The sequence below is a fragment of the Mycoplasma sp. 480 genome, assembly GCF_051353065.1.
Classification (GTDB): domain Bacteria; phylum Bacillota_I; class Bacilli_A; order Mycoplasmatales; family Metamycoplasmataceae; genus Mesomycoplasma_A.
In genome coordinates this window covers 403,700-461,370 of sequence record NZ_CP195722.1, presented here as the reverse complement: position 1 = coordinate 461,370, position 57,671 = coordinate 403,700, and the positions used below count along the sequence as shown (strand labels likewise).

At 23.5% G+C, this 57,671-nt stretch carries 48 protein-coding genes and 2 tRNA genes (2 of these 50 running past the window's edge); 25 read left to right on the top strand and 25 right to left on the bottom strand.

Annotation, left to right across the window (positions count from 1 at the left end; all coding sequences use genetic code 4):
* From era to ACR34G_RS02100, 4 genes are all read right to left on the bottom strand, one after another.
* Positions 1-335, bottom strand: the 5' portion of a protein-coding gene (gene era, locus ACR34G_RS02115; protein ID WP_436359169.1) for a GTPase Era. 535 nt of this gene lie to the left of the window's left edge; only the first 335 of its 870 coding nucleotides appear in the window; the start codon lies at positions 333-335; its stop codon lies off the left edge, out of view.
* On the bottom strand, positions 335-724 hold the full coding sequence (cdd, locus tag ACR34G_RS02110) for a cytidine deaminase (RefSeq protein WP_436359168.1): 390 nt from the start codon (positions 722-724) through the stop codon (positions 335-337). Before cdd ends, era begins: the two co-directional genes overlap by 1 nt.
* On the bottom strand, positions 724-1,161 hold the full coding sequence (ybeY, locus tag ACR34G_RS02105) for an rRNA maturation RNase YbeY (RefSeq protein ID WP_436359167.1): 438 nt from the start codon (positions 1,159-1,161) through the stop codon (positions 724-726). Before ybeY ends, cdd begins: the two co-directional genes overlap by 1 nt.
* Positions 1,162-1,246: 85 nt before the next feature.
* Positions 1,247-2,863, bottom strand: a complete 1,617-nt coding sequence (locus ACR34G_RS02100; RefSeq protein WP_436359166.1) for a hypothetical protein — start codon at positions 2,861-2,863, stop codon at positions 1,247-1,249.
* Positions 2,864-3,195: 332 nt separating this feature from the next.
* On the opposite strand from ACR34G_RS02100, the gene ACR34G_RS02095 reads away from it, so the two are divergent.
* The 20 genes from ACR34G_RS02095 (at position 3,196) to ACR34G_RS02000 (ending at position 22,110) form a co-directional block, all read left to right on the top strand.
* Positions 3,196-3,286 (top strand) — tRNA-Ser (locus ACR34G_RS02095).
* A gap of 2 nt (positions 3,287-3,288) precedes the next feature.
* Positions 3,289-3,374: transfer RNA gene (locus ACR34G_RS02090), tRNA-Leu, on the top strand.
* Between the two features lie 160 nt (positions 3,375-3,534).
* Positions 3,535-4,308, top strand: coding sequence for a DeoR/GlpR family DNA-binding transcription regulator (locus ACR34G_RS02085; protein ID WP_436359165.1), 774 nt, complete (start codon positions 3,535-3,537; stop codon positions 4,306-4,308).
* A 1-nt stretch (position 4,309) separates the two neighbouring features.
* Positions 4,310-4,735, top strand: a complete 426-nt coding sequence (locus ACR34G_RS02080; RefSeq protein WP_436359164.1) for a Dps family protein — start codon at positions 4,310-4,312, stop codon at positions 4,733-4,735.
* Between the two features lie 86 nt (positions 4,736-4,821).
* Positions 4,822-5,016 carry a 50S ribosomal protein L32 gene (gene rpmF, locus ACR34G_RS02075; protein ID WP_436359163.1) on the top strand — a complete coding sequence of 65 codons (195 nt, stop codon included), beginning with the start codon at positions 4,822-4,824 and terminating at the stop codon, positions 5,014-5,016.
* A 126-nt stretch (positions 5,017-5,142) separates the two neighbouring features.
* Positions 5,143-6,396, top strand: a complete 1,254-nt coding sequence (gene glyA, locus ACR34G_RS02070; protein ID WP_436359162.1) for a serine hydroxymethyltransferase — start codon at positions 5,143-5,145, stop codon at positions 6,394-6,396.
* 1 nt (position 6,397) lies between these two features.
* Complete coding sequence (locus ACR34G_RS02065; protein ID WP_436359161.1) at positions 6,398-7,798, top strand: MSC_0624 family F1-like ATPase-associated membrane protein; 1,401 nt, start codon at positions 6,398-6,400, stop codon at positions 7,796-7,798.
* A complete protein-coding gene (locus tag ACR34G_RS02060; protein WP_436359160.1) occupies positions 7,791-8,312 on the top strand; it encodes an MSC_0623 family F1-like ATPase-associated protein in 522 nt (173 codons plus the stop codon). The genes ACR34G_RS02065 and ACR34G_RS02060 overlap by 8 nt, the downstream gene beginning before the upstream one ends.
* A complete protein-coding gene (locus ACR34G_RS02055; RefSeq protein WP_436359159.1) occupies positions 8,302-9,156 on the top strand; it encodes an MSC_0622 family F1-like ATPase gamma subunit in 855 nt (284 codons plus the stop codon). The genes ACR34G_RS02060 and ACR34G_RS02055 overlap by 11 nt, the downstream gene beginning before the upstream one ends.
* Positions 9,146-9,676, top strand: coding sequence for a hypothetical protein (locus tag ACR34G_RS02050; RefSeq protein WP_436359158.1), 531 nt, complete (start codon positions 9,146-9,148; stop codon positions 9,674-9,676). The genes ACR34G_RS02055 and ACR34G_RS02050 overlap by 11 nt, the downstream gene beginning before the upstream one ends.
* Positions 9,660-12,008, top strand: coding sequence for a hypothetical protein (locus tag ACR34G_RS02045; protein ID WP_436359157.1), 2,349 nt, complete (start codon positions 9,660-9,662; stop codon positions 12,006-12,008). The genes ACR34G_RS02050 and ACR34G_RS02045 overlap by 17 nt, the downstream gene beginning before the upstream one ends.
* A 1-nt stretch (position 12,009) precedes the next feature.
* Positions 12,010-13,527, top strand: coding sequence for an MSC_0619 family F1-like ATPase alpha subunit (locus tag ACR34G_RS02040; protein WP_436359156.1), 1,518 nt, complete (start codon positions 12,010-12,012; stop codon positions 13,525-13,527).
* A 1-nt stretch (position 13,528) separates the two neighbouring features.
* Positions 13,529-14,926 carry an MSC_0618 family F1-like ATPase beta subunit gene (locus ACR34G_RS02035; RefSeq protein WP_436359155.1) on the top strand — a complete coding sequence of 466 codons (1,398 nt, stop codon included), beginning with the start codon at positions 13,529-13,531 and terminating at the stop codon, positions 14,924-14,926.
* 2 nt (positions 14,927-14,928) lie between these two features.
* Positions 14,929-15,633, top strand: a complete 705-nt coding sequence (locus ACR34G_RS02030; protein ID WP_436359154.1) for a PQ-loop domain-containing transporter — start codon at positions 14,929-14,931, stop codon at positions 15,631-15,633.
* 29 nt (positions 15,634-15,662) lie between these two features.
* Positions 15,663-16,214, top strand: a complete 552-nt coding sequence (locus ACR34G_RS02025) for an inorganic diphosphatase (protein WP_436359153.1) — start codon at positions 15,663-15,665, stop codon at positions 16,212-16,214.
* Positions 16,195-16,836 (top strand): ribonuclease HII, encoded by a 642-nt coding sequence (locus ACR34G_RS02020; RefSeq protein WP_436359216.1) that lies wholly within the window; start codon positions 16,195-16,197, stop codon positions 16,834-16,836. The genes ACR34G_RS02025 and ACR34G_RS02020 overlap by 20 nt, the downstream gene beginning before the upstream one ends.
* A gap of 64 nt (positions 16,837-16,900) precedes the next feature.
* Entirely contained in the window at positions 16,901-17,164 is a 264-nt protein-coding gene (locus ACR34G_RS02015; protein ID WP_436359152.1) for an HPr family phosphocarrier protein, read from the top strand.
* Between the two features lie 118 nt (positions 17,165-17,282).
* The gene (gene ptsP / locus ACR34G_RS02010) at positions 17,283-19,013 is read left to right on the top strand and encodes a phosphoenolpyruvate--protein phosphotransferase (protein WP_436359151.1); all 1,731 of its coding nucleotides are present in this window, start codon (positions 17,283-17,285) and stop codon (positions 19,011-19,013) included.
* Positions 19,000-20,820: an oligoendopeptidase F gene (gene pepF / locus ACR34G_RS02005; protein WP_436359150.1), complete on the top strand. Its 1,821-nt coding sequence runs from the start codon at positions 19,000-19,002 to the stop codon at positions 20,818-20,820. Before ptsP ends, pepF begins: the two co-directional genes overlap by 14 nt.
* A gap of 90 nt (positions 20,821-20,910) precedes the next feature.
* Positions 20,911-22,110, top strand: coding sequence for a hypothetical protein (locus tag ACR34G_RS02000; RefSeq protein ID WP_436359149.1), 1,200 nt, complete (start codon positions 20,911-20,913; stop codon positions 22,108-22,110).
* A gap of 31 nt (positions 22,111-22,141) precedes the next feature.
* Here the strand turns inward: ACR34G_RS02000 and ACR34G_RS01995 are convergent, their stop codons facing one another.
* Both ACR34G_RS01995 and tyrS read right to left on the bottom strand, forming a co-directional pair.
* A complete protein-coding gene (locus ACR34G_RS01995) occupies positions 22,142-24,271 on the bottom strand; it encodes a Tex-like N-terminal domain-containing protein (RefSeq protein ID WP_436359148.1) in 2,130 nt (709 codons plus the stop codon).
* Between the two features lie 7 nt (positions 24,272-24,278).
* On the bottom strand, positions 24,279-25,517 hold the full coding sequence (gene tyrS, locus ACR34G_RS01990; protein WP_436359147.1) for a tyrosine--tRNA ligase: 1,239 nt from the start codon (positions 25,515-25,517) through the stop codon (positions 24,279-24,281).
* Between the two features lie 70 nt (positions 25,518-25,587).
* Here tyrS and ACR34G_RS01985 point away from each other — a divergent pair, with 70 nt between their 5' ends.
* On the top strand, positions 25,588-26,457 hold the full coding sequence (locus ACR34G_RS01985; RefSeq protein WP_436359146.1) for a DegV family protein: 870 nt from the start codon (positions 25,588-25,590) through the stop codon (positions 26,455-26,457).
* A gap of 196 nt (positions 26,458-26,653) precedes the next feature.
* Here ACR34G_RS01985 and ACR34G_RS01980 read toward each other — a convergent pair whose 3' ends face one another.
* The 4 genes from ACR34G_RS01980 to ACR34G_RS01965 all read right to left on the bottom strand — a co-directional run bounded on the left by ACR34G_RS01980 (position 26,654) and on the right by ACR34G_RS01965 (position 34,373).
* Complete coding sequence (locus tag ACR34G_RS01980; protein ID WP_436359145.1) at positions 26,654-27,853, bottom strand: IS256 family transposase; 1,200 nt, start codon at positions 27,851-27,853, stop codon at positions 26,654-26,656.
* Positions 27,854-27,955: 102 nt separating this feature from the next.
* Positions 27,956-29,404: a DEAD/DEAH box helicase gene (locus ACR34G_RS01975; RefSeq protein ID WP_436359143.1), complete on the bottom strand. Its 1,449-nt coding sequence runs from the start codon at positions 29,402-29,404 to the stop codon at positions 27,956-27,958.
* Positions 29,405-29,415: 11 nt separating this feature from the next.
* Positions 29,416-30,120, bottom strand: coding sequence for a pseudouridine synthase (locus tag ACR34G_RS01970; protein ID WP_436359142.1), 705 nt, complete (start codon positions 30,118-30,120; stop codon positions 29,416-29,418).
* A 68-nt stretch (positions 30,121-30,188) separates the two neighbouring features.
* On the bottom strand, positions 30,189-34,373 hold the full coding sequence (locus ACR34G_RS01965; RefSeq protein ID WP_436359141.1) for a hypothetical protein: 4,185 nt from the start codon (positions 34,371-34,373) through the stop codon (positions 30,189-30,191).
* Positions 34,374-34,517: 144 nt separating this feature from the next.
* Between ACR34G_RS01965 and ACR34G_RS01960 the strand changes: the two genes are divergently transcribed.
* The 3 genes from ACR34G_RS01960 to ACR34G_RS01950 are packed head-to-tail and all read left to right on the top strand — an operon-like array spanning position 34,518 to position 36,040.
* Entirely contained in the window at positions 34,518-35,045 is a 528-nt protein-coding gene (locus tag ACR34G_RS01960) for a tRNA (cytidine(34)-2'-O)-methyltransferase (RefSeq protein WP_436359140.1), read from the top strand.
* Complete coding sequence (locus tag ACR34G_RS01955) at positions 35,035-35,781, top strand: TrmH family RNA methyltransferase (RefSeq protein WP_436359139.1); 747 nt, start codon at positions 35,035-35,037, stop codon at positions 35,779-35,781. The genes ACR34G_RS01960 and ACR34G_RS01955 overlap by 11 nt, the downstream gene beginning before the upstream one ends.
* On the top strand, positions 35,774-36,040 hold the full coding sequence (locus tag ACR34G_RS01950) for a DivIVA domain-containing protein (RefSeq protein ID WP_436359137.1): 267 nt from the start codon (positions 35,774-35,776) through the stop codon (positions 36,038-36,040). The genes ACR34G_RS01955 and ACR34G_RS01950 overlap by 8 nt, the downstream gene beginning before the upstream one ends.
* 30 nt (positions 36,041-36,070) lie before the next feature.
* Here ACR34G_RS01950 and ACR34G_RS01945 read toward each other — a convergent pair whose 3' ends face one another.
* The 10 genes from ACR34G_RS01945 to ACR34G_RS01900 all read right to left on the bottom strand — a co-directional run bounded on the left by ACR34G_RS01945 (position 36,071) and on the right by ACR34G_RS01900 (position 51,682).
* Positions 36,071-36,574, bottom strand: a complete 504-nt coding sequence (locus ACR34G_RS01945; RefSeq protein WP_436359136.1) for a hypothetical protein — start codon at positions 36,572-36,574, stop codon at positions 36,071-36,073.
* A gap of 108 nt (positions 36,575-36,682) precedes the next feature.
* Positions 36,683-38,332, bottom strand: a complete 1,650-nt coding sequence (locus ACR34G_RS01940) for an IS1634 family transposase (protein WP_436359135.1) — start codon at positions 38,330-38,332, stop codon at positions 36,683-36,685.
* Between the two features lie 149 nt (positions 38,333-38,481).
* The gene (locus ACR34G_RS01935) at positions 38,482-39,678 is read right to left on the bottom strand and encodes a phosphopentomutase (RefSeq protein ID WP_436359133.1); all 1,197 of its coding nucleotides are present in this window, start codon (positions 39,676-39,678) and stop codon (positions 38,482-38,484) included.
* Between the two features lie 97 nt (positions 39,679-39,775).
* Positions 39,776-40,702: a PfkB family carbohydrate kinase gene (locus ACR34G_RS01930; protein WP_436359132.1), complete on the bottom strand. Its 927-nt coding sequence runs from the start codon at positions 40,700-40,702 to the stop codon at positions 39,776-39,778.
* Position 40,703: 1 nt separating this feature from the next.
* Positions 40,704-42,767 (bottom strand): PTS fructose transporter subunit IIABC, encoded by a 2,064-nt coding sequence (locus tag ACR34G_RS01925; RefSeq protein WP_436359130.1) that lies wholly within the window; start codon positions 42,765-42,767, stop codon positions 40,704-40,706.
* An 86-nt stretch (positions 42,768-42,853) separates the two neighbouring features.
* Positions 42,854-46,828, bottom strand: coding sequence for an Mbov_0399 family ICE element protein (locus tag ACR34G_RS01920; RefSeq protein ID WP_436359128.1), 3,975 nt, complete (start codon positions 46,826-46,828; stop codon positions 42,854-42,856).
* Complete coding sequence (locus ACR34G_RS01915; RefSeq protein WP_436359127.1) at positions 46,818-49,445, bottom strand: Mbov_0397 family ICE element conjugal transfer ATPase; 2,628 nt, start codon at positions 49,443-49,445, stop codon at positions 46,818-46,820. Before ACR34G_RS01915 ends, ACR34G_RS01920 begins: the two co-directional genes overlap by 11 nt.
* Positions 49,432-50,628: an Mbov_0396 family ICE element transmembrane protein gene (locus ACR34G_RS01910; protein WP_436359126.1), complete on the bottom strand. Its 1,197-nt coding sequence runs from the start codon at positions 50,626-50,628 to the stop codon at positions 49,432-49,434. The genes ACR34G_RS01915 and ACR34G_RS01910 overlap by 14 nt, the downstream gene beginning before the upstream one ends.
* Entirely contained in the window at positions 50,628-50,927 is a 300-nt protein-coding gene (locus ACR34G_RS01905; protein WP_436359125.1) for an Mbov_0395 family pilin-like conjugal transfer protein, read from the bottom strand. Before ACR34G_RS01905 ends, ACR34G_RS01910 begins: the two co-directional genes overlap by 1 nt.
* Positions 50,921-51,682: a DNA-processing protein DprA gene (locus ACR34G_RS01900; RefSeq protein ID WP_436359124.1), complete on the bottom strand. Its 762-nt coding sequence runs from the start codon at positions 51,680-51,682 to the stop codon at positions 50,921-50,923. Before ACR34G_RS01900 ends, ACR34G_RS01905 begins: the two co-directional genes overlap by 7 nt.
* A gap of 113 nt (positions 51,683-51,795) precedes the next feature.
* Here ACR34G_RS01900 and ACR34G_RS01895 point away from each other — a divergent pair, with 113 nt between their 5' ends.
* Positions 51,796-52,809: a YhjD/YihY/BrkB family envelope integrity protein gene (locus tag ACR34G_RS01895; RefSeq protein ID WP_436359123.1), complete on the top strand. Its 1,014-nt coding sequence runs from the start codon at positions 51,796-51,798 to the stop codon at positions 52,807-52,809.
* 26 nt (positions 52,810-52,835) lie between these two features.
* Here the strand turns inward: ACR34G_RS01895 and topA are convergent, their stop codons facing one another.
* The 5 genes from topA to ACR34G_RS01870 all read right to left on the bottom strand — a co-directional run.
* Complete coding sequence (topA, locus tag ACR34G_RS01890; RefSeq protein WP_436359122.1) at positions 52,836-54,668, bottom strand: type I DNA topoisomerase; 1,833 nt, start codon at positions 54,666-54,668, stop codon at positions 52,836-52,838.
* A gap of 23 nt (positions 54,669-54,691) precedes the next feature.
* Positions 54,692-55,243: a hypoxanthine phosphoribosyltransferase gene (gene hpt, locus ACR34G_RS01885; RefSeq protein WP_436359121.1), complete on the bottom strand. Its 552-nt coding sequence runs from the start codon at positions 55,241-55,243 to the stop codon at positions 54,692-54,694.
* Positions 55,244-55,318: 75 nt separating this feature from the next.
* A complete protein-coding gene (tsf, locus tag ACR34G_RS01880; RefSeq protein WP_436359120.1) occupies positions 55,319-56,227 on the bottom strand; it encodes a translation elongation factor Ts in 909 nt (302 codons plus the stop codon).
* Between the two features lie 3 nt (positions 56,228-56,230).
* Entirely contained in the window at positions 56,231-57,103 is an 873-nt protein-coding gene (gene rpsB, locus ACR34G_RS01875) for a 30S ribosomal protein S2 (RefSeq protein WP_436359119.1), read from the bottom strand.
* Between the two features lie 177 nt (positions 57,104-57,280).
* Positions 57,281-57,671 carry the 3' portion of an iron-sulfur cluster assembly scaffold protein gene (locus tag ACR34G_RS01870; RefSeq protein ID WP_436359118.1) on the bottom strand. It continues 47 nt past the right edge of the window, so 391 of the gene's 438 nt are visible here — the last part of the coding sequence; the start codon falls outside the window, past its right edge — the gene reads right to left on this strand; its stop codon occupies positions 57,281-57,283.

The following is a 57,671-nucleotide window of genomic DNA, read 5'->3' as shown; positions in this document are numbered from 1 at the left end:
TTTTTAAAATTTTTGATTTTTTCTAAAATCATAAAATCACCTGTTCCAATTTCTTGATCAGCAGGTTGTAAAAATAAAATTAAGTCTGCGTTTTTTAAAGATTCATAAGAACTATTGTTTAATGAATCACCTAATTTTTGCTTGCTTTTATGAATACCAGGAGTATCAATAAAAACAATTTGATATCCTTCTTCATTATAAATTCCGTTTATTTGATCTCTTGTGGTTTGTGGTTTTGCACTTACTATTGATAAATCATATTGTAAGATAGCATTAAGTAAAGATGATTTTCCAACATTTGGTCTACCTATAATTGCAACAAAACACACTTTCATTAAACTTTAATATCCTCACTTAAAATAGGGAAAGGAACCATTTCAAGAACAGTATTTACTCTGCAAGTACCATCATTAGAATATTGAAATATTTTACCATCAAGTGGCATTAATTCACTCATAACTTGCCTACAACCTGCACAAGGAGAGATGAATTCATTTTTCCTTGATATTATATGAATTTCGGTAATTTCTCTTGGTTTAAATCCGTAAGAAATAGCTCCAAAAAGAGCGCTTCTTTCTGCACACATTCCAGAAGGATATGCAGCATTTTCTACATTAACACCATTTCATTCTTTTCCGTCTTTATTTTTTAAAATTGCAGCAACTGCAAAATTTGAATAAGGTGAATAAGAGTTATCTAAAAGTTTTTTTAATTTTATGTACATTATCTACTAATCTCCATTTTCTTCATTATTTTATCAACGTGATAATTCATTTTATCTTCATCTTCTTTTGTTAGATGATCAAATCCAAATAAATGAGCTAAACCATGAGCAAAAAGATAGCAATATTCTCTTTTTAGTGTGTGACCATATTCTTTAGCTTGTTCTTTAACTTTTTGATAAGAAATAATTATTTCTCCAAGTGGTAAAAAATCTAAAAAATCAAAATCACTTCAATTAGTTCCAAAAGAAAGAATATCTGTAACTTTATCTTTTTTTCTATATTCTTTGGAAATTATTTTAATTTGTTCATTATCCGTGAGTAAAAAATCAACAACAATTTTTTTTCTAGCTTTAAATTCTTGATGTGCAAGATTTAAAATCTCTTTAAATTCTTTCAAGTAACGAAATTGATAGTTTGTGTTATTTGAAAAATTCAATTTATTTTCCTTTATCATATTTAAAATTATAATATTTTTTTATAATATTAAAAAAATATTCTCTAAAATTTGAGAATATCTATTTTTAGTCTAAATCTATTTCGATTTCGTTTTCTTCTGCATTTTGTTGTTGTTTGCTTAATTGCTCATCTTCTTGTGCTTTTGTTAATTCAATAACTTTATAATCATTTGATTTTTTAAGTTCAACTTTTGGTTGTTCTTGTTGCTTATCTTTGTTTGCTTTAGGTTCTTCAACAGGAGTATCTTTTGGTTCAGAATCATCAACAATATCGATTTCACTATCTTGTGATTTAGCAGCTTGCTCTTTTAATTCTTTATCTTCTTGTTCTTTAGAAACTGAAATAACATTGAATTTTCTGTCAAATTGTTTTGGTATTTCATCTCCAATTGTAGTTCAAGTATTATCAGGATCTTGATTTTCTAATTGATCGTGAAGTTTTTGTTTTTGATCTGCTGTTAACTCTACTTGTGGTTTTTTTGGTTCTGAAGGTTCGCTAGTTGAATTGTCTTGTCCTTCTACTGTACTGTTGTTATCTTTAGTTTTATCAATTTTATTTAGTTGATCATCAAGAATTTGTTTTTCTTCTTTTTTAGTAACATCTAATTTTGTAAATTTTCTATTAAAACTTTGTGAGCTATCATCGCCAATAGTTGTTCAAGTATTTTTTGGATCTTGATTTTTTAGTTGATCACTAAGTTGTTGTTTTTGTTCAGAAGTTAAAGGAATTTGTGGTGTTTTAGGTTTTTCTGATTCACTATTATTATTGTTATTATCTTGTCCTTCAACTACACTATTGTTATCTTTTGTTTTATCAATGTTCTTAATTTGCTCATCAACAATTTCTTTTTCTTTCTCTTTAGTAACGTCTAATTTTTTAAATTTTCTGTCAAAAACTACAGGTTCAACATTACCTATTGTAGTTGATGTGTTACTTAAATCTTGTTTTAAATATTGTTCATTTAGAATTTCTTTTTGTTCCTTAGTTAAAGGAATTTGTGGTTTTTTTGGTTCTACAGGTTCGCTAGTTGAATTATCTTGTCCTTCTACTGTGCTGTTGTTATCTTTAGTTTTATCGATTTTATTAAATTGGTCGTCAAGAATTTGTTTTTCTTCTTCTTTTGAAACGTGTAAGACTTGAAATTTTCTGTCAAAAACAACTTCAGAATCTTGTGTTTGAACTTTTGGATTTGTTGTTGCAGTATCTGGGTTTTGTGAATCATCTTTAGTTTTGTCTGAATTGCTATTTAGTTCTGGATTTTCATTTTTTTGATCAACAGAACCATTTTCAGGTGCTTTGTCGTTATCTTTTGAATCAGAAGTGGTTTTATCTTCTTTTTGAACAGTTTGTGTTTTATTATCGTCTTTTGGTTGTGAATTACTTGGATTTTCAGATTTGTTTTTATCATTTATTTTCTCAGGGTCGGAAACTTTAACATTATTTTTTGGTGGATTTTCACTTTTATTTTTATCATCATTATTTCCTGGTAGTTCTGCAATAGGTGTTATCACAGGGTTTGGATTTTCTTTAACTGGTTCTGTTTGTGTTGTTCCTGATCCTGGATTTTTAGGTTCATTATGTTTGGTATCAGTTGTATCATTACATGAAATTACCATAGTTATTGGTAATAATGGACTGGCTAACGCCAATTTTGGAAATACCTTTTTAATTTTTTTACTCATTTTTCTCCTTTTTTCTAATTTATTTAAATTAAATTATTAATTTGCATAATATATAGAAATACTTAAGAAAATAAAGAGTGCTTTTCTATATATATATATATATATAGCAGTTAGTAACTTACTTACAATTTAATTAAAAAGAATTTAAATAAATATATTTGAATTATAACTCTTAAGTTACAAAAATAGAGATAATTTATCTTAAAAAAGGCAAAAACTGAGTTTTTTACGCTTTTTTTGAAGTTTTTGAGTTTAAAAAATTAAATAAATAAGAAAATTTAAGTATATTTTGTATTAAAAAAAAGAATTTTTTATATAATTATAATGTATATGGAATAGTACCCAAGAGGCTGAAGGGGATACGTTGGAAACGTATTAGGAGAGGCAACTCTCGCGCAGGTTCAAATCCTGTCTATTCCGCCATTGCTCAGGTGGTGAAATGGTAGACACGCTAGATTGAGGTTCTAGTGCGAGAAATCGCGTTCGGGTTCAAGTCCCGTCTTGAGCACCATATCAAAAAGACCATTAAAATCCGCTTTTGCGGATTTTCTTTTACTTTTTCAAAAAAATGAAAATTTTTGAATTAAATATATTGAAAAATACTTTAAAATGGTATAATTTGTTTGTTTTTATCTATAATAAGTTTAATGATAAAATCAGAAAGGAGTAATGTGGAAGATTCAAAAAATAAAAAAATTATGTCTTTTGCAAAACAAAAGGAAATAAACGAATACATAAGAACTAAAAAGATTTTAAAACCTATTGAAATTGAACAAAAATTCCAATTAACAAAAAGTACTGCAAGAAGATACCTTCTTAAACTTGAAGAAGAAGGTTATGTTAAAAGACCTTTTGGTGAAATTGTTTATAACGAAAAAAGAAATTATTTAGATAAAATTGTTATTGACGAAATTAAAGTAAATGTAGAAGCAAAAAGAAGCATTGCTAGAACAGCTGCTGTTTTAGCAAAAGATTACTTAAACATTTATTTAGATGCAGGTTCTACTTGTTATTATTTACTTGAATATTTAGATACTGATGTTAATATTTTTACAAATTCTGTCCATAATGCTATGAAAGCTGTTGAAATGGGATTCAAAAATATTTATGTAGTAGGTGGAAAAATAAAACATAAAAGTCTTTCAACAAATTCTCATGATTTATCAGCTATTGAAAATTTTAAATTCCAAATAGCATTTTTAGGTGTTAGTGGTATTGACGAAAATGGAAAACTAACAACAACAGAAATAGGTGATGGGAAAATGAAAAACTTCGTAGCTCAACATTCTGAACTTGTTGTTGTCTTAGCAACTGAAGAAAAATTTGGATTTGGAACATTCTATGATTTTACACCATCTGACAAATTAGTTTTAGTAGTTACAAACTATAAAAAAGAAAAAGAATTTGAAGGATTGAATTTAATTAGAACTAAGGATGAATATTAAAATGCAAGAGCTTAAAAAATTAAAAGAAATACAAGCAAGCTTACAAGTTTTTTATCAAAAAGCTAACAATATACATTGAAATATTAAAGGGATTGAATTTTTTGAAATTCACGAAGAAACAGATAAATTAAAAGCTGAAGTTTTAGAATTCATTGATGAAATTGCAGAAAAAGTAGTGATGAAAAAATCACAAGCAATCGGGAGTTTTAAAGAAATTTTAGAACTTTCATTTATCAAAGAAGAATCAACAAAAGAATTTGACTATAAAACAGCTTTACAACTTCTTGTTTTTGATTTAGAAACTTTATTAAAAGAAAGTGAAAGTTTCGAATGAAGTGCAAGAGTTCAACCAATTTTTGATGAAATTTTATTATCATTTGATAAATGATTATGACAATTTTCAGCAATGTTAAAAGAAATTAAATAAATATTCTTTATTTTTTTTCTTTTTAATGTAAAATTATAAAATATAAATCTATAATAAAATTATCTTAGATATACAGAGGGGGAAAAATGGCTATAGTTCCAAAGAGAAAAACTTCTAAACAACGTAAACATAAAAGAAGAACTCATGATGCTTTAGTTGTACAAAACTTAATTAAATGTACAAACTGTTCAAATGGTATCCAACAACATAGAGTATGTAGATTTTGTGGTTTTTATAAAGGACAAAAAGTTCAAGGTTTTACAGCTTTAAACGACAAATAATTATTAATCAAATTTATTAATAACATATAAAAACTAATATATTTTAATTCAAAAATCAAGGCTTTAGGCTTTGATTTTTTTCTATTTGAAGTAAAATTATAATAGTAAAATTAAATGAGGTTAAAAATGTATAAAAATATAGAGTTAAAAGATAAAGAAATTGCTAACGCAATAAATAAAGAACTTCAAAGACAAGAAGAACATATTGAATTAATAGCTTCTGAAAATTACGTTTCAGAAGATGTATTAAAAGCAACAGGAAGCATTTTAACTAATAAATATGGTGAAGGATATCCAGGAAAAAGATATTATGATGGTTGTGAAAATGTGGATGAAGTAGAAAATTTAGCTATTGAAAGACTCAAGAAATTATTCAAAGTAAAATTCGCTAACGTTCAACCTTATTCTGGTTCAACAGCAAATGCAGCAGCTATTGCTTCACTTGTAGAACCTGGCGGAAAGGTTTTAGGAATGTCACTAAGCTCTGGTGGTCACTTGACACATGGATATAATATCAATTTTTCTGGAAAATTTTATCAATCATTTTCTTATGATGTTGATTCTAATGGTTTGTTAGATTATGAGCAAATTTTAAAAGTAGCAAAAGAAGTTAAACCCAATTTAATTATATGCGGTTATTCAGCATATTCAAGAACAATAGACTTTTCTAAATTTAGAAAAATTGCAGATGAAGTAGGTGCTTACTTAATGGCTGACATTGCACATATAGCTGGACTTATTGCTTCAGATTTACATCCATCACCTGTAGAATATGCAGACATAATTACTTCGACAACTCACAAAACATTAAGAGGTGCTCGTGGTGGTATCATAATGACAAATAATGAAGAAATTGCTAAAAAAATCGATAGATGAGTTTTTCCCGGTTATCAAGGTGGTCCTTTATTTCATAGCATCGCAGGAAAAGCGGTTGCTTTTAATGAAGCACTACAACCTTTTTTTAAAGACTATTGCAAACAGATTATAAAGAATTCAAGGGCTTTTTCGGAAGAATTTCAAAAAAATGGAGTAGAAATAATTTCTGGCGGAACTGATAATCACTTATTTACTATAAATGTTAAAAAATCTTATAAAACAACAGGTAAATCAGCTTCTTCTATTTTGCAAAAAATCAATATTACCGTTAATAAAAACACAATTCCAAATGATGATGAATCTCCTTTTGTAACTTCAGGAGTTAGACTAGGAACTGCTGCAATGACTTCTAGAGGTTTTAAAGAAAAAGAATTTAAGCAATTAGCCAATATTATAAATAAAGCTTTGTTAAATAGTGAAAACCAAAAAGAGTTAGAAGCATTAAAACAAGAAGTAATAAAATTAACTAAAGATTTTCCTATAAAAAAATCTTATTGAAACTAAAATGAAACCAAAGAAAAATTATTTAATTTTTAACTCATTTAAAATAGATTGAAAAGAAATTTTATTCAAAAAACAAAGCAAAATTATTTTATTTTTTAAAATTTTTGTCTTGATATTATATTCAATTTATTTTACAATAAACTATGTATTTTTTAATAATTTTATAAAACTCAATAATTATAGTCATATCAATTTAGAAAGCAAAGTTCTGTTTTCAGTGACTTATTGATTTTTTAGTTTTGTATCTTATTTATACTTATTTAAAATTTACACTGGTGTACAATTACATTTGTGAAAAATTAAGTATTATTTTATATTTGCTTCTTTGTTTCTTCTAACTTCTATTGCATTTTTTGGTTTATCTTTATTTTTATACATTAATGTTGATACTTTCAGTAAAGAGAAGTTTACCTTTAATTTAAATTTAGCAGTTTATTTACTTTTATATGTAATAGTTTTAAATTGTGCTTACAATTTTTACAACTACTTTATTTTTAAAAAAAATGATGTAAAACTAAAACTTAAATATAAATGAACTATTTATTCTTACGTAAGTAAATTTATTTATTATTTTGCTTTTTTAATTTTTTATATTAACTTTTCTCTATATATAGAAAAAACTGGAATAAATAATATAACAAGTTATCCATTTTTACATTTTTTAATAAATGATTGAAAAATATCAGATTTTGTTTTAAAAACTTTATTAATTATTGGTTTATGTATAACTCTTTTTCCTTTTGTTTATAGTTTTTTCAATTTTTGAGAAATAAAAGCAAAAAATAAAGATTTTAATAAGCTATTTTTATGAATTTCAATAATTTCAATGTTTTTAACCTTGCTTTTATTTTTCAGCCAATTTGCTACTCATTTTCATTTCAAAGCGTGAAATTATATTTATTTAGGTTTTAGTATTGTAATAATTTTAATTTACTATTTTTTAGTATTAAATTTCAAAAACATTTTTAAAACAGATCAAATAATAAAAATTTTTACTTTATGCTCTATATTTCTTTTATGAATGTTATTTTATTTAATAAGAATTCTTTTTGATTACAATTCATCTAAAAATATTTCTGGAATTCAAATTACTGATATAAATCTTTTTATAAACGGTATTTCTAACTTTTTAATCTTAGTTTTATTTTGTTTAAAACATAGAAAATGAGATTTATTTAAAAGATTATTTGTTAGGTTATTTGTTAACTTTTTTACTTTAATAATTTCAATAGTCTTTTATTTAAAAAATAACAATTTATTTTATTTAATTAATGAGTTTTTAAATATTGAAATTTTATTTTATTCTATTATAATTTTTTATATACTATTTAATATTTTATTGTTGTCTTTTTATAATTTATTAATTTTACAATCAACAAAAAAAGGAGTCAAAAATGTTTAATTTTTTAAAAAAAGAAGAAAAAGAATTTAAAAAAATCCGTAGTGAACTAAAAAAAAATAATGATTATTTTTGAATTTTAGAAAACTATAATAAATTTATAAATGATAATCAAACAGTGCATTTAAAAGACATTTTAAACAATATAAAACTGCTTTTAAATTCAAAAGAAGAAATTGAAAATTTTGATTCTTTTTTTAAAATTTATGAAAAAAGTTTTTCTGAAAAAAAAGAAATTGATTTTGGTATCTTTTCAATTATATGAATGAAAAATGATAAATTTATTTTTCCAACAATAAAAAAAGATAACATTTTTTTACAAGAAAAATTAGATTTTTCAAACAATGAAATTTTTAAAAATATTCAGGACATTTTTACTGAATATGTTCTTGACGTAATTCAAAAAGAAAAAAAATTAGTTTTAATTGATGGCATCATTATTTATTTTAACAAAGATGAAAACTTCGAATTATTTTACAATGAAAAACAAATTAAAAGAGTAAAAAATGAAATCTAACAACTCAAATTCACTTAAAGTTTTTGAAAATCTTTATGCAACAACTAAAATTAGTAGATTAAACACAATTTTAAAAATTTCTAATATTAATAAAGGGTTTGAAGAAAAAGTTTTTTCTTCAATTAATGTAAAAAATATTCTTTTTTCAATTGAAAATAGATATAAATTAAACTCTTTTTTCTTTAAAAATTCTAATAAAGAAAAAAACAATTCCAAACTTTGAATTTATGTTTCTGAAAAAATAGAATTAAATTATTTAAACTATAACAATATAAATGATCAACTATTAAAAAAGTTTAACTTTAAAAAGGATTTTTTAATTACAATTGGTGTTGAAGCTATAAATTTTGCAAACAAAAATAAGATTATTCCTATTTTTCAAACTGAAAATACAAATGAACAGCAAATTTATGAACTGGGAAAAATTATTTCTGAAATTTATGGAAATAAAATTGTCTCAGAAGTAATTTTTATTTTAAATTCTAATAGAATTAAAGATAACTCCATCACAATTTTACCTATTGATAAATTTAATTTTGATTTAAATAATTCAACTAATTTTCAACAAATTTCTTTTACAAATGAACATTTGATTTTCCCAGATATTTTTAATTTTATTAAAAATCTTTTTTTAATTTATTTAAACTCTATTGTTCCTGCTTTAATTTATGAATCGTCTTTTTTTAAATTAAAACAACAATTAATTCACGAAACAAGAATATTAAAAGAAATTGAAAAAAATATAGAAAATATCAAAATTAAAACAAAGGAATTAAAAAGACAGAACTTAACAGAAGAAATTGTGTTATTATCACAATTACCAAAGGAAAATTATGAAGAGTAAAGTTTTAACGAGTTTATGATCGAAAAATATTGTTTTTAAAAAAAAGAAGTCTTTTTTTAATGTAAATATTATTAAAAGTAATAAAATTATAGAAACGTTTTCTGAAAGCAATATTAATATTTATATTCCAAAAGAAAAAACCTATTTTTCATTTAAAGAAAATGTTTTTTGTTCTTTAGATAATGCGATTATAAAAATTAGAAATAAAGAAAATATTATTAAGTTATTTTTAGTAGATAAAACAATAATTAAAAATGATAAAAATTCCAAAACTTTAGAAGTAATAGTTTTTAATTATATTAAGCAACTTTTTTCTATTAAAAATGATAAAATTAAATTAAAAGAAATTAAAATTAAATATAAACAAGCAAAAAAAGATTATAAAAAGGTTTTTAGACAAAGTAAAGTAGGGATGGATATTAATGATATTCTACTAAAATATAAGGTTGTTGAAGAATATGAAATTCTAAAAATAATGAAAGGATCAAAAATATATTTTAAAGATGAGCAAACGAAATAAATTTAAATTTTTTAGAAGATTATTAATCTCAACTTTACCTATAATTCCTGTATTTTCATCAATTTCTTTATTAAGCAATAATGAAATTGATGAAATAGATAATTACAAAACAGAACAAGTTGATCATATCCTTTCTACTTTAAAAAATAAAATTGCTGAATTATATAGTCAAAGTTTACAAGAATTAAAAAATTCTTTCCCAACAAAAGCAGAATATGAAAAAAATAGGTATTACCAAATTCTTAATAATAATTTTTCTATTATTGAAAATTCTCTTAAAAAATATATTAATAATGACTTTGATTTTCTAAAACAAGAAACTTATTTTTCTAGAAATTCCATTTCAAACGAAGAATCAAAAATCATTAATACTCTTTCAAAAGATGAAAGAATAAACATTTTATCTTCTTTTTTAAATAGAATAAATAATGTTTATATTACTGATTCCAATTGATTAACTAATCCAAGTAATTTCCCTATTTATGGTTATGATTTCAACTTAGATGATAAAGAGATGACTGATGTTGAAAAATCAAAAATTGATAGTATTATCTTTAATTTAGAAAATCAAGTTAGAAATTTCAATGGCACTGATTTTATTGCATATAATATTCAAGAAAAACTAAGAGAACATATTTATAGAGATAGAAATATCTTAATGCAAGCTAGAAATGAAAATAAATTAGGAATAATAAAAATTAAACCAGAAGCTCTTGAAAAAAGTGCATTCAATTTAAAGAAAAGTGATATTTATATTGAAAATCCTAATCCAGAATTTAAATATACTGATGAATTTATTGTAAAAGATCCTGAAATTACACAATCAAACAATGGTAGAACTATTGACATAAGAGCAAAAATTAACTTAAATAACGTTTTTCTATTTTTTGACGAGCATTTTGATTTTAAATACTCATTTTTGGAATATGAAAATTTATTATTAAATAACTATTACAATAATTTAATTGAACAAAAAAGAATATACTTAAAAGATACATCAAAAAATAAAAATTTTGATGAAATAACTGAAAGTGATTTTTATAGTTTTGACCCAAATGATAAATTTAATTTTGAAATAAATTCAATACAAAAACATATTTTTGAATTAGAAAGAAAAGATGTTTTAATCAATTTTACATTAACAAGTAAAATTGATCCAAATTCTTTTGAAATTATAGCTCCAAATCAGCATTATTTATTCCAAAAAAAAGGGAAATTCCTTTATGAAGATATTTTACTAAATAAAATTCAAGATATTAATTTAGCTGATGAATTACCTTTAACTTTAACAGATAAAGGAAAAGAAATAACAGCTTCTAATGCAAGATTTTATAGTCCTTTAGAACAAATTGCTTATGTTTCAGGCGATACTAAAGGTTTTGATTACAAAATTAAAAAAATAGTAAAAAAAGCTGATAGCGATGGAACAATAGGAATTGCAGAAGTTGAAATAAGTAATGGAGAAGAAACAAGAAATTATTTTACAGAAATAACTGGTTTTAAAAAAGAAGAAAAACATATTAAATCTGACAATCCTGAATTTACTCAAGAAGACAAAGATAACATTTATAATAATATGTTTAAAGAAAATGTTGATGTTTTAAATAATTTTTTAAATAAAGAAGATTTACATAATTTAACAGAAGAGCAAAAAGCAGCATTATTTGCTTCTGCATTTCTTTTTTCTGAAAATAATATAAAAAACAATATTTCTAATGTTATAGAAGAAGTTGAAAATAATCCCGATTTTTCAAATTTAACTAAACAAGAAAAAACAGAAAAAATAGAAGAAATTTTAAAAAATGATTACAAAGAGTTATTTGAAAAGAATAAAAACCTTTTAGATACAGCTATAGGAACTGCTATTGATGGTAAAGCAGAAAAAATAAAAAATGTTTTGGAAAATAACAATAAAATTGACTCTGAAATTGCAAAATCTATTTTAGACAAACTTGAATTACAAAAAAACGAAATTAAAGATATTCTTAAAAAAGAATCTGATCCAATTTTTGACGAAAAAATTAAAAATATAGTTGAACAAATTGATGATCAAACTAAAAAAATCCTTGCAGATAATGCAGCTAATTTTATTAAAAATTTAAATCCTTTACAAATTAAAAAAGTTAAAAATTCTGTAGAGCTCGGTATTTTATGATCGATAGTAACTGTAGGTTCTATCGTTTCTCTAGCTAGTTTAATGACGATTTTATTTTTAATTTTTAAAAGAAATAAAAAAATAAAACAAAAATTAACTTTACTACTTTCTTCAGGTGTTTTAGGTAGCTCAACTCTTGTTTTTGTGATTTATATATTATTAGAATTGATGAGGTAAAATGAAAAAAAATAATCTAATTGTAAAATCGATAAATAACTTTTTAATTAAAGTTGAAGGTGATTTTAATTATGAACAAAATCAATTTTTTAAAATCAACAAAGATGTTTATGGTTTTTTACTTTCTGCAAGTAAAGAAGGAGCTGATTTAATTATTTCTAATCCTAACACTAAAATTGAACTAAATAAAGAAATAGAACCTATTTTATTTGACAAAATAGAAACAAATAGTGGTTTTTTTGGAAAAATAATTAATATAAAAGGTGAAATTTTAAATAAAAATTATAAAGAAAATAATAATATTGTTTCTTTTGGAAAATCTGAAATTTTTAAAACTGCAAGAGGGATTAATGAAAGAAAAAAAATAAATCAGCCTTTATTTACAGGATATTTTGGAATTGATTTATTTACTCCGATAGGAAAAGGTCAAAGACAACTAATTGTTGGAGATAGAAAAACAGGAAAAACTCATTTAACTCTCTCTTCCATTATCAATAATTGTTCTGATAATAATATAAGATTTATTTATGCTTCCATCGGACAAAAAAATAGTTCTATTTCAGAAATTTATGAAATTTTAAAAAATAATGGTTGCTTAGATAAAAGTATCATTATACATGCTGAATCAGATAATTCTTATGATCAATTTTTGTTACCATATGTTGCAATGGCTCATGCTGAAAATTTATCTAAAAATAATTTTGATGTTATTTTAATATTGGATGATTTAACTAAGCATGCAAATATTTATAGGGAAATTTCTTTATTATTGAATAAACCAGCAGGTAGAGAAGCCTTTCCTGGAGATGTCTTTTTTACTCATTCTAAATTATTAGAAAGAGGTGGAAATTTTAAAGATGAAGGTTCTATAACTGTTTTTCCTATTGTGGAAACAAATTCAGGTGATATTACTTCTTTTATATCTTCCAATATTATTTCAATTACTGATGGACAAATTGTAACAAGTAGTGAACTATTTAATTCAGGAATTGTTCCAGCTATAAATTATCCAATTTCTGTTTCTAGAACAGGAAGTTCAGTTCAAAATAAACAAGTTTCTGAATTATCAAAAGAGTTAACTAAAGTTTATAATAATTACATAAAAAATCATAATCTTAATGATATTAAATTTAATCTTTCAGATACCTTTACTAAAACTTTAAATCAAGGTAAAAACATTGAAAAAATATTAACTCAAAAAGGTTTTAATAATTATCTAAACACAGGGGAAATTATTTTATTTTCAAAACTAGTAATTTGAAACATTTTAGATGCTAATGAAGAAAATCAAGACTTATTTAAATTTATTTTCAGTTTTTTACAAAAAAACAAATGAGCTAATAAAATTTATAATAAACTCATTAGTTCAGAATTTGTAGATGAATTTCATTTTAAAAATTTTATAATTAATGCAATTAATGATTTTTACAATTATAAAGGAATAACAAAGAAAATTAGTCAAGAAATAAATTTTAAAAAAATAAGTGAAAATGAAATGAAAGAGTATTTAGGTGAATAAAATGAATGGAAAAATTTCAAAAATTTTAACAGATGCAGTAGAAATTCAATTTGATATTGAAAATGATTTGTCAAATAATAGTCTTGAAATTGGAAAAATAATTAGTGATTTAAAAGAAGAAAATATTTTACTTGTTGAAAAAATAATTTCCAATTCCGTTGTTAGAGCAATTATCATTCACAATCCAACTAAATTATTTATTAATCAAGAAGTTATCTTGCAAGATAAAAAACTTCAAGTTCCTGTAGGTTTAAAAACTAAAGGAAACATTTTTAATATTAAAGGAGAATCTTTAAATCAACCTAAATCAAAATTCAAAATGATAGATTTGGATTCAACAATTACAAAAGTTAAATTTGAAACTAAAAACAAGTTATTTTTGGAAACGGGAGTAAAATGTATTGATTTTTTTATACCTATTTTCAAGGGAACTAAACTTGGAATTTTAGGAGGAGCTGGAGTTGGCAAAACAGTTTTAATGAAAGAATTAATCTTTAACTTATCTTCACAAAAACTTAATAATAAATTGACTTCTATTTTTATTGGTTCTGGCGAAAGAACAAGAGAAGGCCAAGAATTGCTAGATGAATTAAAAGAATCTAATTTACTAGAAAAATCTATAATTTTCATTTCACAAATGAATGAAACAGCTGGTTCAAGAAATAAAATAGTTCCTATGGGAATAACTGCTGCTGAATACTTAAGAGATGTTGAAAAAGAAGATGTTTTACTTTTTATTGATAATATTTATAGATTTATTCAAGCAGGCAATGAGTTATCTTCTTCACTTGGAAAAAAACCGTCAGCTGTAGGTTATCAACCAACACTAAATTCCGAAGTTTCCTATATCGAAGAAAGACTTAACGAAAATGAAAATGGTGGTATAACATCTTTCCAAACAGTTTTTTTACCTATGGATGATATAAATGATCCAGGTTCTATTGCTGTTTTTAGTCACCTTGATTCTGTTTTAGTTTTATCAAGAGAAATAGCATCAAACGGTATTTTTCCAGCTTTTGATCCACTAAAATCCAATTCAAGTTTATTAACAATTGAAAATATTGGAAAAAGACATTTTGATGCACTTACAGAAACTAAAAAAATTCTTCAAAAATATGAAGAATTAAAAGATATTATCCTTATTTTAGGTTTAGAGCAACTGGATAATGAAAACTGAATAATAGCAAGAAAAGCTATGCAATTAATTAATTTTTTTAGTCAAAAATTAAGAACAGCAAGTAATTTTACAAAAGAAAAAGGAGAATTTATCTCTATTGAAAAAACTATTAGTTCAGTAGAAAAAATTGTTTCAGGAACTTATTTAAATATCCATCCAAAAGAGTTTTTATACATTAATTCAACAGAAGAAATTGATTTAAAATTAGAAAGGTTAAACTAAATATGATTTTAACTCAAATAATAGTAGGAATATTAGCTATTATTATTACGCCTTTTTCAACTGTTCCACAACTTTATAAAACTTTTAAAACTAAACACGTTGGTGTAGTGAGTTTTACAACTTTTTGAGTATTGTGATTAAGTTATATTTTTTGAATTTTTTATTCAATTTTTAAAAATGAAATTTCTATTTTCATTTTCATAGCTTCATTTGTAGATTTAAGTTTATTAAGTTTACTGATTGTATTATTTTACAAATATTCCAAAAAACTAAATTACATTTATATTGCCATTTTTCTGTCGTTTTCCTATATTTTAGTAATTATTTTAACTATTTTAAGTAGTCTTAAAATAATCTCATTCAATAACAATATAGTAAATTCAATTTTAATAAATGCTGCAAGTTTTTGCATTTCATTTGCATCATTGCCACAATTAATTAAAGGATTATTTTTCAAAAAAATGAAAGGGTTATCATTATTTTATAAATCACTTGTTTTAACTGTGGAAATTTTATGATTTACCTATTGATTAATTGCTGGATTGATTACAATTTATAATTTAGACGGTGGCATTGCTATAAGTATTACAGAAATGATTCAACTATTAATTTGATCCAGTTTTGCAATTATTACTAATTCATTAGTGATTTTGATGATTTTAATAAAAAATAAAAAACATAGCAAAAATGAACATATTTCAAACTAAATTGAGAAAAAATGATAAAATTTTTTATTATGAAAAAGATAGTACAAGTAAATATAGAAATCCCAAAAGGATCAAATATAAAATATGAATATGATAGAAAAACCAATCAAATTATAGTAGATAGAATTTTAAGAGATGGTTTTAGATATCCAGCTAATTATGGTTCTTTAAGAGAAGCGCTAGATTGAGACGGAGATGAATTAGACGTATTAGTTTATTCAGATGAATCATTTTTTAGTGGTTCTGTATTAAATGCAAGAATAATTGGAGCTATGAAAATGATTGATGATGGTGAAACAGATACAAAATTAATAGCTGTTCATGAAGATGATTACCGTTTAGATCACATTCAAAAATTAGAAGATTTACCAAAATGATGATTAAGAGAAGTAGAATTATTTTTTAGCACATACAAAAATTGAAAAAGATCAGGAATTACTTCTGTAAATGGTTTTGAAGGAATTGAATATGCTATTCAAGAATACAATGAATGTGTTGAATTAATGAATGAATATTCTCATTTACCAAAAGAAGAATTTATTAAATTAATGAAAGAAAAACATCCTGAAAAATACGAATAAAAGCACATTAAAAAACTTTGATGATAGTTTTTTAAATAATAAAGTAAAAATAATTGCAGGTTGCGATGAAGTTGGTCGTGGTTGTGTAGCAGGACCAGTTGTTGCAACCTGTGTTATTTTAAAAACTGAATTTGATAGCAATCAAATAACTGATTCTAAAAAAATTCCTAAAAACAAACATAAAGAACTTGTAGACTTAATTATAGAAAATTCATTAGAATATCACACAATTTTTATAGACTCTCAAACAATAGATGAAATTAACATTTTAAACGCAACAAAAGAAGCAATGAAAAAGTCAATTGAAAAATTTAACACAAAAATTGATTTAGTTTTAACTGATTTTGTTAAAATTGATTCTAATATCAATCAAGAAAATATTACCAAAGGTGATTCTAAATCGTTATCAATTGCTGCTGCTTCTTTAATTGCTAAATATACGCGAGATTCCTTTATGAAAGAAATTTCCAAAGATTTTCCAGTATATAATTTTAGTCAAAATTCAGGTTATTTAACAAAAGAACACAAAGAAGCATTAAAAAAATTTGGTTTTTGTTCAATTCATCGCAAAAGTTTTGAACCTATCAAAAGTATGCACAACAAAATAAAAATTTTTAAATAATTTCATTTTGTTGTGTTAAAATTTAAATATAGACAAAAAATAAATAATATTTTAGAAAGGTATTATGGAAAAAATAACTGTTGTTATATCTGATCCAATTGGATTACACGCAAGACCAGCTTCAAAAATTGTTTCTGTTTCTTCAAAATTCAAATCAGATATTAAAATCATTACATCTGCAGCTTCTGCAAACGCTAAATCAATTATGAATATTATGTCTTTAGCTATTAAACAAGGACAAGAAATTTCAATTGAAGCAGAAGGTGAAGATGAAAAAGAAGCTATGGAAGCTTTAAAAACTACAATGGTCGAAAATAATTTAATCTAAAAATTGTTTTTGTAATTATAATTAACAAATTAGTTAAAAATAGACTAATTTGTTTTTTATTTTCATAAAAAAATTATATAATTTTATTACTACAAAAGATTAAAAACAAGGGGGAAATATGTCTAAAAAAATTACAGGGATAGGAGCTTCAAATGGTATTTCAATTGCAAAAATATTCAAAATTAAAGAGCAAAAAATTGAATTAACAAATTCAAAAATTGAAAATGTTGAAGCAGAATTAAATCTTTTTAATATAGCAATAAATAAAACTATAAAACAAATAGAATCAATTAAAGAAAAAGCATCTAAAACACTAAACGAAGAAGAAGTTGCTGTTTTTGATGCTCATATACAAGTAGCAAATGATCCAGCAATTATGGATGAAGTGCAAAACTTAATTAAAAATGAAAAATTGAATGCAGCTTTTGCGACAGAAAATGTAACTAAAAAATTTATTGAAATGTTTTCAAATTTCGATGATCCATATATGAAAGAAAGAGCAGCAGACATTAAAGATGTTGCTACAAGAATTATTAAAAATATTTTAGGTATTGAAATTGTTGATTTATCAGCAATCAACGAAGAAACTATTATTGTAGCAGAAGATTTAACACCATCAGATACTGCACAATTAAATAAGAAATTTGTAAAAGGATTTTTAACTAATATTGGTGGTAGAACCTCTCACTCTGCAATTATGGCTAGAAGTCTAGAAATTCCGGCAATTTTAGGTTTAGGAAATATTACAGAAATAGTAAAAAATAAAGATGTTGTAGCAATGAATGGTGAAAAAGGTGTTGTTATTATAAACCCATCATTAGAAGAAATAAAAGAATTCGAATTAGAATTTAAAAAATTTATGGAAAATAAAAAGGAATTAGAAAACTTTTTAACTAAAAAATCTTTATCAAAAGATGGTAGAGAAGTTACTCTAGCAACTAATATCGGTTCAGTTCAAGATACAGAAGGAGCATTGAAATATAACTCCGATGCTATTGGATTATTTAGAAGTGAATTTCTATATATGGATGCAGAAAATTGACCTTCTGAAGAAGAACAATTTAACTCTTACAAAGCAGTTTTAGAAAAAATGCAAGGAAAACAAGTGGTTGTAAGAACTCTTGATATTGGTGGGGATAAAACTTTAAAATACTTTAAATTCCCTGAAGAAATGAATCCATTTTTAGGTTACAGAGCGATTAGACTTTCTCTTGATAAACAAGAAACTTTTATAACACAATTAAGAGCTTTAATTAGAGCTTCTTATTACGGAAATTTAGCAATTATGTTCCCTATGATTGCAACAGTTGATGAATTTAAACAAGCAAAAGAAATCTACTTAAAAGTGTTGGAACAAGTTAAAGCAGAAGGTCATAAAGTATCTGACAAAATAGAAGTAGGAATGATGGTAGAAATACCAGCAGCAGCAGTTTTAAGTGAACAATTTTGTAAATATGCAGATTTTGTTTCAATAGGAACAAATGATTTAATGCAATACACCATGGCTGCTGATAGAATGAATGAAAAAGTTTCTTACTTATACCAACCATTAAATCCTTCAATTTTAAAATTAATTAAAATGACAATTGATGGAGCACACAAAGCCGGTAAATGAGCAGGAATGTGTGGAGAAATGGCTGGAGATTTAAATGCAATTCCTTTATTATTAGGAATGGGTCTTGATGAATTTTCAATGTCAGCAACAAGTTTATTAGAAGCAAAAAAATTAATTTCTAAAATAGATTATAAAAAAGCTCATGCTTTATCACATCAAGCAATTAAATGTGATACAGAAGAAGAAGTAAGATTATTACTTGAAACATTTAAAAAAGAAAATGAAATCATATAAAAAATATTCTGATATTCCAGAAAAATATCGTTTCGATTTAGAAAGTCTTCTTGAAAATAAAAAAATTGAAGTTATTATTCAAGAATATTGAATAAGTAAAAATGAAGAATTAAAATATAAAGATTCAAAATATGAAAATATTGAATCTTTTATTTATTTTAAAGAACTAGAAAATAAAAATGAGCTAAAATTAAACAAAATAATTAACTATTTATCTAATAAACTATCTATAAACTCTGTTGATCCAATCATAAGTAAAATTCAAGTAAAATTTGAAAATGATCTAGATGAATTTAATAAACAAAATGGTTCTGAAATAAACCGTTTATACAAAAATATTGACAAAATCAAAGAATGAATAAAGGATGAAAGACTAAAATCATTTAAATATGAGTTAACACAAATTTTAGATTTCCAAAAACACAAATTAAGCGATGAAATCGAAAATTTTCTTTTAGACATCAATAAAGCAAATCCTGATTTTTCTGAAATTTTTCAAGTTTTAAGTGATGTTGAAACTGATTTAGGTTATGGAACAACTTCTAAAAACAAAAAAATTAAAATTACTCACAGTAATTATTCTTTATTAATGAAAAACAAAGACAGAAATTTAAGAAAAACTGCTTTTAATAGTTATCTTAATTCTTATTTTAAAAATAAAAACACTTATGCAAAACTTTTAATCCAGCATTTTTCAAGAATTTCTACTTTTGCTCTTAAAAGAAAATACAATTCTTCCGTAGAATCCTTTATAAGTGAAGATTATATTGAAGAAAATATGCTCCAAACTCTCTTTAATAATGTTAAAAAATTAAAACCATTATTAAAGAAATTTCAAAAATATGATTCTTTATTTTTTAAAGCTAAATTCAACCAAAAGAAAGAATATTACGACTCATTTGTTGATTTAGTTGATAAAAAAGAAATATATTCAGTAGAAGAAGCACAAGAAATTTATAAAAAATCTTTAAGCATAATGGGACAAGAATATAACGATGTTTCTCAAAAAGCTTTTAATGAAAGATGAATTGATTATATGAATTGTGATGGAAAAACTTCTGGTGCATATTCAATTAGTAATGCTTATGGTTTAGATAAGATATTTATCTCAATGAATTGAGATTACACTTTAGAGTCTGTTTTAACTCTTGCTCATGAAATGGGACATTCAATGCACACATATTACTCCAATAAAAATCAAGATCAAAACAATGCAGAATATCCTATTTTATTAGCTGAAATTGCATCAATATTTAATGAATTAGTAGTTAGTGACTATTTAAAAGAAAATGCTAAAAATGATTTAGCCAAGTTACAAATATTAAGAAAAAATATTCAAGATTTTATTTCCACTGTTGTTAAACAAACCTTTTGATCAAATTATGAGTATCACGTTTATAATGCAATAGACAAAAATCAAGAAATTTCTACATTTGATGATTTAGCAAAAATTTATTCTAACACATATAAAGAATATTTTGCTTCTGGTTTTAAAAATGAAAAAAGTTTAATTTTTGCAACAATTGTTCCTCATTTTTATTTAGATTTCTATGTTTATAAATATGCAATTGGTTTTTTAGTTGCAAATTATTTCTTTAATGATTACAAAATTAATGGACCAAAATCATTAGAAAATTATATTCATAATTTCTTATCAGCAGGTGGAAAAGATAAACCATCTATAATTCTACAAGAAGCTGGAATCAATCTAAAAAATGATGATTTATACATTAATAGTTTTCAAATTTTAAGCAAAAATATTGAAGAATACATAAAATTAGGTAAAAAAATCTTTAAAGTATCATAAAAATTAAGGTTTTTTTGCATTTTTATTATATAATTAAACATATATTAATTTAACAAAAATTTAGTAATTATAAAGATTGTAAAGGATAAAATGAAAAAACATAAATTATTAAAGCCTATTTTAGCACTAAGCACAGTTTCTGCTTCAGTTATTACTTTGATTTCTTGTTCAGACAAAAAAGAAGAAAAAAACTTTTTATATGTAAGTCAAACTAATTTATTTTCTACTTCAGCAGAATTTAACTTTGAATCAAAAAATACAGATTTAAATTTTGATGATTCTAAATATAAGTATAAATTTGAATACAAAAAAGAAGCAGATGCAGATTTCAGTACTTTAGCTAACGAAGATTTTAGAGTAGTAGAAGGTTATAAAAACAAAGCAATAGTTACATTAAAAAATTTAGAACCAGAAACCAATTATTTATTTAAATTTTCAAGAGCTACTAAAACTGGAGAAAATTCATATAGTGAATTTCAACAAGTAGAATTAAGCACAGAAAATGAAAATAAACTCTATGCATTTACAACAACCAAAACTCCAGATATTTCAAGTGGTGACTTTATTTTAACCCCAAATAAAACAGCTACATCTACACAAGTATCATTAACTTTCAGCAAACCTGAACAAATAAAAGATAAAAAAGTTTGAGTTGTATTAAGTGAAATTTCATTAGGTTCTACAGGTTATAAACAAACAAAAGAAATAGAAACTAAATCACAAGTTTATTTAGATACTTCAAAACCTTTAACTTTTGAATTTGATAAATTACAAGGTCAAAAAACTTATTTAATTTCAGATTTATTAGTTAGTGAACAAAACGAAAGTGATAAATCAAAAGCAACTAAATTATCTTTTGAATCAGAAAGTTTAATTAAGCAATTAACCACCACATCACGTTTAATTAGTGCACAAAGAGTTGCTTCAAGTGAAGTTGCAGAAAGTGATCAAGCTAAAAAACCATTTACAATCGCTTCTAATGTTACATCTATTGAAAATGGTTCAACTTATAAATTAACCATTAGAGAATATGATAGAACATCAGGTAAATTTAAATTAGTTAAAAAAGAAGGTAGTGAACAAGAAAATTATGTTGAATACACTTCAAGCGTTACAGCAAGTGAAAACAATTTAAATCGTTTCTTATTTGTATTTAACGATATCCCAGAAAAAGGAAAATCCTATATAATTGTTAAATTTGTTAAAGTAACAACAGATAATAAAGAAGAACCTTTAACAATTTTCAGAAATGCTAATAACACTATTATTGAAGACGTATTTATCAACTAAAATAAAAAATTCAAGTTTAATTACTTGAATTTTAATTTACTAAATTTACAGCAACATTGCCATTTTCCTGATTAATATCACTAATTTCCACTTCTACAACTTGATTGATATTAATTTTATTTTCTTGATATTTAGAAGAATGTAAGAAAACATCGTCTTTTAATCCTATCTCAATAAAAGCACCAAATTCAGTAATGTTTCTAATTATTCCTTTAAAAATCATACCTTTTTCTAATTCATCTTTATTAACTATATTATTTCTTAAAATAGGATCATCTAAGTCATCTCTAAAATCACGAAGTGGGTTAGAAAGATTTTCTAAAATTAATTTTATTTCAAAATATTCTAAATTTAATTTAATTTTAATATTATTAATTTCTTGTTCATTATTTAGATATTTGAATTTATCATAATCAAAAATAGATAAACCATATAATTCCATAATTTTATATGCTTTTTTATACATATCAGGGTGAATTGAAGTTTTATCTAAAAATTCACTTGATTCATTAACTCTTAAAAAACCAGCAGCTTGTTCAAAAATCTTCTCATTAATTCCAGAAATTTTTAAAATTTCTTGTCTAGAGTTAATTTTTTTATTTTTTTCAATATAAGAAACAATATTTTTAGCTGTTTTGAGGTTTAATCCAGAAATATGCACAAGTAAATCAACAGAAGCAGTATTTATATCCACACCAACACTATTAACGCATTGAGAAATTGCAAAATCAACTTTCTCATTTAAAAGTTTAACTGGTATATCGTGTTGATACTGTCCAACACCAATACTTTTTGCTTCAATTTTTATCAATTCAGATAAAGGATCGATATTTCTTCTTGCAATGCTTATTGCTGATCTTTGCTCTACAGATAAATCTGGAAATTCTTTTATTCCAGCTTTAGATGCAGAATAAACAGATGCCCCAGCTTCAGAAGTTATAATAAATTTTATTTCTAGAGAATGTTTTGTTATTAACTTTGAAATAAAGTTAATGCTTTCTCAACTTGCAGTTCCATTTCCAACTGCTATCAAATCTACCTTAAAATCCTTTATTAATTGCAATATTTTATTTTCTGCTTCAACTAAATCTTGATTATTTTTTGGTTTAGTTGGATAAATAACATCAATTGATAAAACTTTGTTATTAGCATCTACTACAGCTAATTTGCAACCGCTTACAAAACCTGGGTCTCAACCTAAAATAATTTTATTTTTAATAGGTTTTTGTAATAAAAGTTTTGTTAAATTTTTAGCAAAAATATTTGCACTTGTTTCTTGTGATTTTAATAATAATTCGGAATACACTTGATTTTCAACACTCGGAATTAAAAGTCTTTTAAGTCCGCTTTTAACAGCTTCTTCAATATATTGTTTTCCTTCTCATTCCACTTTTTTAGTGTATTTATTAATTATGAATTCAGTTATAAAATCATTTTTGTATTCAAAAGAATTAGTAATAACTTTCTTTTCTGTAGCTCTATCTATTGCCATTATTTGGTAACTTAAAAGATATTTAATTGGTTTATTAAAACTGTAATAAATTTGATATTTATTTTCTATATCATTTTCTCTATTTTTAAGTTTAGTTACTATTTTGGAATATTTATAAATTAAATCTACTCATTTTTGTCTTATTTCAACATCATTATTTACAATATCAGCAATTATGTCTTTAGCACCTTCAATTACATCTGTAACATTATTAACTTCTTTTTGAGGGTTTATATATTTTTCTGCTTCTTTAGTAAAATTAACTTTTCTATTTAAAGATAATAAAAAGGTTGCAAATCCCTTTAATCCTTTGCTTATAGCAATATTTGCTTTTGTTTTTTTACCTGTTGAGTATGGTTTATAAAGATTTTCTAACTCCACCATTTTTTCGCATTTTAATATACTTTCTTTTAATTGGTCGGTTAAAATTTCTTTTTCAGTTAAGGTTTTTATAATACTTTCTTTTCTTGCTTCAAGTTTTAAATTGTAGTTATATAAATCGTATATTTCTTTTATTTCAACTTCATCTAAACCGTTTGTATAATCTTTACGATATCTAGAAATAAAAGCAATGGTATTTTCCTGTTCAAGAAGTTCAAGAACTCTTTTTATATATTTAGAGTCAATATTTAGTTTTTTTTCTAATTGATTAATAATTTTTTCGTTCATTTTTTCCTTAGTTAAACTCAATTACAAAGTAATGTTTTTTTCCTTTTTTTATTAAAATAAATTTTCCATCAAAAAGGGAAAAATCTATATTTTCGTCTTCGCTCATAATCTTTTTATCATTAAATATTAAAGCTCCCTGTGCAATAAATTCTCTCATTTCCCTTTTAGAATTAAAAATTTTAGTCTCAATCAATAAATCAGAAATAGTCTTATCTTTAGTTTGTAAGAAAAAAGGAATTGAATTTCTTAATTGATTTATATGTTCAATTGTCAATTCTTTAAAATCACCTTTATTAAAGAGAATATTAGTTATTTTAACAGCATTATTTGCTTCAGTTTCGCCATGAATATTTTTTACAACTTCAAAAGCTAAAGTTTTTTGAGCTAATTTGAATGATTTATTTTCATTGTGCTTTTGAATTACTTCTTCAAGTTGTTCCAAACTTAAAAAAGTTAATCATTTTAAAAATTTTTCGACTTCTAAATCATCAGAAGCAAGTAAAAATTGATATAAACTATAAGCAGAAGTTAATTCAGGTTTTAACCATAATGATCCACCACCAGTAGATTTTCCAAATTTTTTATTGTTTTTATCAGTAAGTAAATTTGTAGTTATTCCAAAGGCATTGTTGTTATCTCCAAAAGCTTTTCTAATAACTTCTATCCCTGTTGTGATGTTTCCTCATTGATCAGATCCACCTAATTGTCCTTTAACATTGTAATTTTCATATAAATATTTAAAGTCTCATCCTTGAATTAATTGGTATGAAAATTCTGTAAAACTCAAACCGTTTTCTAATCTATCAGCAACTGAATCTTTTGAAATCATATAATTTATATTTAAATATTTACCAACTGTACTTAAAAAAGTTAGAATATTCATGTTTTGGTAAATTTCTAAATTATCAAAAACTTCTAAATTGAATTTTTTTAACTGATTAATTATTGATTCTTTATTTTTTTTAACTTCATCATCAGATAAAAGAACTCTATCTGATGATCTAAAGGAAGGATCTCCAATCATTCCTGTAGCTCCTCCTACCACCGCTAAGACTTTAACTCCTGCTTTTTGAAATCTTAAAAGGGTACAAATTTGAATATAGTTACCTAAATGTAAGGAAATTGCTGTTGGATCAAAACCAGCATAAATAAATTCATCGTCTTTCATATTAATGAATTTTTCTTCATTAGTAATATCTTTCAAAATACCACGTTTTTTCAAATCATCTACCAATTTTTTTTTCATTTTTCTCCTTTATTAATATTTTACAAAATAAAATAAACTAATATTTTAAAAATATTATATAATATTTTGTATGAAAATCGCAATTATAATAGATTCCGCTACAGGATTAAGTCAGAAAAAAGCAGAAGCAATGGATTTATATTTTTTACCGCTTTACATTCAAGTGGATGAAAAAGAATTCGCTGATGGAATAGATTTAGAATCTGGTGAAATTTTAAAATATGTAAATCTTAAATCAAAAGTTTCTACTTCAGCAACTCCATTAGGTCTTGCACATGAACTTGTAGACAAAATTAAAGATAAATACGATAAAATCATTATTTATCCAATTAGTAAAGGTTTATCATCTCAATACTCTAATTTTAAAACTTCATTTAAAAATGAAGAAAAAGTTTATGTTGTTGAATCCAATAAAGTAACTCTGCTATCTGTAATTGATATCATTAATTTTAAAAACAATATAAAAAATGGTGTTGATTTCAACTTAGCTGTTGCTAAATTAGAAGAGGATTTTGTTGGAAAATTTTTATTAATTCCTAAATACAATGATGCCTTAGTTAGAGGTGGAAGATTATCTCCTTCTGCTGCTTCAATTGCTAAATTATTAAAAATAGTTCCTGTAATAAAATTAGAAAATGGGATGTTACAAAAAGAAGGTAAAGGAAGAATTTTTAGAAAAACTTTATTCAATTATTATAAAGAAAATTGAGATAATTTACCTAAAACTAAAGATACTAAAACTGTTATTATTCATTCTGGAAATAGTGAAATAGAAGAAATTAAACAAGAATTTGAAAATTATTCAAATTCTAAAATTGAACTTTTTGATATTCCTAATGTTATCGCTATCCACACTGGTTTAGAAGCTGTTGCTTTTGGAATCATTAATATTAGCGATGAATCATTGGATTTAATTAAAAATATTTTTGCTAAAAAGTAATAAAAAATGAAGTTAGTTACTTCATTTTTCTTGGTAGTGTAAGATATTTTGTGTAAATTTCTCTTGCTTACTTTTTAGTAAGAGATTTGAGAATAGCAAAACACAAATCTATTAAAATTATACAAAAAATCATAAATAGACAAAACAAAAACCAGGAATTTAATCCTGTTTTTGTAAGTCATTTATGATTTTTTAATTACTCATTATCAAATACTATTTTTAATTGATTTAAAATTTGCCCTCAATTTGAGGTAATTGTTTTTCACTTTTCAAGTTGATTCTGAATTGCAAAATAAACTATTTTCATAAGCGAATCTTCGGTAGGGAAGGAAGTTTTATTTTTAGAAATTTTTCTAATATTTCTATTAAGATTTTCAATTACATTTGTTGTATAAATTAGTTTTCTAATTTCTTTTGGAAAATTGAAAAAAGTAGAAAGTTCATCGAAATTATTTCTCCAACTTTTTATTGCATAATGATATTTACTATCTCATTTGTCTTCAAATATTTGAAGAAATCGAGAAGCTTCATCAATATTATTAGATTGATAAATATTTTTCATATCTGAAGTAAATTCTTTAATGTCTTTATAGTTGACAAATTTAACAGAATTTCTAATTTGATGAACTATGCATTTTTGAATTTGAGTTTTAGGAAAAACTGCTTTTATAGCATTTGAAATCCCTGTTAAATTATCACTGGAAATTAAATAAATTTCTTCAACTCCCCGTAATTTTATGTCATTTAAGACTTGCATTCAGTATTTTGCGCTTTCTGATTCTCCTATTCAGAAACCTAAAACATCTTTATATCCATCCAAGGAATAACCCATAACAATATACACAGATTTTTCAACTAATCTGTTATCTTCTTTAACTTTAAAACGTATTCCATCAATAAAAACCATACCATAAGTTTTATCTAATGGTCTATTTTGTCACTCTATAATTTGTGGCATTATTTTATCAGTTACTCTACTAATAAAACTTGGTTCCACTTCAATTCCATATAACTCATTTAATGTTTTTGAGATATCTCTAGTGGAAATTCCTTTTGCATATAAATTAATTATTTGTCCTTCGATATGAGAAATATCATATTGAAATTTAGGAACAATTTGCGGTTCAAAATTAGATTTTCTATCTCTTGGAATTTCTATTTCCATATCTCCAAATTGTGATCTAACATTTTTAGTATACGAACCATTTCTATAATTATCTTTAATAATTTTTTCATGTTCATATTTATCATAACCTAAATGTTTTTTCATTTCTTCTTGAAGAATTGATTCAAGAAGATCTTTTGTATTATTTTTTACAATTTCATAAACATCTTCGATTGTTTTTGGTTTATATTTTTCGTAAAGCTCTTTTGCAGTTTCTAATTTTTTATTCATAAAAAAATTTCTCCTTATAAATATTTTAATTTAAATATTTGCTATTGAGAAATTTTTACACAAAATTTATTACACTTCCTTTTTCTTTATTTTTCCTTTATTTTAATGTCTTCTTCTTTTTCTTTTTTCTCTGCTGTGAGAAATATTATTAATTTTTTTATCTAAGAATTTTTCTTTTCTTTTTCCATTTTTAGATTCTTTTCTATACTTTTCTTTAATAATAACACTTGGTTCAGGATTTAGTTTAATTTCTCTTTTGTTGTTTTTAGTGTTTGCAATAAATTCAGCTAAAATTATAGCTAATTCTTCGGTATTAAAAGTTTCTAATAATTTATCTTTGATGTTTGTGTATTTTGCATATTTATTTTTTTCTAATATTAGTTCACATTCTTCAAATATTCTTTTTTCTCAAACAGATTTTAATTTTTCATCACTTGGAACAAGAATTTCTTCAATTTCAGAGTTAGTTTCATTTGCAATTCTTTCAATGTGTAAAATCTCGTTATGTTTTACAAAAGATAAAGAATATCCGGTTCTACCAGCTCTTCCGGTTCTACCAATTCTATGTGTATAATATTCAATTTCCTGAGGTAAATCAAAATTAACAACTCACTCAACGTGATCTACATCAATTCCCCTTGCCATAACATCTGTTGCAACTAAAATTGAAATATCTTGTTTTCTGAATTTATCCATTACAAAATTTCTTTCTCTTTGTTGCATATCCCCTTGAATACCAGATGCTTTAAAACCATATTCTCTTAATGCATCACTAAGTTCATCAACTCTTTTTTTAGTTCTTCCAAATATAACAACTGATTTAGGTTTATATAATTCAAGAAATTTTATTAAATTATTTAATTTACTTGATTCTTTCATTAAAACATATTCTTGTTTTATTGTAGAACTTGTAGTTAAACCTTGTGAAATAGAAATTACTTTTGCATCAGTTGTGATCATTTCACTTAAATTCTTAGTTTTTTTATCAAATGTTGCTGTAAAAAAGAAATTTTGTCTCTGCTTTGGAATAAAGTTTAAAATTTCTTTAATTTCTTCGTAAAAACCTACTTTTAATAATTCATCAGCCTCATCTAAAGTAAAGGATTTTAAGGCAGAAAAATCTATATTTACCTTAAATTTTTCCCCTTTTAACAAATCAATTAGTCTTCCTGGAGTTGAAATAATGATTTGTGGTTTTTCTTTTATTGCTTGCTTTTGTTTATCATATGAAATCCCACCTAAAATTAATGCATTTTTGATTGCAAAATTTTTAGTAAGACTTTCAAATGTTGTATAAATTTGTGTAGCTAATTCTCTTGTTGGAGCTAAAATTAAATGTTGTATACTTTTATTTTTTTCGTCTGTATTTTGAATTATTGGTATAGCAAAAGCTGCGGTTTTACCTGTTCCTGTTTGTGCTTGACCAATAATATCACTTCCCATTAATGCTAATTCTATAACAGCATCCTGTATTGGTGTTGGTTGATCATAACCCATTTCTTCTATTGCTGTTTGTAATTTATTTATTAAATTAAATTTTTTAAATCCCATTTTTTCCCTTTTTATATTATTTTTACAAGTGATTTTAATCACCTAATTTCCTTTATATTTAGTTTTCTATATTCGCCTTTTTTTAATCCAATATGACTGAGTCCAGCAAATTCAATTCTATTTAATGATTGAACTTTTAAATTGAAAATTTCAAATAATTTTTTAACATGGTGATAAGTCCCCACACTTAAAGTTACTAAATAAGATTTAGTATCTACTTGTTTTACTTCTTGTTTTGAATTTATTCCATCAATAAAGACATTATTTCCATTTAAAAAATCTAATTGCTGTTTTGTTAACGGTTCATTCAATCTAACTCTATAAATTCTTAATATATTATATTTTGGATGTAATAATCTTTGAGTTAATTCGCCATCATTAGTTAAAAGAATTGTTCCGGTGGTATTATAATCTAATCTTCCAACAGGGAAAATAAACTTATTTTCCTGTATTAAATCAGTAATAACGGTTCTTTTTTGTGGATCATTTAATGAACAAATTACTTTTTCTGGTTTATTCATTATATAATAAACATTTTCTTGTTTAAAAAGCGGTATGCCATCTACCAAAATTTTATCTTTAAAACTTGCTTTATCACCTAAATTTGCAATTTTTCCGTTAATTGTAACTTTTTGTGCTTGAATTAATTCTTCTGCTTTTCGACGTGAAGCAATCCCTGCTTGTGATATGAGTTTTTGAACTCTTTCTATTTTCATAAACAAAATTATATATTATTTTCGTTTTTTATTAAATAAAAAATCAATCCTTGCAAAGGACTGATAATTTATTTTGAAAATATATCTTTGAATTTGTCTGGATATAAATAAGACATTTTTTTAATAATTTCATCAAAAGCAATTGGATTATAAGATAATTCTCTATTTTTTAAAAATGAATATTTTTGTGTATCAAAAATTAAAAAGTTGCTTGCACTTCAATTACCACCTTGTGCATCTAAACCAACTACTTTTGCATCACTATCATAGACTCCACTACCTGAAGAACCACTATATCAGTCATAATCTTGAACTTCACCTCATATAGCTGGTCTTATTGCATTAACACCACCTTGTGATGAATTTGAAAATTTTATAGGATTATTTCCTATTAAATATTCTCTATATCTTAATCCTGGATAACTATCACTATTTCCTAAAGTTTGAACTTTTGGTAATGTAGCCATATAAAAATTCAAATTGTTAAAGGAACTTAAATATAAAGATAAATCTGAAATTTCTAAAGGTTTTAGTTTTTTAAAATTTAAGAAGTGACGTATAGCATTTTTTTCTTTTTCATTTAGTGAACGATTTTTATATTGATAATGATCTAAATCTTGATTTTCAAAAGTAGTAAATATTGGTTTAAAATCAACAATTGCTATAATAGCATCTAAATTATCATAAGTATTTCTATGGACTACTTCTCCATTATTGTTTTTAAAATCACCGTAATAATTTGCTACAGAATTACTAAAATCTAAAAATAAATCAAAAGTTATTCCTTGTTGATCTTGAGGGATTTCAAAATCGAATATATTTCCATCTGGTTGTAATTCAGGATGCTCTTTATTTATGTAAATAGGGAAATATTTATTTGTTTCTGGATTAGTAGATGGTCTTGCAATATTTGTAGAAGCTATTAATTGCGGGTGTTGAACAGTTATTCTTTCATATCCTTGTAAATTTTTATCGAGTGTTCCTATTCCGGATTTTCTGTTTGTATTTCAAACGTGGAAATTAACAAAAGCATAAAATCTATAATCGTTAGAATTGTCATTTACTTTTGCAAAAATATTTCACGTTCCATCAGCATCGGAATTTAAACTAAACACACGATTTCTTCCTTCTTCAATAGGTTTTACTGTATTTTCGCTGTATAAACGGCGAGAACGGTCGTTAGCATTAGGTGCATCTATTAATATATTTTTTCTAGACTCAGCATTAATTACCTTGTCTTCAGTTTTTAAATCATAAGTATTTTTATATCCTGTTGATGTGCTTAAAATAGAATTATTATCTATTTTTTGTTGTTGATGAAAAGATATTTTCTCATCTTTTTCACTTTCATTTTGTATTCAATTAACAAAAAACTCACTTCGATTTATAAAGGCAGAGCGATTATTTGAGTGATTATGAACTGATAAAATATTATTAAATTTAATTTGATTATTTTTAGTGTCTAAACTTAATTTTAATTTATTATTTTCTAAAGATAGACTAAACTTAATATTACTTTTAATTTTAGAAAAGATCTCTTGTTGAAATTCAGGATTTTCAGATACATAATCAAAAAGAAAATCAACATTTTCTAAAGTTTTATTTTCTTTAATATTTTTTAAAGATACAGGCACTCTAACTCTTGAATGAATATCATTAAACTCATTTGAATCTTTAAATTCTCTTGGATTTAAATCTAGTTCAAAAACAAATCAAAAAAGGACATTTTCTGCAGGAAAATCATTTGGAATAATAATTGAATTTAAATCTTCAATAATATAGGCATTATTTTTATTTTCATTAATTTTAAAAATAGAATCTTTTAAATATTCCCTTGTTTTAAATCAATGTATTTTTTGATTTATATTATTTTTTTGTAACTTAAAATCTGTATTTTTATTTTTTATTTTTCTATTTGGATATCTTTTTTCTAAATTATAAAAATCAAAATTATAATCTAATAAAGTATTAAAGTTTTCTACTGAAAAATTAATATTGGTTTTCTTATCAGTATTTTTTTGACTTTCTAAAAGCAAATCATGCTTTGCAATTTTTAAACCGTTGTTTATTTGTGAATTATTCTCTACTAGGTTTTCATTGTTGATAAATAATTGATTTTTTAATTTTTCTGAATTATTTCAATTAAAATTATAAGAAAAACTAATGTTTTTATTAGATACATCTTTTCTTGGTAGAAAATTTATAAAACTATGATTATTGACAATATCAATATATTTAAGTTTATATTTTATTTTTTCTTGAAAACCTGCGATTGAAAACTTACTTAATTCACTAAAAGGAATGTAGATTTTTTTAATAGAAGGAACAGAATTAGAAGCATCAAAATTTTCATCTTCATTTATTACAATTTCTGGATCAAAAGGAAAAGTTGGTTTCTTTTTCTTTTCTTTATAAACTTTTTTCTCAACTTCAAAATAAAAAACAAATATTTTGTCGCTTAAAACTGCTAATTGATTTTGACTTCAATTAAAAGAAGATGTTGCATATATTTCTTTAGAATTTTCATTTTTATAAATATCAAAATTTTCTATAGTTAAATCATTAAATAAAGTATTTTCCTTTATAAATTTATATTTAGATTGTAAATTGAAAGAAGATTTTTTATTGTTATTTATGATTAATTCAGTTACTATGAACTCATTTTGATAGTTACTTAATAGATTAGGATTAAAGCTCAATTTATTTCCGTTTATGTTTAAATCAATATATTTACTTCATTGATTATATTGATCAAAACTTTTTACTAAAACTTTAGCACTAGAAATGTTTTCAGAAGTGTTATTGATAATATTTAAATTTATTAAATTAGAAGAAACTTCAATTGAAGAAATGTCTATATTGGAAACTTCATTAGTTGTAATTGAAGTTTCTTTCTGTATTGGTTTAGTTACTGTGTTATTTAAATAAGAAAAGTATGAAGTGTAATAACTATTTTTGTTTAATAAACTATCTTTACTTATTTCTGAAAAATTAGTTGAATTATGCACATTAATTTCTGTATTTTGAATTAAATTAGCATTTTGAAGTGTAAAAATATTACCATAATTTTCTATTGATTTATTAACATCTTCTACATCAATTCCTTGTTCTGGTTCCTTTGGATTATTATTTGAAGTTTCTGTATCATTATTTTTTAATTTGACAACAAATTCCTTTGAAAAATTTGAATTATTATTAAATTTAATTCATTGATTATTAACTTCAACTTCAAAAAAATTAAATTCATAGGTTCCAGCTTCTATATTATTAATTATAAAATAATAATGATTATTTGATGAATTTAAACTAATTTCAGAAGAATAAATTTTATTATTATTTTCTTTATTTATAAAGGAAATTCTTGAATTTTTGTTTACAAAAGAATCTTTAACTTGATTTAATGTTATCTCAAAATTATTTGAAGTATTTTCTGTATTATTTTCTAAAATAATTTCTTTTTTAGCTATAGTTAACTCATTTACTTGATCAATTAAAAAGAATGTTTTAAAAGAAAAATTATTGCTGTTATCATTATTGGTAAATATAACATTGTCTTTATCATCTGTATTAAAAGTAATCTTTTTTATTCAATAATTTGTATTTTCTAATAAGTTATTTGCATTTACTTTTATTTTAATTTTGTTATTTTCTAAAAATTCATAACTTGCTTTATATGTTTGATTATTATTTAAAGTTACTTTAAAATTTTCATCTGTTTTAATACTATTTAAATTTTTACTATCGAAAATTAAACTGAATTCAGCAAAATTATAGTCCCTTCTTACAATTGAAAAAATTGAATTTTTAAAATCAAATTCAGGTTTTTCTTTAATTTTAATTTCATCTGATGGTTTTGTTTGGTGTAAGGTTTTAAAAGAAATTGTTTTATTCTTTAAAATATTTAAGTCATTTAAAAAAATTTCTGAAATTTGATATTCAGTATTGCTTTCTAATTTATTGAAAATAAAAGAAAATTGAAGTTTACTAGAATTTATTGGAAATTGTTTTAAATATCCGTTTTTAAATTTAAAACTTAAATTGTAGTTTTTATTTTGATCTAAATTTTCTATTTTTAAAGTCAAATTAATGCTATTTTCCTTTATATTTGAAATTTTATAATCTTTTAGTTCTTCTTTATTAATAGGTTTGTTTATTGTATCTGTATTACTTTCATTAGTTTGATTACATGAAACTATTAATATAGAAGTACTTGATAAAATGATTGGACTTATTGCTCAAATTTTCTTTTTCATAATTCTCCTCAAATATTTATATATTTTAATTATACATTTTCTTAATTAAAATGATTTAAAAATTAAAATAGTTATAAAAATTTTTTTATAAAATACAATTTAGTATAATTAATAATAAATAAATTATTAATTAAAGAGGTAAAAATGCTCAATATTATCCTATACCAACCTGAAATAAGTCCAAACACAGGAAATATAATAAGAACTTGTTTTGCTCTTGGAGCAAAATTACATATAATCAGACCCATAGCTTTTATTTTAGAACCAAAATGATTAAAAAGACCAGCAGCAGGTAAAAGACTAAGTGATATTAGACATGAAATTCATAATAATTATGAAGAATTTAATCAAAAATATAAAAATCAAAAAATTTATTACATAACAAGATATGGACAAAAAACATATAGTGATGTCAATTTTAAAGAAATTGATCAAAATGGTCAAGATATTTTTTTAATGTTCGGAACTGAATCTACAGGAATTCCTAAAAAAATATTACAAAAAGATTTACAATCTTGTTTAAGAATACCCATGGTTGCTGAAAACAGATCAATAAATCTAGCTAATTCTGTAATTCTTGTTGCATATGAAGTGATGAGACAATTAGACTTTAAAAACCTTTCTTTATTTGAAGTTCAAAAGGGAAAAGATTTTATTTCTAATGATAATTAATTCGCTAAAAAATCAAAAAATTATTGATTTAAACAAATTAAAAATAAAGAAATATAGAGATAAAAGTAACTTATATTTAATAGAAAATCCTAAAATAATAGAAGAAGCACTAAAACAAAATCTCATTGAAGAAATAGTAACTTCACAACAAGAAGTATATGAAAAATTTTCTACAAAATTAAAAATAAAATCTTTTTTAGTTACAGAAGAAATAATAAAAAAACTTTCTTTTACCGATACACCACAAAACATTATTGCTGTTTGCAAAAAAAATACTAATAATTATGATTTTTCTTCTAAAATTGTTATTTTAGATAATATACAAGATCCAGGTAATTTAGGGACCATTTTAAGAAATTGTCAAGCTTTTGGTTTTAAAGATATTATAGTAAAAGGTGTAGATATTTATAATGAAAAGGTTGTAAGATCATCCCAAGGAGCATTTTTCTATTTAAACATTATTCAAACAAATGATTTAGTTTTTTATTTAAATCAACTCAAAAATAAGTATTGAATTTATGGAACGGTGTTAAAAAAAGAAAGTGTAGAATTATCTAATATAAAGAAAAATAAAGAAAAAATAGCAATAATTTTTGGAAACGAAGGAAATGGAATAAGTTCTGAAATTCAAAATTTTATAAATGAAAATATTTATATAAAAATTGATTTTGAATCATTAAATGTAGCAATAGCAAATGGTATAATTTTAAATCACTTTAAGGAAAACAATGATTAAAAGAATTAAAGAAAAAATTTTAAATCAACAATTTGACATAGTTTTAAATGGATACAATCCAGAACAAGTTGATTGATTTTTAGATCAAATTAACGAAGAATTTGATAGTTTCATCGAAAATCAAAACAATCTTGAAACAGAAATTAATAATTTAAAAAATGAAAAAAACGAACTTCAAGAACAAATTGAAATACTTCAATTAGAAATTAATAATTTAAAAAATATTTCTGGAATTAGCGATAAAAAACCAAAAGAATAAAAGGAACTGCAATAGTTCCTTTTATTTTATTTATATAAGTTTGTCAAAAATATATTCACCAGTTTCAACTAATTCTAAATCAAAATTTCTAGCTATAATATTTCCAGAAGTTCCCAAACCACTTAAAATTCCAAGATTTCTTTCTGAACCTTTAAATGATTTAGAAAAGATTGTTAGTGGTAATGCTTCTCTTGTGTGATTACTTCCTGGGAATGAAGGGTCATTACCGTGATCTGATGTAATTATTAATAAATCATCTTCATTCATTGCATTAATTAATTTTGTTAATTTTATATCAAATGAATTAATATTATGAGCATATCCTTCAAGATTTCTTCTGTGTCCATAGTGTGAATCAAATTCAACTAAATTAACAAAGATAAACTCATTTTCAGTATTTTTAGAAGCAATTTCAATTGCTACATCCATATTTTCGTTATCACTTGCTGGTGGAAATACTTCATCAATTCCTTGACCAACAAAAATATCATTAATTTTACCAACAGCAATTGTTTTTATACCTTTAGCTTGCAATTGATTTAAAATTGTTTGTTTTGGTGGCTTATCCCAAGTTTCCCAGTTAATAGCAAAAAGACAAAATCAACCATTTTTTTGGTTGATTTTATTGTTTTTGTTTTTTCTTTATACCATTTTTGATAAAACTCTTTTTATATCGTATCAATACTTGATATTATCGTTGTTTTCATCGGTTTTATAATTTAAAGTTTCTACTTTAATTATTTCACCTTTAAATTCAGTTACAACACTTGTTTGAGAGTTGAATGCTTCAATGAATTTATCATTTGTTATTTTATCTACAAGTCCATTTTCTTTATAAAATTTATTTATTAAGAAAATGGAATATTTCAATACAACTAATGCTAAAAAATTAAGTATAAAATGTCCTAAAATATGAGAATCTTTTCATACATAAATTGGTCTAACTTTTAGTGTGTTTTTTAGTGTTCTAAAAAATTCTCTTCAATTTGTCATTGTTTGTGATATATTTCAATAATTTGCTTCTGGACTTAAATCTAGTCTAGAAGTTTCATAAACATAGAGTCCATCGAATTTTTCATCTTCTATGATTTTTTCATAATCGAGTTCGAATTCCATTTTCCCAACTCTTTTAAAGAATTTATACTTTTTAATTCCTATAATTTCTTCTGCACTAACTCTTCCAATTTTGTTTTGTCTTTTTTGGAAATTTTTAATTAATATTTGTCTATCTTCATAATCTTTTTTTGCTTTTGATTTACTAAAAGCAACAATTCTTCTTCTAATTTTCTCATTTACTCTTTTTCCGTTTCAATGGGAATTATAGTGATATTCTTTGTATTTTAAACTTTTGTTTATATCGATATAATCTTCTTGTGCAAGTGCAAATTCTTTAAATTCTTTGCTTGATGATTTTAACCTATAAGAAATTATAAAATCAATGTTTTTTTGTTCTAAATAACGGAGATTTTTGTTTATTGACATTCCTTTATCTGCGATAATAGTGACTTTTTTGAGATTATAATTTTGCTTCATTTCTTCAATAAAAGGAATCATTGTGCTTGAATCTGCTGTGTTTCCTTTAAAAACTTTTATAAAAATCGGAATACCGTTACTATCTGTTGCCATTCCTATAACAACTTGATTTTCTTTGAATTTTCCATCTTTAGAATAACCCGGAATTCTTAGTCCATTTCTTTGAAAAGATTCAAAATAAACGGTTGAAGAATCATAAAAAACTAATTCGATATCTCTTCCTGTTTCATTTGTGATAATGTTGTTTAAATTGGAAAAAATTTCTTTTTCATTATCAACTAAAACATCAAGAAATCTATAAAAAGAATTTTTAGAAGTTGTTATTTTATTATCGAATTTTTCTTTGTTTTTGAATCTTTGGAAAATGCTTTGTTCATAAAGAATTTTTGAAGCTATTTGATATTCTAAAATTCCTTCTAAATCTTTATGTTTACTTTCTTTTAATGAACCAAAAATATTTAATTTTTTGACAACATTGTAAATTAGATTTATCTCAGTCATTTTAAGAAATTTTTCAATATTATCTTTTTTAATTTCACTTAATAAAATATTTTTTATTTCTTCTGCTGAGTTTTTAGGATCAATTTCTCTCAATTTCTTTCTCATTATCTCTAAATATTTTGGATTTATTTTTTCTAATTTTTCAATATTTCCTAAACTTGCAATTTTTTTATAACCTTTTTTATTTTCTCAATATTTTACAACGGTTGCATATTTAGCATTCCCATTACTACATTCAAGTATAAAATGATTTTTCATATTGTAATTATACCATAATAGAAAGATTTTCAAAGAAAAAAATATTTTTTTTAATACATAGTATTAAATATATGAAAAAAAAGAAAAAAATCCCGTCAAACTGGGAAGATGGGGAATAAAAGGAACTGCAATAGTTCCTTTTATTTTATTTATATAAGTTTGTCAAAAATATCTTCACCAGTTTCAACTAATTCTAAATCAAAATTTCTAGCTATAATATTTCCAGAAGTTCCCAAACCACTTAAAATTCCAAGATTTCTTTCTGAACCTTTAAATGATTTAGAAAAGATTGTTAGTGGTAATGCTTCTCTTGTGTGATTACTTCCTGGGAATGAAGGGTCATTACCGTGATCTGATGTAATTATTAATAAATCATCTTCATTCATTGCATTAATTAATTTTGTTAATTTTATATCAAATGAATTAATATTATGAGCATATCCTTCAAGATTTCTTCTGTGTCCATAGTGTGAATCAAATTCAACTAAATTAACAAAGATAAACTCATTTTCAGTATTTTTAGAAGCAATTTCAATTGCTACATCCATATTTTCGTTATCACTTGCTGGTGGAAATACTTCATCAATTCCTTGACCAACAAAAATATCATTAATTTTACCAACAGCAATTGTTTTTATACCTTTAGCTTGCAATTGATTTAAAATTGTTTGTTTTGGTGGCTTATTAGCATAATCATGACGATTAAAAGTTCTTGTAAATTCTCCATTTTCTCCAACATATGGTCTTGCTATTACTCTAGCAACATTTCATTCAGGATTAGAAGAACAGATTTCTCTTGCTGCTTTTGCATATCTATATAAATTTTCAAGTCCTGTATATTTTTCATGACCACAAATTTGTAATGTTGAATCAGGAGAAGTATAAACAATGATGTGGCCTTTTTCAATTTCTTCATTTCCTAATTCAGCTAAAATTACTGTTCCACTAGCTTCCCTGTTTCCGATGATTTTTCTACCATCAAAAGCTTTTTCTAATTTGCTAATTAGTTCTTGTGGAAATCCTTTTTCCACAAATTGTGGATTAGGAACTTTAGTTTCAATTCCCATCATTTCTCAATGACCAGCCAAAGTGTCTTTAGCATTAGATTTTTCTACTATTCTTGCCATATATGCTAAATGATTTTTATTTTTTTTGCCATAATTATGAAGTTTAGTAATTTCTCCAATACCTAATTTTTTTCAAGTAGGAATTTCTAATAAATTACTTTCACTTACATGGAATAGAGTATCAGCACCTTGATCACCAAACTCTTTTTGTCTTCCATCATCACCAATTCCCAATGAATCAGTGACGATCATAAAAATTCTTTTAAATTTTTTTTGCATTTTTTTCCTTTTATAAAAATTTTAAATTAACTTTACCTTTAAATTATATTACTATTTTGTTTTTTAAAATGAAAAAACACCATAATTTAAATGGTGTTTAATAAGATAATTTCTCAATTTTTACGTTATTTAAAAATTTTTCTGTTAATTTTTTATTTCCTAATCATTGAGAAGCAACAGTCCCCATTGCTGCTGCATTAGCTATACGAAAAGAATTTTCAGCATTCTCTAAGTTTAAAAAATAGTTTGAAACAAACATAGAAATAACTGTGTCTCCCGCTCCTGTGGCGGAAACAACATTTATTTTCTCAATTACTGATGCTTTATAAATTTCTTTTTCTTTAGTTAATAAATATGAACCATTTTTATCCAATGAAACCATAACATTTTGACATCCATTGTTTTGAATTTTTTTCATTATTTCTATTAATTCTTTTTCTGAAGAAATTTTTGTATTGAAATTTCTTTCTAACTCGTCCTTATTAGGTTTAATTAAAAAAGGATTGTATTTAATATATGTTTGCATTTTTTCTGTATCAATGTCTAAAACAAAATTAATTCCTTTTTGATAAATAATTTCAATAATTTCTTCTGTTATAAATTCATTGCTATGTCCCATGATTAAAAGAAGATCATTTTTGGTTATTTTATTTAATTCTTTTTTGAGTTTTCCAACTAAATCATAAGACAAATTAGTTTTAGGTCCATTTAGTTCAAAATCTGTATTTTTTCCGTAAAATTTTATATTTAGTCTTGTTTTTTTAGGGTGATCTATATTTATTAATTTAATATTTTCAGTATTAAAAATTTCTTTAAATTCTTTATAAGTATCTGCATCAAAAAAACTTATTGCTGTATTATCGATATCGTGTCTTTTCAAAATAATTGAAGCATTTATTCCTTTTCCGCCTGGGAAAATGTGTGAATCAATATATCTATTTACTTCTTTTAAATTAAAAGTTGCGTTTTCAATAACCAAATCTTTTGATGGAGAAAGTGTTAAAGTATAAATATTTTTACTCATATTATTTAGCTTGTTTTTTATTTGCAAATTTGTGCATTAAAATTATTGTTAATGCTGATGCAAAAGATCCAAGTAAAATAGCTAAAATTCAAAATACAATACCTAAACCAATTTGCAATCCAAAACTATTAAATAGATGTGTTCTTGCTAAAAAGACAACAAACATTCCACCATGCGGTGCAACAATATTAACACCAAGAAGTGCAGAAACTATACCAGCAACTGCTCCACCCACAATGTTAGCAGGTACTAATATTTTTGGTCTTTGTGAAGTATAAGGAATTGCTCCTTCTGAAATGAATGATAAACCAAAAATTATGTTAGAAATTCTTCCAGCTTCAATTTCTTCTTTAGTTCATAATTTTTTACTAATAAACATTGATAATGAAATTCCTAAAGGAGGAACCATACCAGCCGCCATTACTGCAGCCATAGAAACTGAAGATTGACCATTTACAATTGTTAATGTACCAAAAATGTATGCAGCTTTATTAATTGGTCCACCTAAGTCAATTGCCATCATTGAACCAAGAATTAGTCCTAGTAATCATGCTAAATAAGGTTTATTTTGCATTAATTGTAAAAATAATACTAAACCTAAATTTACATAAATTAATACTATGTTAACAACTCAAAATGCTAAAGCTATAACAATTGTTCCAAATAAAGGAATAAATAAAATATTTTTAATTCCTTGTAAATGTTTTGGAAGTTTTCCAAAAACATATTTAGAAAATACAATTATCATTGCACCTACAAAAAATGCTCCAAGTATTCCACCAACAAAACCTGACCCAGTTCCTAAAAATTTATCAGCATTATTTACTCCTGAGTTAGTAATTGATGGTAACAAGAATGAATATGTATCTGATAATCCTCCACTTGCTATTGTCCCGATCACAAAACCAGGTAATAACCCTTGTCTTCCTACTAAAGCAAAAGAAATATAAGCTGTAAGCACAGGAACCGCTAATCCAAGTGATACTTTACCTATTTTGAAAAATAGATTAGCAACACCGTTATTAAATCCAAATGATGCTAAAAATCCGTTAGATTGAATATCAACACCTAATGCTTTACCTACTATTAAATCAATAATGAATCCAATAGCTAAAATAATTCCACCAAAAACTATAAAAGGTAACATATATGAAATACCAGTTAATAGGGAACGATGCATTTTTTTAGCAAAACCACTAAAACTTAATTCCCCTTCTACGTTTTCAGTTTTATTTCCAGAAGAAACAGATTTAATTTTGGTTCCTTTATTATCTAAAATTTTTTGAATTTGTTCTTCTGGTTTATGTATTGCCTTTTGAGTTGAAATTTCAATAACATTAGAACAGTTGGCAAATTTTTCTTTTTCTATTTCTCTATCAACAGCTAAAATTACACCTTTTGCTTTTTCGATTTCAGCACTTGATAAAGGATTTTTTATTCCATCTGCACCTTGTGTTTCTACCTTTATTGAAAGATTCATTTTTTTAGCCTGTTCAATTAATTTTTGCTCGGCTAAATAAGTATGAGCAATTCCTGTTGGACAAGCGGTTACAGCAACTATATCATATGTTTGATTTAAATTGTTATTATTTGTATTTTTATCATTTTCTTGCTCATATTTTTCAATTAATAACATAAAATCATCTACTGTTTGAATTCTTTCTAAAGATTCAATAAAATCAGGTTTGGTTAAAAATTTTGCTAATTTTGACATTATATCTAAATGAGAATTTTCTCTTTGTTGATTAGAAAAAGCCATAGCAAAAATGTATTTAACAGGTTTTCCATCTATGGAATTTCAATCTAAATTATTAACTCTTGCAAATAATAAAGTTGATTCCTTAATACAATCATCACTCATATGTGGAACTGCAATATAGTCACCTATACCAGTTGAATCTTGTTCTTCTCTTTTTAAAAATAAATTAAAAACAGTTTCTTGATTATCACTGTATTTTTTAGAATAAAGTTCTTTAGAAAAGAAATTTAAAACTTCTTTTTTAGAACTAAATTCTTTATTTAAATAAATAGTATCTTTATTTTTAAATAAATCTTTTATTTTCATAATTTTCCTTTCTTTGTATAATTTGAATTTAATTATACCAAATAAAGAAACATATTATGATATAAAAAAATAATGGTTATATCAAATTATTTTCTATATTTAAAGAATTTTTTATAAAATTTAATACCTATTAACGTGGATGAAGTGGTTAAAAAAGCAAAAATAGGTATTAATCAAAGAAAGTTAAATTTTTTTGATTTATTATTTTTCTGTTCTTTGTTAAAAGTTTCTTTTATGTTTTTAAACTTTTCTTTTGACAAAAAATTTATGACATAAAATCTTGTTTTACCAACCAATTTGTTTTCTTTATTATTTAAATTGGGAATTATTTCAAAATTCAAAATATTACTACCGCTTTTTGATACCAATTTCTCTATTTTTTCTTTATTTTCTATATCTAAAATAAAATAATCACTTTCATAATTAAACAAAAATTCATTAAAATAATCTTTAATATAATTAATTATTTTATTTTTTAACTCAAAATAATTTCCTAATTCAGTCTTTAATTCAGGAATTTTATAATTACTCAAATCAATTAATTTTTGATTTTCTATATTTTCTATTTTTACTTTGAGTGTCGAAAAATTAACTATATTGTCATATTTTCCTTTTATTTTGAAAAAAATGAATTTGTTTCTATGAGCAATTAAAGATAAAATTTTTTCATCAAAATATTCAATTTCTAATTCATTAGGAAAAGAAATATTATTATTAATAAAATAAGTATTTATGTAAGAAATTATTTTATTTTTAATCTCTATTTCATCAATAGATTTTAGTATCAAATCTTCCATTTTTATAGTGCTTAAATCCAAAATTTCCTTTATTTTTCTTGTTTTATTTTCAAAATTGAATATAGTTATTATTTTATTTTCATCACTATGATTAGATTTTATTTTTAAATATATAAAATCTTCTTTATTTCTATTTGCTAAATTAATTATTTCTTCTACTTTTTCAGTTTCGTTTTCAATGAAATAATCTTCATTATAATTAAAATTATTTGAGATATTTTCTGCTAAAAAATTTTTAATTTTTTCTAAAATTTTTTCACTATTTGTTTCATTTCCTAAATTAATACTATTGGATGAAAAATTATTAAACATCTTTTTAACTAATTTAAAATTAGTGTTACTTTTTATTTTATAAACGATACTGGAGTTTTCTTTTTTTATAAAATATTGCTCTTGAAAATGGTGAATAACTTCAAAATTAAAAATTAATTTGTCATCCAGTTTTTCAATAAAATAACTCACTTTGTCTTTATTTTCAAAATTGAACCATTCAGAATTAGCATTTAACTCCTGTTCTAAAGAAAAATTTTTAGATATATATTCTTTATCTATAGAAGGTATAATTTCAGTTTTATCAGCACTATTTAAATGCTCAATTTCTTGTAAATAATCAGTTCTTCAAGAAACAGGAATGTAAAAATATTTATTATTTATAACAAAATCAGAATTGGAAACTTCTTCTTTTATATCAAAACTTATTTTAATAATATTTTTATTAGTTTTTAATTGTTCAATTTTTCATATGGTTTTATCTTTGTTTTCAAAATCCAAAATGTTTTCATTAAAAAAATTTTTGTTGCTTTCAAAGTCTTTTTCATTTATTGACTTAGCTTGAAGTTTAATTCCTTCCTCGTTAATTAAAGGATTTATTTCAATGGTATTTTCTAAAATTGTATTTTGAAAATAACCATTTATGGAACTGCTCACATATTCTTGTCAGTACTTTATTATTTTTTCATAATTTATATTTTTTATAGTTTCTTCATTAAATTTATATTTATTTTTTAAATAAATAGATAAATGTTTTCCATATAATGTATCAAAAAAGTTTGAAATCTTGGAATTTACAAAAATTGAAGTGAAATTGTTATTACTTTTTTTATTGCCAATTAGTGCTATTTTATAATTTGTTAATCCTTTTGGCAATTTTGATGTAAACAATCAAATTCCAGAACTTGAAAAATAATTATTTTCATTTTCGCTTATTTTTATCGGTGTTCCATTATGGTTATTTTCATTATCATCAATCAAATTAAATTCATTATTTTGATTGTCAATTTTAAATCTTTTATTTGATGATGTTGAATCATTTACCTTTAAATTTACCCCTTTTTCTATTACAACAGCTTCAGCAATAAAACCTATTTTTTCAAAATTTTTATTTCTTATTTTTCCTAAACTGTCAATAGGATCTTGAAGAAAAATTGTTTCATAAGGCAATAAATTTGAATTATTGGAATAATCAACTCAAACTAACTGTTTTTTAGTTCCGGTTTCTTTATCTATTAATGGGTCATAAAATGGGTTTTTCTTTTTTGAACCATCGTTATTTAAAATAAAATTATTGTTTGAATCCTTTAAAAAAGGTTCTATTAAATCTCTTTGATTTTTATTATTTGCTGGATCTCAAGCAAATCACCTTAATTTTAAATCTAAATTGTTATTTTCTATTTCAATAATAGCGGTTCATCTGAAGATTTCATTTTTATTTTCTTTATTTATATCACTTTTATCATATTTCACCAAATCTATTTTATAGACCGCATTTGTAGATTCTTTGTAGTTAAAATTTAAGTCATAGAAGAAATCTCTGTTTATTACATCTATCTTTCTATCGTTAATGTAAAGAATTTCATTTTCTTGTGGTAAGGTTTTAAAATTTATTTTAACTGGAGTATTATAAACTCAATGACCACCATAAGTTTCAGTTATATTTTTATCATTTGCTTTTCTAGTTCTTGAATCATTTATCAACTCTAATGAATTATAATTAGTTATATCTAAATATTTACCAGGAACTATAACTAGTCTATCTTTCATAAGTTGACTTCTAAAAATTTCAGTTTCTTTATATTTTATTGTTGTATTTTCAGTTAAATTCAATATATTTTCTGAATTTGTGATTTTATTTCTATATCTTAAAGAAAAATTGATAGTTTCTATATTTGATTTTCTAACTGTTCTATATTGAAGATTGATATCGTTTGCAAACTTTACATCATTATAACTACTTTTAAATTTTCTAATTTTTTCTTCTAAATACTCAATATTTGTTTTTAATGAACTACTTCTTTTTTCTGTATAAAGACCATTAGATGCACCTGTATCTGTATTAATTTCTAAGTAATTATTAGTTAAAAAATTAGAAAAAAATCTATTTTTTATAATATTTAAACTTTTTAAAGTTTCATAATGGTCTACATTCAATAAATCATAATTAATGTGAAAATTAAAAGATAATTTAACTTTAAAATTTGTTAATCTAACATGAATATTATCTATATTATTGCCATTAAATTGTCCATTGGTTAAATAAAATTGTAATTCTACTTTTAAATTATCCATAAAAAAACTTTTTATTTCTTTATTATTTGTTGAAAAACGTTCTTTATATTCGTCAACTTTTTCATTTAACTTGCCAAAAACATACTTACTGATATTCAAACCATTAGAACCACTTGTAGAAAATTGTAAATCAGGAAAATTTTCATTTTGCTTATCTAATCCAAAGTAAAAATATAACTGTTTATGTTGATTATTTAAAATATTATATCTAATATAAGAATTGTGAATTGCAAAAGAACCATCATCATGATTTAAACCATTTGGAGCTAATTTAGATCCTATAAATTCCGTTCTTTGAAAATTAAAATTTTGATATGTTCACCCTTCTAAACCAGAAGCTATATTTATATTAGCTCCATATCATTTGGGATTTAAGTAATTTACTCAACTTCATAATCCAAAACCACCTTTTTTATTTGTGTATTCATGTTGAGCATATTTTCTATTTCAATTATAACTATCATAAAAAACAGTAAATGGTTTTTTATTTGAATTTATTTCATTGAAAGATCTTATTCATTCACTATAAGTTAATAAATCTCTTAAATTAGGTGAAAACTCAAATTCAGTTACAAATCTTTCATTAAAATTATGATTAGTTTTTGAATTATCCCTAATGTTTTGTTCATTCAATTCCATTGATGACATCATAAAAGGTATAAACGGAACAGTTGTTAATAAAAAATTATTAATTTTCATTATTCTCCATATTAATTAGCATATTTTTCTCTATTTCGTTATAATAAACTCTAAAATATACTTTCTTTTTCAAAGAAGATACAAGTAAAGATTCTCCTTTTCTTGCATTTAATAAGAAGTTAGTATCAAATTCATTTATTAAATTAAAATTTTCATTTTTTGAAAAAGGATTAAATAAAGAATTAATTATTTTTATATCGTCACCAGGTAAATTGAATAAGAATTTATATTGAATATTTTTTAAGATTCCATTAGTTTTATTTCTCATATTTTCATTTAATGAAAAGTCAGATGGATTTTGTGTAGATAAAATAAGTGAACCTTTAAATTTTCTTATGGTTTTAGCAGTATCAAAAATAAAGTCTAATGTTTGCAAGTTTTTGTGGTCTAAAAATTTATGAACTTCATCAAAAATAACTAAACTTTTTCTTTTATTTTTATAAAAATTATCGTTTATTTTTGTTTGAATTAAATTTAAAATCATAAAGAAAAAAGCATTGGAATTTTCTTTTGTAGAATTTTCTGTAAATGTCTTTACATCTATAATAATAAAATCTGAATTTAAATCCAAATTAGTTTTACCATTATAATTAGATGAATAAATTCCACTATTTTCAAAATTAATTTTTAATCATTCTAGCAATTTTATCCTTTCTTTTTCATATATTTCTTTATAATTTTTATCAAAATTTATTTCCTTAACTTTAATTATTAAATCACTAATTATAGGGAAATTCACTATATCATCTTTTAAATTTAAATTATTATAAATTTCTTTTAACGCTTTTATAAGTATGTATTCTTTTTCTTCTGTTAAATTTGGATATAATATTTTAATTCAATTTATAAAAAATACTATTTGATTTGTTATAGATCTTTCTATATTTTTATAATCTATAACAAACATTTGTAAAGGATTTATAGTTGTTTTTCCTGTACCTAAATCAAGTCAACTAATGGGAAACATATTTTTAAAATTTTGATATTCTCTTTGTGGATCAATTATTATAACTGAACTATTATTTTTGAGATAATTATCTAAAATAATCTTTTTTATTGTAGTAGTTTTACCACTACCAGAAGTACCGAAAAAAATACAATTTGAATTTGTATGATTAAAATTTCTTTTTCAAATATCTCAAATTATAGATTGCTTTTTATTTTTTCCAAGTAGAAACGAATTTTTATCAATATTTTTTTCAAATGTAAACGGTCAAGCATAAGCAATATTTCTTGAAACCATTTCTATATTTTCTTTTAATTGATCATTATTTAAAAAAGAAAAGGTTTTATATGCATCTATTTGTCTAAAATTTAATTTATTCATTATTGATTTCTCCTTTTTTATTGAATTATTTAAAACTAAATTTACATCATTTTTTAATTCACTTAAATTTTTATTAATATTTAAAAAAAGCATTGATGTCTTAAATAACTTATAATTTTCCACATTTAAAAGATAAGATAATTCATCAAGTGCTTCAATATTTTTTAACTCTTTTTTGCTTCTATATTGAGATTTTTTATTAAATGCCATACTGGTAAGCACTTTATTATTAGCAGCGTTTATTATTTTTTCATAATCTTCGGAAGCTATAGGTGATAAATGTCAAATAATTCAAGAATTATTAGAATTGAAAAATGTTTCAGCTCATCCTACATTTAAATTTAATGCTAAATCATTAATGGTGCTAATTTTACCTTGAAAAGAGTTAACAGAAAAATGATTTTTCTTAAAAACTAATTTTTTAGGTTTTAACAAATCAATTAATTTTTCTTTACTATTAATTTCATAAAAATCATTTAAAAGATTTTCAAAAGGATTAAAAAAAGAAAATAAAAATTTTATAACATTTTCTTTATTTAGTGTATTATTAGATATTTCTTGTTTATCAAAAAAGTCTTTAATATATTTTAATTCTTCATTTATACTTTCTTTTTTTGAAGAAAATATAATAAGAAAATATTCATCTTCAAATTCAAAATTCTGAAGGTTTTTTATATCTTCTTTACAATTATCAATATATGAATTTACTTCTTGATTTACAAATTTAAAATCTTTTTCTTCATCAATATTTATAGAAAAATTTATATTTTTTCTTGCTTTTAAAAAAGAAATTTTTTCTTCTCTTGTGTTAAAAAAACTAACAAACTGATCTAAAAAATATTTCTTTTCTTCAGTGTTTCTTGTTCAAATATTCAAACCATCAAATTTTATGACTGATATAAACTTATATTTATTTTCTATTAAATTTTTAAGTTTAATTTGACCATCATCATTTATATCATCTAAATTTACAAAAAAATTTGTGTTTGTTTTTTTAGAACTTTTACTAAAATTCTTATTTTCTGTCCAAAACATTATAATTCTTCATAGAATAACTCAAATTCTTGCATTATGTGATGGAATATAAATTAATAAAGAAGCAAAAAGCAATGATAAAACAAAAATAATAGAAATTGAAATTATTTTTTTATATTTTAAAATATCTGGAACAGAATATCAACCTATAAAAAAAGAAATTATAATTTCAGAAAAAAGAAATATTAAATCAGATAAATAAAAATTTCTTGCTATCAATATTTTATTTTTTTTGATACTTTTAGGTTGAAGCATTTTTTCCTTTCAAATTAGTGGTTATATCGTTATATGTTTTATTCAAATGTATATCATCTAATTGTAGAGATATTTTTTTTGAATTTAGTTCTTCAATGGAAATAAATTTAGTTAACTCTGTTTTATTATTTTTAAGATTTGCATTTTGACTTTTAATTATTTCTTTATTTTTTATAAAATTTTTGATTTCTTTTAAAACACTATTAGTTTCCTTTATATTTTCTTTTATTTTATATTCTTGATTTGTTAAAATTGAAATATATTTTAAAAACTTATTACAAGAAATAGCACCTCCTATTAACAAAATAGTTAAAATAAACATTTTGCTAAAATAATTTAAACTATTAACTTCAGTTATTCATGAATTTATAGAAATAGCATAAAAAGAAAAAATATTCAGAATCACTAAATAAACAAAAATAGAAATAAGTTTTGAAAAGAAACTTCTTTTTCAATATAAAAATTTCTTACCTTCATCCATTAAAATTGTTGAAAAGATAAACGGAGAAATTAAAAATAAAAAGAAATATTGAAATGTTTTATTAGCTAAATTTATACCACTTTTTATAAAAATAATTATTAACGAAATACCTACTATTGCAGGAAAAAATAGCAATTGTGAAGATGAAACAGAAAGATTTTTATAAGTTTCAAAATCAATAACTGAATAAGAATTATTATTTGTCAATTTTGTTCAAATGCTTTCCTGTATATCTTCTGGTTTTAGTGCTAAAAATATATTGTTAGCTATATTAGTTTTACTATTAAAACTTATAATCAAAATATTAAATATACTATTAAATATATTAATAACAATAAAACTTAAAAGTGGAATAAGAAAAACTAATAAAATTGAAGGTATTATATTCTTAAAAAGATTAAGAATTTTCACATTTTTATCGTTTTTCTTTGAGAATGACAATTTAATAATAACAGATATAAAAATTCCTATAAATACAATGCTGTTAATTATCAAAAAAGCACTAAAAACAATAGGTATTTTAATCTCACTATACTTTAATTGCTCTGCAGCTTTGCCAAAAAATAAAAGATTAATTAAAGGCGTGCTTAAAAAATTAAAAACTTGTGTAATTACAGATAAAAATTTAAAAGGTATTGTTATGAAAACAAACCAAAAAAATGAAAAAATAGAATAAAAAATTCTATCAACTATATCTAGCATTATGATATTCCAGAAGCTGCTTTTTTACTTATATCAACTGCAAAATTTACACCAATAGCGAAAATTATGATTATAACTACAAAAATAACTAAAATTATAAAAAAATGTACAATATTAGCTTTTCTTTTTTCACCAATAGAATAAACGATTTTTATACCAGTATAAATCGCTGCAATCATCAATAAAAAACCTACAAGTCCTGCAAATGCAGATAAAACAATATAACCAATTGAACTTGTTTTTTCAGCAATTTCGTTAATTATTACTTCACCACTATCGCTAGCAAATAACTTTAACATTCTTTCTCCTTAAATTCATAGACATCCTTTACAGAAGTTATTAAATTAGCCCCTTGTTTTATTAAACTAGAGTTTCCATCTTCTTCGCTAAAGTCACCAGGAAAACAGTAAACTTCTTTTCCGACATTAAGAAAATTGCTAACCAAATTCATTATTCCACTTTTAGTTTTTGAAGAATAAATTATAAGTGCATCACTCAATGCTGCAACCAGTCTATTTCTGTTTCTCAATTTATTTTTTGAAATATTGACATTATTTGGATATTCAGAAATAATTAAAGTCTTTTCATCCAAATCCACTTTGTTGGCAAAATAAGGATTATTTAACCCATTTGCTGAAATATAAATAGTTTCACCTTGTTTTAGTTTATAAAAATCATTGATTTTCATGTCTAAGTTTTTATAATAACAAGTTACTAATGTATGTCTTTTTATAACCTCTGGTAATGATTGATTAAGAAATTCATCTATTTTTTCATTATGAAAATCACCTGTTAAAGTCATTTTTCATTCTCTTTTTAAAAGTTCTATATTTCCTTCATAAAATATAACAAAAGGTGGATTTGTTAATATTTTAAAAGATTCAGGATATTCTTCATCCATTATAGTAATTGCTTTTATTTCTTTACTTTTGACCAAATCATCTATTTTTTCCAGTTCTTCTTCTGGTACTTTTTCTAATGTTTTTAAAGCATTATAAATTTCCATAAAATTTCCTGAGTATTTTATTGCAAAATAAATTAATATATTATTCATTTTTCCCTCCATTTAAATTTTCTTTTTTTTAATAAAAAATAATAAAAAAAACTAATTTAGGAAAAAAGAGCAATTTTTCATAAATTTATAAGACTAAATAGTATAATTTAGCAATGAAAAACAATAATTGATTTAAAGACAAATTAATAAAAAAGAAAAATAAATTTTTGATAAAAAGACTTTTAAATTTCTTTATTTTAATAATATTAAAAATATCTATAAGACCTAAAACTTGAAAAACTAGAAAAGATGAAGTTAAAACTCTAGTGTCTAGAAGTATTAATAAGTTAGCTTCTGTGGAATTTGCTTTTTTACCACCTGGATTTGCTTTTTATCTTTTTGTTTCCTTTATACCTATTCTTATTATTAGTTTTTCAATTATTTCTTCTATTAATTTTGGTTGATTTTCAAATAATTTAGAAAATCTCAAAGATTTTTTATTAGAACAAATTTTAAATCGTTATATTCCAGGAATTAATAATTCAATTCCAAAAACACTTAATATTTTTTCAAGCACAACTTGAGAAACAACTACTTTTATTTTATTATTAATTTCATCGCTTTGAATTGCGTCATCAGGTTATGCAAAATTTATATCTAGTCAATCTGTTATTTATAATCACAAAAATACGGGAAATATCTTTTTAAATCGTTTAAAAGGAATATTAATTGTAATAATAATTTCAACAATTTTATCTTTATTTTTAAGTGTTTCTTCTTTAATTTTTATTTCATTAAAAAGTAAAATTGAAGAAATTTGATTATATGATTTGTCTTTTTATTTAATTTCAATTATATTTTTATTTATGTTTTTTTATATTACATGATTAATTACTTTAAAAATAAGCCCTGTATTTAAAATTAGCTTTAAACAAATTTTGCCAGGAACTTTTATTAGTGCATTATCTTCAACTTTATTTTCAATTATTTTTGGTTTTCTAGCATCAGCAAAATTTATTAATTATGATAAGTTTGGAACATTAGCTACTTTTTTATATCTTTCTACATTTTGTTTATATATTTCATACTTGTTATATTTTGGAGTTATAATAAACGAAGCATTTTATAAGAGTTTATTTAGTCAAATTACTAAACATAAATATAAATTTCAAAAAACAAAAATATAAAACACAGAAAAATTCTGTGTTTTTGTTTATTTTTTACGTCTAAAAACCTTTTTAGCGTCTGGATCAGGTTTCATAAATTTACATTCAGGAAATGAAGAACATCCAATAAATCTTTGACCGTTTTTCTTATTATAACGATAAATTAAAGGTGCTTCATTCTCAGGACAATTTTCCCCTGTATATTCCAGTGGAATTTGCACTTTTTTATTATTTTGTTCTGAATCAGCCATTTTTTCTTGAAAATCATTTCAGAAAGTATTCATAAAAGATTTGTAATCTTCTTTACCTTCTGCAATTTCATTTAATTCTTCTTCAATAGAAGAAGTGTATTTTTCTTGAATAATTTTAGGAACTGAATCTTTTAAAACTTCTAAAGCAGCATAACCAAAATCCGTAGGTATTAATGCATTATTTTTAGATTCAACATAAAATCTATCTTTTAAAACAGAAACTGTTGATGAAAAGGTGGATGGTCTTCCTACTTTAATTTCATCCATAGCTTCAATTAAAGAACCTTCATTATATCTGCTTGGTGGGTTTGTTTGATTTTCAGAAGGAATGTATTCGTTAACTTTTACAATTTCACCTTTCTTAAAATCAGGGATAAAATCATCTTTATCACGACCTATTAAAGAAAAATATCCATCAAAAACTACTTTGGAAGAACTTAATTTAAATCAGTGTCCGTTATTTTCGAATTCATAACGAACGATTTCTCTAATAGGTGTTTCCATAACAGCTTGTAAAGAAATGTTATAAATTAAATTATAAATTTTATATTGTGAATCATTTAAATTAAATTTAACTTTAGCCATATCAGGTGTTAATGTTCAATCTGTAGGTCTAATGGCTTCGTGGGCATCTTGATCTCCAGAAATCCCTTTTACAGTATTAGAAACATAGTTTTTTCCGTATTTTTTCTCTACATAACTTTTAGCGTTATTTATAAATGTTTGACTTAATCTAGTTGAATCTGTTCTTGGATAAGAAATTAATCCACCACTTTCATCAATACCTTCATAAAGTTCTTGTAAAACTTTTGTTACTAACTTAGAAGACATACCTGCTTTTTTAAACAAAGTAGATTGTTTTAAAGGTGTAATTTTAGCATCTGCTTTTCTTGTTATTTTTATATTTTTAACAACTAAATCACCTTTTAATTCTGACATTATTTTATTAATGTTAAAATTACTAATTCATTCAGAATTTTCAAATTCTTTCTTGTCCTTATAAAAGAAACTAAACTCTAAATTATTATCTGATGTTGCTTTTATTGTGTGGTATTTAGTTGGAATAAATTTTTTGATTTCTTCTTCACGATCTACAACTAATTTAAGTGCAATGGATTGAACTCTTCCTGCTGAAGGGTTTGTTCTTGCATTTTGAATTTTTCTTGTTAATAAGTTGGATAATCTAAAACCAATTATTCTATCGAGCATTCTTCTTGATTTTTGTGAATTAATTAAATTTTGATCAATCATTAAAGGTTTATTAATAGCGTTTTTTATAGCTTCTTCTGTGATTTCATTATATTTAATTCTTTGATATTTATTTTCAATATTCAATGCTTCAACTAAATTATATCCAATCGCTTCTCCTTCACGATCCGGGTCAGTTGCGATTAAAACTTCATCAGATTCTTTTGCAGCTTTTTTCAATTCTTTAATAATAGTTTTTTTCTTTATATCTTCTTTATAAATGGGTTCTCAATTTTCAAAATCGATCCCTAAACCGTAAATACCGCTTGTTTTCATTTCAAAAATATGCCCATTACAAGCCATAACTTGATAATCGGTTCCTAAATATTTTTGAATTGTTTTAATTTTATTTGGTGACTCAACAATTACTATTTTTTTCATATTATTTAATTATATAAGAATATTTACATATCATCAAAACTTTTTTCATCAAAAACTCCAATATATGGTAAATTTCTCATTTTTTCCTTTACATCCAACCCAAAACCAACTAAAAATTCATTAGGAACTTCAATACCAAATTTATCTGGATTATAATTTGTTTGTCTTCCGCTTGGTTTATTCAATAAAGTTAAAACTCTTAAACTTTTTGGTTTTTTAGCTTTTAATAATTCCACAACTTTTTCAATTGTTATCCCTGAATCAATGATATCTTCTGTAATTAGAACATCTTTCCCAACAATATCATGAGCTAAATCCATAATTATTTTTACAGATCCAGTTGATTGTTGCCCACCTGCATATGAAGATAAAGTCATAAAATCAATAATATGATCAACTTTTATATCTTTAATTAATTGAGCAAGAAAAGGTAATGAACCTTTTAGTAAACCTATAATAACTAAATCCTTGGACTCTTTATATGTTTCATTAACTCAGTTAGCTAATTCCTTTATTGTTTTTTCAAGATGTTCTCTTGTGTATAACACTTTTTTTATTCTTTTGTCAATTTCCATTTTATTTATAAAATCCTTTTTTTAAATTTATTAATAAAAAATTAGGAAATATTTTTGTCCTAATTTTTTAAAATATTATTTTTTTGCTGCTTCAGCTACTTGTGCAGCTACTTCAGCAGCAAAATCAGTTTCTTGTTTTTCAATACCTTCCCCAACTTCAAAACGAACTATTTCTAGTAAAGAAGATTTTTTAGAATCTAAATATGATTTAACTTTAAAACTGCTGTCCATTACAAATTCTTGTAATTCTAAAACAATTTTAGCAAGTTCTTTTTCAACTTTACCATTAATCATCATTTGTTTAATGTTCTCTGGTTTTTTAGAATTTTTTGGATCATTTTCAATTTCTAAAGTAAATTCTTTAGTTAATTTATCAACTTCAGAACTTGGAACTTGTGAAACAAGAGCATACTCTGGATTCATAGCAGCAACGTGCATTGAAACATTTTTAGCAGCTTCTTCATTTTCTCCGTTAATTAAAACTAATGATGCAACTCTTCCGTTTGTATGAATGTATGAACCAATTCTTTGTGATTCAGATGCAGATAATTTTTTAGCTCTTCTAAAAGCAATTTTTTCACCAATTGTTGCAGTTGCATCAACACATAACTCTTCAATTGTTTTTCCGTTTTCATCTTTTAAATGAGTTGCTTCTTCATTAGAAGAAAAATCCCCTTTTAAAAGCACTTGACCTATTTTATTAACTAAATCAATAAATTGCTTATTTTGTGCAACAAAGTCTGTTTCTGAATTTACTTCAAAAACTACAGCAGCTTTTCCATTTGTTGCTACTGATACTAAACCTTCTGCAGCAATTCTTCCTGCTTTTTTAGCTGCTTTAGCTTTTCCGTTTTCTTGTAATCATAAAATTGCTTTTTCAACACTTCAACTTGAAGCTTCTAAAGCTTTTTTACAATCCACCATAGGAGCATCTGTTCTTTCTCTTAACTCTTTTATAAGAGCCATTGTATTAACTTTTTCCATTATTTACTCCTTTTCAACTTTTTCTACTTTATTTGCATTTTCTTTGAAGTTATTTCTTCTTTGAAATTCTCTTTTTTCTTTTTCTGGATCTTCAGGTAAAATAACTTTTTCATCTTCTTGATATGCAAATAATTGTTTTCCATTTTTAGCAGCAACAATAGCATCTGCTAAAATTGTTAAAATTAATGTAATTGATTTTACAGAATCGTCGTTTGCAGGAATTCCAAAATCTACTCATTCTGGATCTGCGTCTGTATCTAAAATACCAATAACTTTAATTCCTTTTCTTTTTGCTTCTTTAATAGCAATTAAATCATTTTTAGGATCAGCAATAATCATTACATCTGGAAGTCTTTTCATCTCCCTAATCCCTTGAAGATTTTTGTGTAATTTTTGAAGTTCTTTAGTTTTTAAAACTCCTTCTTTTTTAGTGTAACCTTCAAAGTTAGTTTCTGCTAATTTTTCTAAGTCTTCCATTTGTCTAACTCTTGAAAAAATAGTTCTATTATTTGTAATAGTTCCACCTAATCATCTTTCAGAAACATAAATTGAATTTGTTCTTAAAGCTTGCTCTTCAACTGCTTTTTTAGCTTGTCTTTTTGTTCCAACAAAAATAAATGAAGCTCCTTTTTGTGCTGCTTTATAAACTAATTTGTAAGCAAATTCTAAAGCTCTTTGAGTTTTTAAGATATCAATAATATGTGTTCCTAATTTTTTTGTATGAATGTATGGTTTCATTTTAGGATTTCATTGTGAAGCTTTGTGACCAAAATAAGTTCCAGCTTCTAATAATTTTTGTTTTGAAACAATTTCTCTTTCATTTGATTGAGAATGTGTTTCTTTTGCATTGTGATGCATTTCTTTTTTTTCTGACATTTTTTCCTCTTTTTATTTGTTATTCTTCCTATAATTTCGAACATTTGGCACTTTTCTCAAGCACACCCAAATGAATTCATTATAGTGCTTTTTTATTTTTTAAATTTTATATATTAAATTTTACCAAATTTTTTCAATATAAAAAGAAAGAAGTTAAATTAAGTTTCTTTCTTTTGTTTATTTTCCTTTATTTACTCATGATTCAATATTATCTAGCACTACTTTATAAATCATTGAAGCACATTCTAGCCTATTTAAGTGAGTTTTAACATCATTAAACGCCACTAAATTTCCTATTTTTTCTAAATTATCAACATTTTTCTTTTGATTTATTAAACTTTTATAAATTTCGATGATTTCTTTAATTTCTATAATTGTTTTGTTTTTTATAATGTCAAGAAAAATATCTGCTGAAGATAAAAAAACTGCACAGCCTATACCTTTAAATTTAGCATCTATTACTGTATTTTCTTGTAAATTAAGTGCTAATCAAATTTCATCAACACAATTAGAACTATGTAAATAATTATTATTTCAGTTTGGTAATTCTGCAACTTTATTTTTTGCA